Here is a 55,681-nt window from a genome sequence, read left to right as displayed (position 1 = left end):
GGCAGGGCAGCAGGCCGGGGGCAAGGGCGTAGAGCATCGTCTGCGTGAGGCCGACGACGGCTGCGTCCTGGCCGAGCCAGGACAGGGTGTGGCCGATGAGGACCATCAGGACGGCGCCGGCGATGCCGGCGAGCGTGGCGACGGCGAGGCTGGCGCGGACGAGGGCGCGGACCTCGGCGCGGCTGTCCTTCTCGGCCGCGGTGTCGCCGCCCGCCTTCTCCGCGCGGGCGGCGGCGGCCGCGATCTGGTTGCCGACGGCGGTGCCCAGGCCGACGCCCATGGTGCGTATCTGGTTGAAGATCACGATGGCGAGGCCGCCGGCCGCCAGTTCCGTGGTGCCCAGCAGGCCCATCATCACCGTGTCGGTGGTCGTCAGGGCGACCTGTGCGAGCTGGGTGAGGATGAGCGGGACGGCCAGGGCGCCGAGCGCGCGGCCGTCGCGCAGGAGGGTGGACGGCATGGCTACCGGGGCCCGCGGAGCTTGGCGAGGAGTTCCGCCACGTCGCTTTCGGTCGCCGGGCTGAGGAGATCGCGCGCGGCCATCCAGTCGTCGTTGAAGACGGTGTCCATGTACTTCTCCCCTCCGTCGTTGACCAAGGCGACCATAACCGTGCCCGGCGGGACGGCGGGCAGTCGGGTCAGGGCCTCGTAGACGACGCCACCTGCGGATCCGCCGAGGAGCAGCCCGGTGCGGGCCACGGCGCGGCAGGTGGCGAAGGCTTCGACGTCGCCGACCTTGGCGCCTTCGTCGAGGAGCCCGAAGTCGACCAGGGCACCGATCTCGGCGCCTTCGGGGGTGCCGGTGCCGGACTGGTAGTAGTCGTGGGCGGGGCCGCCGAAGGCGATCGAGCCCTCGGGTTCCACGCCGATGACGGCGAGGCCGGGGACGAGCCCGGCCAGTGCGCGGCCGGTGCCGCACAGCGCGCCGCCGGTGCCGACGGCGCCGATGAGGATGTCGATGCCGCCGTCGAGGGCTTCGGCGAGTTCGTACGCGACGGGCAGGTACCCGAGTCCGTTGGCGGGGTTGTGGTGCTGCTCGGTGAAGACGGTGTTGTCCCGGCCGCGGGCCAGGTCCTCGGCGAGTTCCTCGCGGGCGGCGGTGGCGAGTTCCCCGGATTCCGCGGTGGCGTCGTCGACGTAGACGAGTTCGGCGCCCAGGGCCTTCATGGCGCGCAGTTTGTCGGCGGCGGCGTGGTGGTCGACGACGGCGGTGAAGGTGTAGCCGCGCTCGGCGGCGATCACGGACAGGCCCAGGCCGGTGTTGCCCGAGGTGGACTCGACGATTCTGCCGCCTGCCCGCAGTTCGCCGGCGGCTTCGGCGGCGTCGATCATCGCGCGGGCCATCCGGATCTTCGCGGTGCCGGTGGGGTTGAACATCTCCAGCTTCAGCAGCAGGCGGCTGCCGGTCCCGGTGGTCGCGAGTTCCAGCAGGGGGGTGCCGCCGATCAGGTCGGAGAGGCGGGAGACGACCGCGGGGCGCTGGAGGGGTCCGGACATCCGGGGGCTCCTGTGGTGGGCGGCGGAACTGCGGGTGGCGGCCGGGCGGGCGGGCGGTCAGGTGAAGTGGCGGTCGAGGCGCCAGCGCGGCCGGGGCTGGTCGGTGCGGTCGATGACGGCTTTGGGGGGCAGCGGCAGGTCGTGGAAGCGGGACTCGTTGGAGTCCATCTGGTATCCGGCGGTGTTGGGGTAGAGCAGGAGGTCGCCGGGGCGCGGCGGGTGCGGGAAGGCGATCTTGCGCCAGGTGAGCATGTCCGACTCCAGGCAGGTGGCGGCGCCCACGCAGGCCGGGAACACCCCCGCGGCGGGCGCGGGTTGCCGGGGGACGAGCTGCGGGTCGGGGAGGTACTCGCTGCCGAACCACTGCTCGGAGAGGCTGAGGCTGGTGCCGTCGACGGTCACGATCCGGTAGCCGTCGCGCTCCTTGACGCCCTGGACGCGGAAGACGGTGGCGCCGGCCCGGTCGAGCAGGGCCCGGCCGGGTTCGACGGCGAGCCGGATCCCGGCGGCGCCGATCAGGTCCGCGAGCGTACGTCCTGAGCCCTCCGGGCGGATCGCCAGCAGCGCGGCGAGGGCGTCCGCCCCGGCCACGGGCGCGTGGTACGGGTAGAAGTCGCCGGTACGGAACGTCCTGCCGGCGTGGTAGTGGGCGGGCCGCTGGGCGCCGAGGAAGGCGCGCCAGGCGGCGGCGCCGGTGTAACTGACGGGCAGGCCGCCGCCGAGGGAGATCCGGTCGGCCGGCAGGCCCTGGAGCCGGGCGGTGCGGCACAGGCCGGCGAGGCGGGCGGCAAGGTCGGCGCGGGGCTGGAGCGCGTAGCCGGACAGGTGGAAGCTGAAGCCCTCCATCCGTACGGCGTCGCCCGCTTCGCGGCACCGCTCAAGGGCCGTGGTCAGCTCGCCGTCGTCCATCCCGAACCGGGAGTGCGGCTGGGTCGCGGGCAGGGCGCGCAGCAGCACGCGCGCGGGGCGTACCCGGCCGGTCGACGCCAGGCAGACCACGTGGTCGAGTTCGTCGAGCGCGTCCACGGCGACGGTGGTGCCGTGCTGGACGGCGAGGCGGAGCAGGGCGGGGTCCTTGGCCGGGCCGGTCACCATGAGATCGGCGCCGCGTACGCCGTGGCCGAGGGCTTCGCGCAGTTCGGCGGCGGACGCGACGTCGACGCCGGCCCCGCCGGCGGCGGCGCGCTCGACGAAGACCGCCGCCTTGTTGGCCTTCTTCGCGTAGTAGACGAACCCCTCCACGCCGGCGTCGGCGAAGGCGCGCTGCATCGCCGCGAGGTTGGCGGTGAAGGCGTCGGGGAGCAGGAAGTGGAACGGGCCGCCGAAGGCGTAGGCGAGTTCGGCCGCCAGACCGCTGGTGACGACCCGGCGGGTGGCCGGGTCGGGGAGGGCGGGGACCGCCGGCCAGTCGGCGGGGGGCGCTTCGGGCGTCACTTCCACAGCGGTACCTCCGTGCCGAGGCCCTGTTCGAGGGCGAGCCGGGCGAAGCGGTGGCCGAGGGCGATGTCGGTGACGACGAGCCCGCTGTTGTACGCGAAGATCCGCTCCCCCGGCCGGATACGTCCCGGGGCGCGGCCGGCGAGGATGTCGGCCAGCTCGGCGTCGGCGCCCCGGAGCGTGCCGCCGGCGTCGGCCAGGTCGGCGCCGGTGTGCGCCATCTGCGCGGCGCTGGTGGCGACGACGCGGTCGGCGCGGTGCAGGGTGGAGGGGGCCAGCCCGTAGCCGACCAGGACGGCGAGGGCGCCGGGGGCGAGCCAGCCGGCTTCGACGGCCGCCGGGGTGGTGGGCCCCGCGGTGCCGATCACGATGTCGGCGCCCTCCGCCGCGGCGCGGAGGTCCCGGGCGATCTCCACCGTACGGCCGGGGAAGTGCGCGGCGAACCCGGCGCACACGGCGGCGATCCCGTCGGGGTGGGTGCCGTACAGCAGCAGCCTGTCCAGGCCCGGCAGCGCGGTCAGCAGCAGGGGCAGGGCCATGCGCGCCGTGGTGCCGGTGCCGATGAGCAGCGCGGTGCGCGCGTGCGGCGCCGCGCAGGTGCGGGCCATGAGGGCGGAGACGGCCGGGGTGCGCAGTGCGCCGATCCGGCCGCAGTCCATGAGCGCCAGGGGCAGGCCGGCGGCGTCGTCGTACAGCGTGAGGGTGGTGTAGTGCCGCAGCCGGGCGCGGTCGCGGTGCGGGTCGTGCCGGTAGGAGGCGCGGACGGCGACGACCTGCCGGGTTCCGTCGCGGCCGAGCATCGCGTACGACACGGAGCTGCCGTCGGGCGGACTGACGGACAGCTTGGCGGGGTTGGCGGAGGTGCCGTCCGCGAGGGGTCTGATGGCCTGCGCGACGACGTCGAGCACCTCGGCGAGGGTGATGTCGACGGCTTCGATGTCGCTCCGGGTGAGGATGCGCAGGCTTTTGTCGTCGGTGTCCATGTCGCGGTCTCCTTCCGCCCCGCTCAGCCGAACGCCGGCCGGGCGGCCTGGCCGTACCCGTGCTCGGCCGCCTCCGCGGCCGGGCGGGTGCGCCGCCCGGGGACGCGGACGGAGGCGCGCTTGAGCCAGCGGTCGGTGCCGTCGTAGCGGGCCCGGAACGGGACGCGGCCGTGGGCGACGACGTCGTTGTCCACGACCAGGACGTCGCCGGGCTCCAGGCTGACCGCGACGGAGACCCGGGCGAGTTCGTCGCCCAGCCGCCGGTACGCCGCGCGCCAGGGGCCGTCGGCCGCGTCGAGCGGGGTGTAGGCGGGGTCGTAGCGCAGGGTCGGTCCCTCGGGGGTGGCGAAGAGCGTCGGTACGGGCGCGGGGGTACCGGCGTAGCGCCGGGCCTCCTCGTAGGCGTCGTCGGGGAGGATCGGCACGACGGGCCGCCGGAGCCGCGTCACGTCGGCGGGGGCGAGGGCGGTGCGGCGGATGCTGGCCGCGGTGGTGGCGACGGCGTCGTGGTTGCGTAAGCAGCACAGCAGGAGCAGGTGCGCGCGGCCGGGGTGGAAGGCGTCCTCGGTGTGCGGAGCCAGCAGCACGGAGCTGGAGGCCCCCGTCTGCTCGCTCTCGTGTCCGGGCGCGGGCACGATGTCGTGGACGAACCGGCCGCCCTGCTGTCCGTCCCAGGCGATCGGGGTGCCCATCAGCGAGGCGACGAGCAGCAGGACGGCGTCCCACAGCGCGCCGTTGCCGCCGGCGTCCGACCAGTGGCCGGGGGTGGGCCCGGCCCCGGCGTCGTCGAGGGGGAGTCCGCGCAGGACGAACAGCCCGTCCGCGGTGTCCACGGGCCGTAAGCCGTGACGGACTTCGTCCCCGAGGCGGGCGCATGCCCCGGGGAGGGCGGCGAGGAGTGCGGGCGAGGCGACGGAGCCGTGGGCGGCCGTGAGCCGGGCGGCGGCGGTGGTCAGTTCGGCCGCCGCGGTGGCGTCGAGGGGACGTACCGGGGCAGGACAGGTGGACACGGTGGCACCTTCCAGGGGGCGAATCGGGGCGCGGGCGTGCGCCGTCGCCGTATCGGCTCGCATGGTGGAAAGAGCGCGAAGCGGGTCGGTCACTGCCCGGCCCGGGGCGCCGCCGGGCACCTGGAACGTAACAACGCTGCTAAGGTGAGGCAACCCTAACCGGCGCGATTGACTACCTTGCGTGATCGCGCCCGCGGGCCGCCCCGGATGGTTCCGTCGTCCCGTCAACGAGGCGGCTGAGCAGGCAAGTCGAGCCGCGGCCGGGGAGCGGCGGGGGGCCGGGGAGTGGGGCAGGACACCTTGCGAAGTCTGGCCGACTTCGGTTAGGTAACCCTAAGAAAATCCGGGTGCATCTGAGACGAGGACAAGACGTGGGCGTCACCAGACGGCAGTTGCTGTGGGCCGGCTCCGGCATCGGAGCGGCCGGGTTCCTCGCGGCCTGCAGCGGCGGAAGCGACGACTCGCGGAACGCCGGGTCCGCCGGCGCGGACGGGAAGCCGCGCCCGGGCGGCACGCTGCGCGTGGGCGCGCTCGGGCACGCGAGCGCGATCACCCGTGACCCGCACGGCACCCAGACCAACGAGAGCGACTACCTCGTCATCGCCCTGGTCTTCGACACCCTCACGATCCCCGGTGCCAAGACCAACACCGCCCCGCGGCTGTCCGCCTCGTGGGAATCGTCCGCGGACCTCAAGACGTGGAAGTTCACGATCGCCGAGGGTGCGAAGTTCCACGACGGCAGCCCGGTGACCGCCGAGGACGTGGTGTGGTCGCTGAAACGACTGCGCAACACCCCCTCCGGCGCGGCCCGCCTGCCCGGAATCCAGGCAAAGAACATCAGCGCCGAGGGCACCGGCACGGTCGTGGTCGTCTCCGACTACGCCAACGCCGACTTCCCGCTCATGACCCGCTTCGCGTCCTTCGTACTGAAGAAGGACACGGAGGACTCGGCGATCGAGAAGGCGCCCGGCACCGGCCCGTTCAAGCTGGACTGGTACCGCAACGGCAACGCCCGCCTCGTCCGCAACGACGACTGGTACGGCCCGGCCGTGCACCTCGACGCCATCGAGGTCACGATGTTCGAGACCCCGCAGGCGATGGCGAACGCCCTCATCGGCGGGCAGATCGACCTCGCCTCCAACGCCGGTGCGGTGGCCGCCCGTACCGCGGAAGCCCGCGAGGACATCCAGGTGCTGCGCCGCCCGGACGACATGGCGATGCCGATCGTGATGCGCACCGCCGAGGGCAGTCCCTTCGCCGACGAGCGGGTACGTGAGGCGATGCGCCTGGTCGTGGACCGCGAGGCGATGGTCAAGCAGGTCCTGTCCGGCTACGGCACGGTCGCCAACGACATCATGGGCACCGGCGACCCCGACTACGCCGGGGACATACCGCAGCGCGAGCGCGACGTGGCGAAGGCCAAGCAGTTGCTGCGGGACGCGGACTTCGATTTCTCCAGGACGTACGAACTGGTCACCACCGAGGACATCGCCGGACTGGCCGACTCCGCGACCCTCTTCGCCAACCAGGCGGGCGACGCGGGCATCAAGATCGAGGTGGTCAAGCAGGAGTCCGGCGCGTTCTGGGAGAAGACCTGGAAGGCCGGCGACTTCTACACGACCTACTGGGGCACCAACGACTCCGTCGTCTTCTACGCCTCCAAGACCATGGTCAGCGAGGCGGGACAGAACGAAGCCGGCTGGCAGGACGCCGGGTTCGACGCCGCCTACCGCGAAGCCATCAGCACCGACGAGCCGAAGCGGCGCGCGACGGCGCTGACGGAACTCCAGCAGATCGAGCACGAGCGCTCCGGCTACCTGCTGTGGGGCATGGCCGACGGCATCGACCTGGCCGCGGCGAAGGTGCAGGACCTGCCCAAGCTCGCCGGCTATGGCCGCGTCCAGCTCGAAGGCGTGTGGCTGAGTTGAGCCGGCCGGCCGGGACCGGCCCGGTGGCCGCACCCGGCGCGGGGGCGGCCACCGCCCCACGTCGGGCCGGCACCACCGCGTGGGGTGTGGCCGCACGCGTCGCGGGCACGGTCGGGCGCCGGGTGCTGATGCTGGTCGTCCTGCTCGCGCTGGTGTTCGCGGCCGTCGAGCTGCTGCCGGGGGACGCGGCCAGCGCCGCGGCCGAGCGCGGCGAGAGCGCGGCCGACCTCGCCGAGCGGCGCCACCTGCTGGGCCTGGACCGGCCGTTGTGGGAACGGTTCGCCGACTGGATGACGGCGCTGCCCACCGGCGACCTCGGCACCTCCGCCCGCGGGCAGGAGGTCACCGAACTGCTCGCCGACCCGCTGCCCAACACCCTCATCCTCGCGGTGTCCGCCCTCGTGCTCACCGTGGTGCTGTCCCTGCTGCTCGGCTGCTGGGCCGCCACCCGCCCGCACCGCCTGGCCGACCGCCTCGTCACCCACACCTCGACCGCGGCGTTCGCGGTGCCGGAGTTCGTGATCTCCGCGGCCCTGCTGCTCGTCCTGTCCCTGTGGACGGGCTGGCTGCCCGCGGTCACGGTGACGGGCGGCGACGGCCGGCCCACCACCTGGACGATGCTGATCATGCCGGTCCTCGCCCTGGCCATCCCCCAGACCGGCTGGAACACCCGCGTCGTACGCGGCGCCCTCGCCGACCAGGCCGCCACCCCGCACGTGGAAGCCGCGCACCTCGACGGCCTGCCACCGCACAAGGTGATGCTGCGCCACCAGCTCCCCGGCGCGGTCCCGGCCATCGCCACCGGCATCGCCACCTCCACCGGCCTGCTGTTCGGCGGCGCGGTCGTCGTCGAGACCCTGTTCAACTACCCCGGTATCGGCGCCGTCCTGGCCGGCGCGGTCGCCGCCCGCGACACCCCGCTGATCGCCGGGGTCGTCATCTGCGCCGGTGCCGTCATCAGCCTCGTCCTGCTGGCCGCCGATCTCATCCGCGACGCCACCCTGGGAGCCCGCGCATGACCGCCACCGTGCCCGTGGCCGCGGGCCGGCCACCCCGCGGGCGCCGGACGCGCCGGCGCCCGCGGACGAGAACCCTCGTGCTCGCGGCCGTTGCGGCCCTGCCGCTGCTGCTCGCGCTCGCCGGACCGCTGATCGCACCCCACACCGTCGACACCCCCGTCACCGCGCCGTTCGCCACCGCCGGGGACGGCGCCCCGCTCGGCGGCGACCAACTCGGCCGTGACGTCCTCAGCCGCGTACTGCACGGCGGCACCCTCCTCGTCGTCAGCGCCCTCGTCGTCGCCGTCGTCACCACCCTGACCGCCGCGCTGGTCGGCTGCGCCGCCGTGCTCCGGCCCCGGCTCGGCCGCGTCATCGAGCGCACCGCGGACATCGCGATCCTCCTGCCGCCGCTGCTGGGCATCATGCTCATCGCCCTCGCCTGGCCGGGCGGCGGGCGCCGGGCCGTGATCGTCGCCGCCATCGTCCTCGGCACGCCGTACGCGATCCGGGTCGTCGCCGCGGCCGCCTCCCCCCTCGCCACGGCCGGCTACGTCGAAGCGGCCCTGGCCCGCGGCGAGTCCACCGGCTACGTCGCCCTTCGCGAGATCCTGCCCAACCTCCGCGCGACCGTCCTCACCCTCTTCGGGCTCCGGTTCGTCGAAGCCGTCTACGTCATCTCCATGGCCGGATTCCTCCAGATCGGCCCGCAGCCGCCCGCGTCCGACTGGTCGCTGATGGTCCGCGAGAACGCCTCGGGCATCCTCCTCAACCCCTGGGCCGTCATCGCCCCCAGCCTGGCCATCGCCCTGCTGGCCATCACCGTCAACCTGGTCACGGTCTCGCTGGCCCCCGACACCCCGGCGAAAGCGGTGACCCGCCCGTGAGCGAACTCGCCCCCGCCCCGCCCCCGGCCCTCGCCCCGGAAGACGAGCCGCGGCCCCCGGTCATCACCGCCACCGGCCTGGCGATCCGCCTGCCGGAGGGGCCCGTACTCCTGCCCGCGACCAGCGCCGAGATCCGCGCGGGGCAGGTCACGGCGCTCATGGGCGCCTCCGGCTGCGGCAAGACCACCCTGCTGCGCGCGCTCGTCGGCCACCTGCCCCCCGGCACCGTCGTCGACGGCGAACTCGACGTCCTCGGCCGCACCCCGCACCACCTGCCCGCCGCCGAACTGCGCGCGCTGCGCCGCACCACGGTCGCCTACGTCGGCCAGGACCCCGGCTCCGCCCTCAACCCCCGCATGACCGCACGCCGCCTGGTCGCCGAACTCGCCACCGACCCGTCGGCCGCGAACGTCCTCGGCGTACTGGCCGAATGCCGGCTGCCCGTCGACAGCGGGATCGCCGACCGCAGGCCCACCGCCCTCTCCGGCGGCCAGCAACGACGCGTCGCGCTCGCCCGCGCCCTGGCCCGTACGCCCAGGATCCTGCTCCTCGACGAGCCGACTGCCGGACTCGACGCGGCGGTCCGCGACGACCTCGCGCACCTGCTCCGCGACCTCGCCGCCGGCCGCGACCTCGCCGTCGTCGTCGCCACCCACGACCCGCACCTGGCGGAAGCCTGCGCGGACCGCACCATCCGCCTCACGACGAGGCCGACGGCCGCCGCGACGCCGAAGTCCACGACCACGACCACGACCACGACCGCGTACGCCGGGAAGGGCGCCGGCGCGGGCGAGGGGATCGCCGCCGAGTCGATCGACGCGTTCTTCCGCAACGGCCGCCGGCGGCATCCCGTCCTGACCGGCGTCGCGTGCGCCGCGGCCCCCGGTTCCGCGACCGCGGTCATCGGCCCGTCCGGGTCCGGCAAGACCACCCTCCTGCGCGTCCTCGCCGGACTCCACCCCACCCACACCGGCCGCCTCACCCTCGACGGCCACCCCCTGGCCGCCCGCGCCCAGAGCCGCACCCGGGAACAGCGACGACGCATCCAGCTCGTCCCGCAGAACCCCCTGGCCGCACTCAACCCCCGCCATACCGTCGGCAGGCAACTGACCCGCCCCCTGCGCCTCCACCCGGACCTGCCCAAGGCGGCCCGCCCCGACCGCGTGGCCGAACTCCTCGCCCAGGTCGACCTCCCCGCCGCGTACGCGGACCGCTACCCGGGCGAACTCTCCGGCGGCCAGCGCCAGCGCGTCTCCATAGCGCGCGCCCTCGCCGCGAACCCGGACATCCTGCTCTGCGACGAGATCACCTCCGCCCTCGACGCCGACACCACCACCGAGATCATGGATCTCCTCACCCGCCTGCGCACGGAACACGGCATGACCCTGATCGTGGTCTCCCACGAACACCACCTGGTCACCCGCTACACCGAGACCGCCCACGTCCTGGAAGCGGGCCGCATCATCCACAGCGGCCCCACGGCCGGGCGGCTTCCGCACGAAGAGCCGGCGGAAGGGCCGGGTTCGTAGCCCCTCCGCCCGCGCCTTGCGTCAGACCGCGCAGAGCGGGGTCGTCCGTACGTAGCCGCCGTGGTTCTCGTCGTCCGTGCCCAGGAACGCGTCCGCGGTGCCGGGGAGGCATTCGACGGCCTCGATCTTGTAGCCCGGGTACGTGTCCAGCACGGCCGGGGACGCCGCAAGCGTGAGCCGTACGCGGCCGGCGGGCGAGACCGTGACGCGGCCCGCGTCGCTCACCGCGGAGTCGAACGGGCCGTCGTCGCCGGCGTCCGCCGCCGAACTCGCCAGGAGGCGGCCGGAGTCGGTCACCGAGAGGTCGGAGATGTGGCGGGTGCCGTCGTCGGCCGGGTACGTCGCCCGGTACTCCCGGCGGATCACCGTGCCGAACTGCGGCTGGCCCCAGGAGGCGAAGGTCAGGGGTGCCGCGCGGACGGTGGCGGGACGGCTCGCGCCGGCGCCGCGGTCGGCCCAGAGGGCGGCGAGCCTGCCGTTCTGGGCGACGAGCGCGAAGCTCTCGTAGTCGTCGCCCTCGCCGATGGCCGGCAGGGGCGCGTAGTCGACGACCGCCGCCGTGGAGCCGGTGACCTTCAGGCGGTAGACGATGCCGCGGCTGGCGAGCGCCACGTACTCCCCCGGCGCGCCGGGGATGACCTCGATGGCCTCCAGGTCGGAGGGTTCCGCTCCGTCCCAGGTGAGGGGGGTGACGGCCGCGGAGTCCTCGCCGTAGGTGATCCGGGACAAACGCCGCTGCCCGGACCGCTTGTTGTCGTGTACGACCAGCACGTCCACCCCGGCTCCCGTACGGCCCTCGTACGCGGCGCCGCTCACGCCGCCGTGCGCGTCGGCGCCGGCCTTCCGCCACGCGTCGTCCGCGCCGGCCGGGGCGGTGCCGGCCATCGCCAGGAGCGCGGCCGCCGCGGTGAGCCAGGCCGTGCACTGCATCGGGAGTTTCACCGGGGGGCTCGCTTTCTCTGTCCGTCGGGCGCGAAGGCTCGCGCCGGGAGGTCAGGTTAGGGAGCACCGGGCGAAGGACCCCGCCGCCGTTACGCCGGTTGCCGGAGCGCAAACCCCGGCTCACGGAAGCACTACCTGCGCAACAGCCACTGCCCGAAGGTCCGCCGCCGGGGCCGGACCACCACGCGGCCGTGGGCCTTCTGCCCGTACAGCTCCACGCGCAGCCTGACCGGCACCCCGGGATCCGCGGGCGGCCGGCGGAACACGACCTTGCTGTGCACCAACTGCAGGCCGTCGGTGTCGACCACGATGCCGGGCCCCGTGACCAGCGTGAGGTTCTTCCCCATCATGGCCACGTCGATCCGCAGGGTGTCCTGCGTGATCACCGCGTCGGTGAAGTCGAGGGTCACCTCGCAGTACGTCACCGCGAGTTCCAGCCTGCGCGGCACCACCCAGCGCCCCACCCGCTCGATCGCGCCGCTGTGGATCTGCTCGATCCTGACCAGGTCCTTCACCTCGGCCCCGGCGGCCACGGCACCGGCGGAGACGGGCGGCAGATCGGCGGTGAGCACGGCCAGTTCGCTGCGGGTACGGGCCGACAGGGCGGCCTCCACGCGCTGGTCCAGCTCGTCCGCGGTCAGCAGGCCCTCCCCCGCGGCGATCCGCAGCACGTCCACCACCCGGTCCCGGTCGGCGTGCGAGGCGCGCAGTTCGGGCTGCGAACCAGACGACCCCGGCGAGCCGGGTTCTGAGGGCTTCCCGGTGGGCGAGATCTCTCCCGGCATACTTCCGTCCCGTTCCGTCCTTTTCGTCCTGATCCCCCGAAGCTGCGCGCGACGCGGACATCAGCGCGACCCTCAGACTAGCGCTATATCGCGACACACATCCGGCCCGGCGCTCACGCCGGTTGGGCGAGTAGCAGCCGGGCGAGGATGTCGTCGAGGGTGATCAGCCCGATCAGCTCGCCGCCGCCGGTCCCGGTGCGGACGAGGGCGAGGGGCGCGCGGTGGCGGCGCATGCGGGTCAGCGCGGTGGCGGCGGTGTCGGAGGCGGCGACTTCGGGTACGGGACGCGCCAGCTCCGCGGCGGTGACGCCGCGGTCGCGGTCCCGGTCGCGGTCCCGGTCGCGGTCCCGCTCGCGGCCCCCGTCGCCGTCCCTCGCCACGAGGGCGGCGCGGGCGTGTACGACGCCCAGGACCCCGCCGGCGTCGTCGCGTACCAGCAGCCGGGTGCGCCCCGCCGCGCTCGCCGCCGCCAGGATCTCCTCCGGGCCGGCGCCCCCGTCCACGTACACGATCCGCTCCGCCGGTGTCTGGAGGTCACCGACGAGGGTGTCCGGCTCGGTCAGCGAGCGGGTGAGGAGCCTGGAGTCGGCGGAGTCGATGAGGCCGAGGCGTTCGGACTCGGCGACCAGGTGGGTGAGTTGCTCCCGGTTGTGGACGGAGGTCAGCTCCTCGCGCGGTGTGACGCGGCAGAGCCGCACCAGCCCGTTGCTGACCTTGTTGAGCACCCAGAGCGGCGGCCGTACGACCATCACGACCCCGCGGAACGCCGGGGCGAGGAGCATGGCGGAGGTCTCGGGGTGGGCGATGGCCCAGGACTTGGGCGCCATCTCGCCCAGGACCATGTGCAGGAACACCACGATGACCATCGCGAGCGCGAAGGCGATGCCGTAGCTCAGCCCGCCGGGCAGGCCCAGGTCCTCCAGCAGCGGGTCGACGGCGTGGGAGATAGCGGGCTTGGAGATCGAGCCGAGGCCGAGGGTGCAGACGGTGATGCCGAGTTGGGCGCCGGCCAGCATCAGCGACAGCTCGCGCATCCCGGCGAGCGCGGACCTGGCCCCGCGCCGCCCGTCGGCGACGGCCTGCTCCACCCGGTGCCGCCTGGCGGCCACGAGCGCGAACTCGGCGGCGACGAAGAACCCGCTGCCGATCAGCAGCAGCACGGTCACGAGGAGGGCGACGGGCAGGCTCATGCGTCCGCCCCCTTCGCCTCTCCGGCGGCGGGGGCCGCGGGACGGTGTTCCAGCCGTACGCGCTCGGGCACGTGCCGTTCCAGCGCCAGCACCTCCAACTCGGCCGTGCCGCCGTCCGGCAGCTCCACGGTGAGGCGTTCGCCGACGTCGGGAAAGCGCCCGAGGCGGTCGACGATCAGCCCGGCGGCCGTGTCGTAGTCCGCCTCCCCGGGCAGCGGGACGCCCGTCGCCTGCTCGATCTCGTCCAGCCGGCGGCCCGCCTCGACCAGCCAGCCGGTGCCGTCCGCGACGGCGACGGGGGTGCGGTCGTCGGACTCGTCCACGATCTCCCCCACGAGTTCCTCCGCGATGTCCTCGAAGGTGGCGATCCCGGCCAGACCTCCGTGCTCGTCGAGCACCACGGCGAACTCCTCCTGCCGCTCCTGCATGCGGGCCACCGCGTCCGGCAGCGGCAGGGTCTCCGGCAGCAGCAGCGGGCGGCGGGCGGCCTGCCCTGCCGTCGTACGGTCGAGGCCCCCGGCCGGCAGCGCCATCAGCTCCTCGACGCCGAGGACGCCGACCACGTCGTCGCGGTGGTCCCCGATGACGGGGTACGCGGAGTGCCCGCGGCCGGCGATCAGCCGGACCGCCTCGCGCGCCGGCTCGCCGGCCGCCACGTACGCCACGTCGGCGGCCGGCACCATCGCCTCGGCCAGCGTGCGCTCGGAGAAGCCCAGCGCGTGGTCCAGCAGCTCGGCGTGCTCGCGCGGCAGGTGCCCGTGCTCGTGGGACTCGCCGATCAGATGGCTCAGCTCCTCCAGGGACGCGCCGTGGTGCAACTCCTCGACGGGCTCGATGCCGACGCGGCGCAGCAGCCGGTTCGCGGCGCCGTCGAAGATCCGTACCACCGGCTGCGCCACCTTCAGATACGCCAGCGTGGAGGCGCCCAGCGCCTTGGCGAGCCGGTTGGGGACCGCGAGGGCGAGGTTCTTCGGTGCCAGCTCCCCGATGACCATCTGCAGCACGGTGGCCAGCACGAATGCCAGGGCCACCGAGATCCCGGACACGGCCCCGCCGGGTACGCCGAGACCGTTCAGCACCGGTTCCAGCAGCTCGGACATGGCGGGTTCGGCGAGGAAGCCGACGACGAGGCCGGTGACGGTGATGCCCAGTTGGGCGCCGGACAGCATGAACGACAGCCGCCCCAGCACCGCGACGGCCCGGACGGCGCGCTTGTCGCCGGCCTCGGCCTCCCGGGTCAGCGCCAGCCGGTCGGCGGCGACGTAGGCGAACTCCTGCGCCACGAAGTACCCCGTGCCGAGAGTGAGCACGACCACCGCGGCGAGGGCGAACCAGGCGCTCACCGGTCACCGCCCGGGACGGGTCCGGCCGCGGACACGTGGGGATGGAAGTGGGCCTGTTCGGGAGGTTCGCCCATGGGGGGACCGCTGCTCCTTCGTAGTTCGTCGCCGGCCGTACGTCGCCCCGCTCGGCGCGGGTCGTCGGATCGAGTGGATCTGGCCGAATGCCGATGTCGCGGACACCAGAGTAAAGGGATAGTAAATCCGAGCGGCGATCCCCTCGCCCGCCACCTCATTCGGACAGACGACGAAGGAGACGACACCGCATGGTGTTCAAGCGACTGCTCGGCGCGATCGGCGTGGGCGCGCCCAGCGTGGACACGGTCCTGGAAGGCGGCGCGGTGCTGCCCGGCGGCACCCTGGGCGGCCGGGTGCTGCTGCGCGGCGGCAGCGCCGCGGCCGACATCGAGCAGATCACCCTGGAGCTCGTCGCGCGCGTCGAGGCCGAAGGCGACGACGTCGAGCACGAGGGAACGGTGTCCTTCGGCCGCTTCCCCGTCGGCGGCGCCTTCCGCCTCGGCGAGGAGGAGGACCACGAAGTGCCGTTCTCCCTGGTCCTGCCGTGGGAGACCCCGATCACGGAGTTGCACGGCCAGTCCCTCGGGCTGCCGCTGGGCGTACGGACGGAACTGGCCGTCGCCGGCGCCAGGGACGCCGGCGACCTGGACCCGCTGGCGGTCCGCCCGCTGCCGGTCCAGGAAGCGGTCCTGGAGGCTTTCGGACAACTCGGCTTCGCCTTCACCGCCGCCGACCTCGAACTCGGCCACATCCCCGGCACCGGCCAGCAGCTCCCCTTCTACCAGGAGATCGAGCTGGCCCCCGGCCCGCAGTTCGCCCACGCGATGCAGGAGGTCGAGGTCACCTTCCTCGCCTCGCCGGGCGGCATGGAGGTCGTCCTCGAAGCCGACAAGCGCGGCGGGCTGTTCTCCGCAGGCCACGACGCGCTCGCCCGCTTCACGGTCGGCCACCACGACGTCGCGCAGGTCGACTGGACCGCCGAGGTGGACGCCTGGATCAGGCAGTTGGCGGAGCACCGCGGCGCCCCGCCGGGCTCGTACGGCCACGGGGGCCACCACCACGAGGAGGACCACGGCCGCCGCGGCCCGGGAATGGGCACCGTCGCCGTGGCGGCGGCCGGCGGCCTCGCGGCAGGCGTCGTGGGCGGGATGGTCGCCGCGGAGGTCGTCGACGAAATCGGCGACGCCTTCGAGGACGAAGAGGAGTAAGAGGAGTAACCCGCCCCCGCCCGCCGCGGCCGGGCGGCCGGCACCGGCGACCCCCGGGAGGACCACCCGGGGGGCGTCCGGGTGGGCCGGGTCCCGAGTTGCCTCCGGCGGGTTGCGGCGTCGTGGACGGCGGACACGTGGAGGAGCTTTCCGTCGCGGACCCGGTGGAGGCCGTACCCGACGATCCGTGCGGTCACGTTTCGGGCGTGGGCCGCTCCCCGTCCAGGGCCCGTTGCCTGCGCAGGTGGGCCAGGACGGCGCGGACGCGGCGGTGGCCGCTGTCGCCGGGGGCCAGGCCGAGTTTGAGGAAGACGTTGCCGATGTGCTTGTGCACGGCGTTGTCCGTGATGACGAGCCGCCGGGCGATGGTCGCGTTGTCGTGGCCCTCGGCCATGAGCGCGAGGACTTCGCGCTCCCGTGCCGTGAGCGCGTCGACGGGGTCGCCGCGCGCGGCGAGGAGCTGGGCGATGACCTCCGGGTCCATGGCCGTGCCGCCGCCGGCCACCCGGCGCAGCGCGTCGGTGAACTCCGCGACGCGGCTGACGCGGTCCTTGAGCAGGTAGCCGATGCCGCCGCGGGTGTCGGCGAGGAGGCGGCCCGCGTAGTCCTGCTCCACGTACTGCGACAGGACCAGGACGGGCAGCGCGGGGTGGTCGCGGCGGGCGCGTACCGCGGCCCGGATGCCCTCGTCGCGGAAGGTCGGGGGCAGGCGTACGTCCACGATGGTGACGTCCGGGCGGTGGGTGGCGACGGCGGCGAGGAAGCCGCGCGCGTCGGCCGCGACGGCGGCCACCTCGAAGCCCTGGGAGCCGAGGAGGAGTTCCAGCCCGGACGAGAGCAGGACGTTGTCCTCGGCGATCACTACGCGCACGGCAGCTCCACGGTGACGACGGTCGGCCCGCCCGGCGGGCTGCTGATCCCCAGGGAGCCGTCCAGGGCGGCGGCCCGGCGGCGCATGCCGTCGAGGCCCGAGCCGCGGGCGGCGTCCGCGCCGCCGGTCCCGTCGTCGGCGATCACCGTACGCAGCAGCGGGCCCTCGCGCGTGACGCGCACCGACGCGCGGGAGGCACCGCTGTGCCGGGCGACGTTCGCCAGCGCCTCGGTGACGGCGAAGTACGCGACCGCCTCGACGGCCGCCGGGACCTCGCCGAGCGGGCCGACGTCGACGCGGGTGGGTACGCAGGACCTGGTGGCCAGCGTCCTGAGCGCGCCGGGCAGCCCCTGGTCGGCCAGCACCGGCGGGTAGATGGTGCGGATGACGGAGCGCAGCTCGGTCATCGCGTCCTCGGTCTCGGCATGCGCCTGCCGCACCAGCACGGCGGCCCCGGCGGGGTCGGCCGCGAAGCGCTCCCCCGCCACGGCGAGCCGCACCGCGATGGCCACGAGCCGCGCCTGGGTGCCGTCGTGCAGGTCCCGTTCGATGCGGCGGAGTTCCGCGCTGTGCGCCTGGAGTACGTCCGTACGGGTCCGGGTCAGCTCCGTGACACGCTCGACCAGGTGCTCCGCGGGCGAGGGCGCCAGGACCGCGAGGCAGCAGCGGGCGTGCGCGCGGGCGAGCGGCGGGAGGACGGCGGCGGCCAGGGCCGCCAGGCCCGCGACGTTCAGCAGGCCGTGCGGCACCGCGGTGCCCCAGTCGGTGAGGTGCACGCTCATCAGGGGCAGCCACGGCGGCGAGGGAAAGGCCCACCACAGCAACGTGATCGCGGGGGTCAGGAGCAGTGTGCCCAGGAGGAGCAGGGCGACGCCGCCCGCCGGCAGGCCCGTACCGGCCTGGATCACGAGCCACCTCAGGTTGCGGACGGCGGCGCGGGGGTGCGGCTCGACGGGCCGCCCCAGCAGCGCCCCGGCCCGCCGTCGGTGCCGCTCCGCCCAGCGCTGCGTACGCGACGGAACGCAGAGCAGCGGCGCCGCGGCGACGGTCGCCACGGCGGTGGCGAGGGTGTGCAGCAGGTAGCGGGCCGCGCGCCAGGCGGCCGTGCAGCGCGCGCGGACCGCGCGGAGGAGGGCGGGCGCGCGGGGTGTTCGCCCGCCGGCGTACGGGAGGAGCGTGGAAGACCGCACACGGGTCACCGTAGATACCGGGTGCCCTCGCGGGCACTACAGCTAGCTGTACCTTTCCTCCGGCAGTCCGGGGTAGCGACCGGCGCCGCGCCGCCTTCCTACCGTGCGGACATGGAATCCACCCGTCAGAAGACGACACCCCGGCGCCGCCGCATCCGCGGCCGGTGGCCGACTGCTGCCGCCGTCCTCGTCGCCGCCTGCGCGGCCGTCGCCGTGCAACTGCCCGCCGACGCGCACGAAGGCGTACGCGACGGTGCACGCGGTCCGGCCGGCGGCGGCTACGGCCGCGACGACCTGCGCCGCGACACCGACGCCCTCCGGGCCCTGGGCATCACCGGCGTCCAGGCCCGCGTGACCGCCGGATCCTCGACCGCCGGACCTGGCCGGAGCCTGGTCGCCACCAGCGGCGTCGCCGACGTCGGTACGCACCGGCCGGTGCCCCGCAACGGCTACTTCCGGATGGCCAGCACCGGCAAGGCCCTCGTCGCCACCGTGGTCCTGCAACTGGCCGACGAAGGCCGGCTGGCGCTCGACGACACGGTCGACCGCTGGCTGCCGGGGCTGGTGACCGGCAACGGCAACGACGGCCGCCTGATCACCGTCCGCCACCTCCTCCGGCACACCGCCGGCCTCCACGACGACCTCCCCGGCTTCGCCACCCCGCGGGAGTACTACGAGCACCGGTACGACACCTACACCCCCCGGCAGGTCGTCGCCCGCGCGATGAAGCACCGCCCGGACTTCGCGCCGGGCACCGGGTGGGGCTACTCCAACACCGGCTACGTACTGCTCGACCTGATCATCGAGAAGGTCACGGGCCGCCCGTGGCACGAGGAGGTCGGGGCCCGGGTCCTGGCACCGCTCGGGATGGACCGCACCTACCTGCCCGGCGGCACGCCCGCCCCGCGCAGCCCGCACGCCCGCGCGTACCAGGTGTTCCCGTCCGGCGAGCGCGTGGACGTCACGAAGGTCCTCGTCCCCGACCCCGGCGGCTACGTCTCCACCACCGCGGACGTCAACCGCTTCCTCCGGGCGCTGCTCGGGGGCGAGTTGCTGCCGCCGGCGCGGCTGGCCGAGATGCGGGAGACCGTCCCGGTCAGCGAGGAGCTGGCGGAGTTCTGGCCGGGCGGGCGCTACGGCCTCGGCCTCGTCGAGCGCCCGCTGTCCTGCGGCGGCAGCTACTGGGGCCACGGCGGCGGCGAAGCCGGCTACATCACCGTGAACGGCGCCACCGGCGACGGCCGTCGGGCCGTCACCGTCTCGATGTCCACCGCGCTGGGGGACTCGCACGACAGCATGCTCCGGCAGGAGCGGGTCGCCGGCGAACTCGTGGACCGCGCGCTCTGCGGCACCGGCGGCAGGGGGCGGTAGCGTCCGCCCAGGGGGGCGGCGTCCCGGGCGAACGCTTCCTGACTGCTACTTGCCCGCGGCGAAGCGCATGAGCGAGTGCTCGTTGCCCTGCTTGATCTTGCCGTTCTCGTTGATCACCTGCAGCCGCCAGGAGTCGCCGGACCGGGTGGCCTTGGCGACGGCGCAGCCGTTGTCGGCGGAGAGCAGGCTGGGCCAGATGTCGGCGACCTGCTGGGTGCTGCCGCCGGAGGCGTCGTACACCTTGAAGCTGATGTTGCGGGCCTTCTGGAAGCTGCTGCCCTTCTTGTAGGCGGCGGCGACGAAGACGATGGCCGTGATCTGGTTCGGGATCCGGGAGAACTCGACGGTGACCGTCTCGTCGTCGCCGTCGCCCTTGCCGGTCTGGTTGTCGCCGCTGTGCACGATCGCGCCGTTGCCCATGGGGTCCAGCGAGTCGAGACCGGCGAGCCGGACCGGGTCGGATCCCGCCATGGCGATGGCGATCAGGTCGAGGTCGGTGCCCTTGGTCTGGCGCAGCTTGCCCATGAGGCCGCCGCTGCTCCCGACCGTGGGGTCCCACGAGACCCCTATCGACAGGTGGGTAACCCCGGCCAGGTCCGCCGGTTCGTCATCCTTCGTAAGCGTGATCATTCCCGATCCCTTGGTGGTGAGACGGTGCAGTCCGAGCGGCTCCGGCGCCACATGGGCCCCGGGTGACAGCCGCTCCGTATGGGAACATACCGTGCCGGGCCGGGCGCCAGGGAGGTACAACGCCCCGGATCCCTCCCGGAACCGCCCGCCCCGGCGATGCCGATTCCCGTACGCGGCCCGGCCGGTCGGCGGCACGGGGCCCGCGGCCCGGAGAGGCGGCACCCGCCCTCAGCCGAGGCACCCCGCGCCCTCCCGGGCCGCGCACGTGCCCAGGGAGCACCAGCGGCGGCGGCCCGGGGCGTCGAGGAAGAGCCAGCCGCAGTCCGGTGACGGGCACGCCGTCACGGTGCAGCGCTGCGGGTCGGCGAGCAGGTCGGCGGCGCTGCGGGCGACCGCCAGCACCGGCAGCCGCAGGCCCGTCGAGGCGGGCAGCCGCCAGCGGCCCAGGCCGTCCTCGTCGAGGTGGAACTCCGCGACCCGGGCGGCGGCTTCCGCCGTACGCGCGACCTGCTTGAAGGCCCGCCGGTCGGCCGGGTCGACGAAGCAGTCGTGCATCGCGGTACGCAGCTCGCGGGCCTCCGCCAGCGCCTCCAGCGCGGCGGCGGGCTGCTGTTCCGCCTGCTTGAGGAGCTGGGTGACCAGCCAGTCCTCCAGCAGCCCGAGGTGGCAGGACCACACGGCGAGCGCCCGGTAGCCGGTCAGCCACTCCGCCCCGGCCGCGCGGGCGCCGTCCCAGCCGGCCCAGGTGTTGCAGAACTCCAGGGCGGGCTGGCCGCTGGTGTGCAGCGGCAGGCGTACGTCACGGACCTGGACGGCGTACGCGGGCAGCGGCGGCTGGTCGAGCGCGGGGTCGGCGCTGAGCACCTTCGCGTGGACGTCGCGGAGGGCGGGGCCGGGTGCGACGCCCAGCTCGGCGGCGAGGGCGAGGCGGGTGGTGCGGTAGACGTCGAGGGCTTCGGCCTGGCGGCCGGCGCGGTAGAGGGCGGTCATCAGGGCGGCGACGAGCCGTTCGCGCAGAGGGTGGCGGGCGACCAGGGGCCGGAGTTCCGCGGCGAGGGGGCCGCTGCCGTCGCGCGCCCCGTCGCGGCCGGTGTGCAGCCGGTCCTCGGCGCGCTGCTCCAGGGCGCCGAGCCGTAGCTCGGTCAGCTCCGCGCCGAGGCGGGCGCGGAGTTCGCCGTCCGCGAGCCCGTCGAGGAGTTCCCCGCGCCACAGGGCCAGCGCCTCCTCGGTACGGCGCAGCCGCTCCGCGGGGTCGCGCAGCACGGCGGCGGCCCTGGCCCGTTCGGCGAACTCGGCGGCATCGGTCCGCCAGCCGCCCGGCTCGGCGGCGTACCCGTCGCCGCGGGTCACGATCCGCACCCCGTACGGCCGGAGGGCCACCCGCAGCCGGCTGACGTAGGTGTGCAGCGTGCCCCGCGCGCCACCCCCGTCCCACAGCAGCTCCGCCAGCCGCCCGGCGGCAACCGCCCGCCCCGGGGCGAGCAGCAGCACCGCGAGCAGCAGCCGCTCCTGGCGCCGCCGGCTCAGCGAGACGGGGGCGCCGTCGCGTACCGCCTCGAAGGGCCCGAGCAGGCGGAACTCCAACACGAGGGCAGCGTACGCCGGTTGTGGTGAGCGGATGGTGAGCCGGCGGGACCAGGCTCGGAGGACGAGCACGCGCCCCGACCCGAAGGAGCCGGTACCCATGCGCCGTTACGCAGCAGCCACCGCCGCAGCGCTCTGCCTGACCGCCACCCTGGCCGCCCCGGCGGCGACTGCCGCGGTCGGGGAGAGCGACGACGGGGGCTGGCGCCCGGTCGAGTACCCCCCGGTGAACTACCCCGCGGGCGAACGCTGCGACTTCCCCTTCCGCACCGAACCCCTCCTCGACGAGACCATGGTCAAGACCGTCGCCACCTACCCCGACGGCTCCCCGAAGACCGAGCTGTACAAGGGCGCCCTCATCGTCCGCGTCACCAACCTGGACACGGGCGCGAGCTACGACGCGGACGCCGGCGGCCGCTCGATCGTCCGCTACGCCCCGGACGGCGGCCACGTCTACTACGCCACGGGCCCGGTCCTGATCGGCTTCAAGGAGAACCAGGGCAACCTGCCCCGCGGCGAGTACCTGGTCGACGGCGTCTACACCCTGGAGATCACCGCGGCCGACTACCGCACGGTGACGTGGAAGGAAGGCACGAGGAAACTGACCGACGTCTGCGACGAGATCGACTGACGCGGCCACCCCGGAACGGAGCAGGCAGCCCCCGGGGGAGCTGCCTGCTCACCGGCCCCCGGCCCCCTCAGCGGGCGGCGGGCTCGGCCGCGGGTTCGCCCGCGTAGTGGCAGGCTGACGGGTGGGGGGCTGTGCCTCGTGCGCGGAGGTCCGGGGGGTCCGTTCTGCACAGGTCCGTTGCCAGGGGGCAGCGGGTGTGGAAGCGGCAGCCGGACGGGGGGTCGGCCGGCGAGGGGACCTCGCCGTTGAGGGGGAGGGTCGTGGTGGTGCCCGGGCGGTCGTGGACCGAGGGGGCCGCGGCCAGGAGGGCCTGGGTGTACGGGTGCTGCGGGGACTCGAAGACCTGGGCCGCCGTGCCGTGTTCCACGATCGTGCCCAGGTACATCACCGCCACCTCGTCCGCGATGTGCCGGACCACGTCCAGGTCGTGGGAGATGAAGAGGTACGCGATCCCCAGCTCCCGCTGCAGATCCGCGAGCAGGTTCAGGATCTGGGCGCGTACGGACACGTCCAGCGCCGACACCGCCTCGTCGCAGACGATCAGCTTCGGCCGCAGCGCCAGCGCCCGCGCGATGCTCACCCGCTGGCACTGGCCGCCGGACAGCTCGTGCAGGCGGCGGGTCGCGTACGAAGCGTCCAGTCCCACCTGGGTCAGGAGGCTTTCCACCGCCGTCCCCTCGTCCGCCGGTGCCATCTCCCTGTGGATGTGCCAGCCCTCCGCCACGATCTCCGCCACCCGCATCCTCGGGTTCAGCGACGTGTACGGGTCCTGGAAGACCATCTGGAGGTCGTTCGCCACCCGCCGCCGCTCGCGGCGGCCCGCCGTCGCCAGGTCCAGGCCCGCGAAGGAGACCGAACCCGCGAAGGGCTGGAGGAGGCCCACCACCGCGCGGGCCAGCGTCGACTTGCCGCAGCCCGACTCGCCGACGATGCAGACCGTACGGCCCGGGCGTACCGCCAGATCGACGCCCGCGACCGCGTCGACGCGGCGGCGGCCCAGGCCCGAGCGGCCCGGGACCGTGTAACCCGCGTGCAGTTCCCGGATGTCCAGCAGCGCGTCCCCCGTCTGCTTGCCCGTGCTCATGACGCCGCCTCCACGTTCCCCGCCCCGGCCAGGACCTTCCCGCTGTGGTGGCAGGCCGACTCGTGGCCCTGCCCCACCGCCGTCAGCGCCGGGTCCGCCGTCCGGCACACCTCCGTGGCGTACCCGCACCTCGGCGCGAACGCGCACCCCGCGGGCAGCACCCCCGGGGCCGGCGGCTGGCCCTCGATCGGCACCAGCCGCCCCGGCCGCGCCGGGTCCGGGACCGCGTCCAGCAGGCCGCGCGTGTACGGGTGCGCCGGTGCCGTGTAGACGTCGTCCAGCGCGCCCGCCTCCACGATCCGGCCCGCGTACATCACCGCCACGTCCTGCGCGACGCGGGCCACCACGCCCAGGTCGTGCGAGACCAGCAGCATCGCCATCCCCGCCTCCGTCTGCCGCCCGGCGAGCAGCCGCAGGATCTGCGCCTGCACGGTCACGTCCAGCGCCGTCGTCGGCTCGTCGGCCAGCAGCACCGCCGGGTCCAGGGTGAGGGCCATGGCGATGACCGCCCGCTGCCGCATGCCGCCAGAGAACTCGTGCGGGTACGCGCCGTACCTGGCCTCCGCGTCGGGGATGCCGACGGTCCGCATCAGCTCCACCGCCCGCTCCCGGGCCGCGCGGCGGCCGGTGCCCCGGCGGCGCAGCGTCTCGGCGATCTGCCAGCCCACGGTGAACGACGGGTTCAGCGCCGCCATCGGGTCCTGGAAGACCATCGCGACCTTCGCGCCCCGCAGTTGCCGCCACTGCGCGTCGGTGAACCCGGCGGTGTCCCGGCCCTCGATCTCGACCGTCCCCGCGCTCACCCGCGCGCCCGGGGGCAGCAGCCCCATCAGGGCCAGCGACGTCAGCGACTTGCCGCTGCCCGACTCGCCCACCAGGGCGGTGACCCGGCCAGGTACGAGGTCGAGGTCGACCCCGCGGACGACCTCCCGGGAGCCGAAGGCCAGGTGTACGTCCCGAAGCCGGGCCGCCGCGGGCGTTTCCACGGTCGTGGCAGGCATCGTGTTCTCCTCTCCGCTCATATCTGCGACCGCGGGTCCGACGCGTCCCGGAAGCCGTCCCCGATCACGCCCACCGCCGTGACCACCAGCGCCAGCGCCGCCGCCGGCATCGTGGAGATCCACCACGCCGAGCCCAGGTAGTCGCGCCCCACCGAGACGGTGGCGCCCCACGACGAGGTGTCGACCGGAACGCCGAGGCCGAGGAAGCTCAGCGACGCCTCCGCGACCATCACCAGGCCCACCTGCACCGTCGCCGCGACCAGCAGCGGCTGCCAGACGGACGGCAGCACGTGGCGCAGCATGATGCGTACGTGCCCCGCCCCCAGCACCCGCGCCGAGTCGACGAACCCGAGCCGCCGCGTCGCCATCGCCGACGCGCGGGCGACGCGGGCGAAGATGACCCACCTCGTGATCGCCAGCGTGATGACGATGTTGGTGACGCTCGGGCCGAGCACCCCGGCCAGCAGGATCGCCAGCAGGATGGAGGGGAAGGCGAGCTGGATGTCGCCGATGCGGGAGGCGATCGTGTCCGGCCAGCCGCCGAAGTAGCCCGAGACCAGCCCGACGACGAGGCCGACCGCGCCGCCGACCAGGATGGTCGCGCAGGCGACCAGCAGCGAGATCCGGGAGCCGGCCAGCAGGTTGGCGAGCAGGTCGCGGCCCATCTGGTCGGTGCCCAGCCAGGCGATGTCGCCCGCGTCGGTCCGCTCTCCGGGCGACAGCAGCCGGTTCGGCAGGTCGGTGGCCACCGGGTCGTACGGGCGCAGCAGCGGGCCGACGACGGCGGCGAGGACGAAGAGCGCGAGTATCCCGGCGCCTATCCACACCCGCACCGGCACCCGCCGCGCGCCGCCGCCGGGGGCCTTGGCGGTACGGGGGGAGCCGTCGGCCTTCGCGGGCGCGGCCGTGGTCGTAGCGCTCATCAGGTTTCCTTTGTGGATACCCCCGGCTGCAGCCGGGGGAGGAAACGAAGCTCCCGCGTGAGCGGGGCAGGGAGAGTCAAACCGCCGTCCAGGCGATTCGGCGGACACCAAAACTGCTGGTGAGCGGCAGCGAAGGGATCTATCGGGGTCAACTGTCAGTCCTCCCAGGTAGGTTCTGATGCATGACGGCGGAAGTGGCCACAGAGGCGGCGGGGCACTGCCGGTACACCTTTCGTCTTCGCTTGTCGCCGACGGCCCGTGCGGCTCTGGAAGCCGAGTGGGACCGGGTGCGCTGGGTGTGGAATGAGTGCGTCGCCAAGTCCCGGCAGGTCCACCAGCACAACCGGGCGACGGGCCAGAAGATGACATGCGGGCCGGTGCAGCTCGCGGCGATGCTGACCCGGGCCCGTGCCCGCACTCCGTGGCTGCGCCAGGGGGCTTGTGTTCCCCAGCAGCAGGTGATCCGCGACTTCGGCAAGTCCCGTGCCAAGGCGCTGAGAGACATCAAGGCCGGGTTGCCGATGCGGCAGCGGACCGGGATGCCCCGTTGGAAGAAGAAACGTGAGGCGCTGCCCACCCTTGAATACACCCGGCGCGGCTTCCGCCTCAAGGACCGGCGTGTGCATCTGGCCGGCGGGATCGTCGTGCGCCCGGTGTGGTCGCGGGACCTCCCCAAGGCGCCCAGTTCGGTGCGTGTGTACCGGGATTCGGTGGGGCACTGGTGGGCGAGTTTCGTCGTTCCCGCCGTGACCGAGCGGCTTCCCGCGACCGGGCGGGTGATTGGTATCGACTGGGGTGTGAAGCAGACCGCGACCACCACGTCCGACGACCATGACCTTGCCCACCCGCAGCACGGCAAGACCGCGGCGCTGAAGTTGGCGAGGTACCAGCGGATGATGGCCCGCAGGAAGCCGAAGCGCGGGCAGGCCGCATCGAAGGGGTACCGCGAAGCGCAGCGGCAGACCGCCAGGCTCCACAAGAAGGTCGCCCGGCAACGGAAAGACACCGGCCGCAAGTGGGCCAAGAAGGTTGTTCGCGACCATGACGCCCTGGCCGTGGAGGACTTCCGCCCGAGGTTCCTGGCGAAGTCGACCATGGCCCGTAAGGCCGCTGATGCGGCGATCGGCGCCACGAAGGCCGCGCTGGTCGAGATGGGCCGCAAACACGGCCGGGTCGTGCATTTGGTGCACCCGGCGCACACCACGATGGATTGTGCGGACTGCGGAGCGAGAACCAAGCACGCGCTGCCTCTCTCGGAACGAACGTATACGTGCACCGCGTGCGGAGTGTCCCGCCCCAGGGACAAGAACTCCGCGCGCGTGATGCTCGTCCGGGCTGGTCTTCAACCCGGCTGGCGCTGACCGTGTAAGACCTGCACCCCCGCTGGGGAGGCAGGCGACGTGAGCCAGGAATCCCCCTCGCCTACGAGGGAGAGGAGTCAAGCGTCCTCCGGGGTGAGGCGGGGGTCGATGACGAAGTAGACGACGTCCACGAGCAGGTTCAGGACGATGTACGCCAGCGTGATCGTGAGGATCGCGGCCTCCACGACCGCGTAGTCGCGGTTGGTGATCGCGTCGACCATCAGCGAGCCGATGCCCGGCCAGGAGAAGACGACCTCGATGATGACCGCGTTGGCGATGAAGTTGCCCATCAGCAGGCCGAGTACGGTCACGACCGGGATGGCGATGTTGCGGCCGACGTGCACGTACTGGATCGTCCCCTCGCCGACGCCCTTCGCGCGGGCCGTACGGGCGTAGTCCTTGCCGCCCTCCTCCAGCGCGCTGCTGCGCACCAGCCGGGCGAGCCAGCCGATGAACGGCAGCGACAGCGTGACGGCCGGCAGCAGCACCGCGGCCGGCGAGCCGTCGACGGTCGCGGGCAGCCAGTCGAGCTGGCGGGCGAAGATGAGGATCAGGACGATGCCGAGCCAGAACGACGGGACGGCCTGGCCGGCGAGCGAGCCGGTGGAGACCACCAGGTCGAGCAGTTTGCCGGGGCGGCGGGCGCAGAGCATGCCCAGCGGGATCCCGACGGCGACGGTCAGCAGCAGCGCCGCCAGCGACAGGCTCAGGGTCGCCGGGAAGCGGTCCAGGGTGTTGCTGAGGGCCGAGCCGCCGAGGCGCCAGGAGTCGCCGAGGTCGCCGCGCACGACGCCGGCGAGATGGTCGGCGTACTGCCGCCACAGCGGGTCGTCGAGGCCGAAGTCGGCCCGTACGCTCTCCAGTTGCTCGGCGGACGCGTCGGGCCCGACGATCAGCTTGGCGGGATCGCCCGGCACGACGCGCACGATGAGGAACACCAGCGTCAGCGCGCCGAAGGCGACGACGACGGCCTGCGCGAGGCGTTTGGCGAGGAACGCGCCCATCAGTGCTCACCTCTTCTTCGGAGTGGTCCGGCGGAGGCGCGTACGACGAGTTCGGGGGCCAGGAGCGTACGGATCGGATCCGCGTCCTCCGCCGCGGAGTCGGGCCCGGACTGCACCCGCTCCAGCAGCCGGTCGACGCCTGCCCGGCCCACGTCGGGCGCGGGCAGCCGGACCGTGGTCAGGGCCGGGTCGAGGTACGCGGAGAACGGGTGGTCGCCGTGGCCGACGACGCCGATGTCCGTGCCGACCCGCAGCCCCCGCTCGGCGAACGCCCGGTACAGGCCGAGCGCGTGGTAGTCGTTGCCCGCGAGCACCACCGCGCCGGGCCCCGCCCGCCGCGCCAGTTCCGCGCCGACGGCGTACGCCACCCCGGGGTCGAAGGGCCCCGAGACCGGCACCCCCTCCGGCGCGGCCGCCGGATCCACGCGCACCACCGCGTCGTCGGGCGCCGCGATCCCGCGGGCCGCCAGCGTCTCGCGGAAGCCCCGGATACGCTCCGAGACCGGCGAGATCTCCAGGTCCTCCTCGACCAGGTACAGCTCGGTCGCCCCGCCGTCCAGCACGTGCTCGGTCGCCGCGCGGGCACCGGCGTAGTAGTCGACGCCCACGACGTCGGCGTCCAGCTCCGGCAGGTGCCGGTTGAGCAGGACCACCGGCGTACCGGACTTGCGCAGCCGGCTCCAGTGCTCCGCGCCGTGCTGCACGGGTATGGCCAGCACGCCGTCGACGCCCCAGCGCATCAGCTCCTCGGCGGCGCGGCGCTCGTTCTCCGCGGAGTCCTCGGTGACCATGAGCATCAGCGAGTAGCCGCGTTCGCGGCCGCGCTCCTCGATCGCGGAGATGAGGCGGGCGTAGAAGGGGTTGGCCGGGTTGGTGATGACGAGCCCGAGGGTCATGGCGTTCCGCAGCACGAGGGAGCGGGCCATGGTGTTGGGCACGTAACCGAGGCGTTCCGCCTCCTCCTTGACCCGCTCGCGGGTCTCGGGGCTGACCGCGTCCTTGTCGGCGAGCGCCCGGGAGACGGTGTTGACCGACAGGTCGAGCGACAGGGCGATGTCGCGCAGCGTGGGTCGGCGGCGTGCGGTCATGGGATCCTCCGGCGCGGGGTCATCGGCGCCCCACCACGGCGAGGTCGGGCTGGTTGTTCGGGGCGGGGGTGAAGCCGGTCAGCTCCTTCGCGCGCCCGTACCCGGTGACGAGGGTGACGGGGAAGAGACCGACGGCGTCCGACCATATGGTCCCGCAGGCCGCGCCGTAGAGTGCGTCGCGTTCCGGGCCCTCGGGCGCACCGGCGGCCTGTGCCAGGACGGCGTCGAGTTCCTTGTTGGCGTAGCCGAGGCGCTTGGCCTCCGAGGTGTAGAGGCGGCCGATGGTGAAGGCGGCGTCGCCGGTGGTCACGGTGTTCGTCTGGAGGTTCATGTCCCAGTCGAGGCCGTTGAGCCGCTCCAGCCACATCGCCTTCTCGATGCTCTGCGGCTCGACGGTGACGCCGATGTCGGCCCACGCCGAGATCAGCGCCTGCGCCAGCTCCCGCGACAGCGGCCCGGTCGCGTCGAACCACATCATCGACGTGGAGAACCCGCGCCCGAGCCCGGCCCGCGCCAGCAGCCGGCGCGCCTCGTCCGGGTCGTACGGCCAGGGCCGCTGCGGCGCGAAGCCGGCGACGGTCTCGGGTATCGGCGCGCGCATCTGCTTGCCGCCGCGGCCGAAGAGGAAGTCCACGATCTGCGGCACGTTCACGGCCTGGCAGAGCGCGCGGCGGACGTCGGGATCGCTGAACGGCTCACGCGCGCAGTTGAACCAGTTGAAGTAGTACGTCCAGGAGGGCACCGACTCGACGGTGATCCCGGACACCCCGGTGACCTCGGGCAGTTGGTCGGGCGGGACCGGCCAGAGCAGGTCGACGTCGCCGTTGCGCAGGGCGGTGATCGCCGTCGAGGTCTCCGCGATGTACGGCATGGAGACCGCGGGCAGCTCCGCCCGGCCGCCCCAGTAGTCGTCGAACCGCGCCAGCTCGACGGAGGTCGACGGGGTGAAGCCGGTGACCCGGAACGGACCGGAGCCGACGGGGCTCCGCTTCTGCTCCGGGTCCGCGACCAGCCGCGCCGGGACGATGAACAGGAGGGTGAGGTTGACCGGGAGCGAGCCGAGCGGCCCGTCGGTGGTGAAGACCACCGTGTGGTCGTCGGGCGCCTCGGCGCCCGTGACCGTCGCCCACAGCGGGGTCTGCGCGGACGCGACCTGCTGTGTGTGCTTCAGACACGCGACCACGTCGCGGGCGGTGACCTCGCTGCCGTCGTGGAAGACGGCGCCGCGGCGGAGCGTGAACACCCACTTCGTGTCGCCCTCCCGCCGCCAGCGGGCCGCGAGCCCCGGCGCCAGCTCCGCGCCCTCGCGCCGTACGAGGGTGTCGAAGACCAGCCGCTTGACGATCAGCGACGCCTCGTCGACGGCGGTCGCGGCGTTGTACGGGTCCAGGTCGGTGACCGGCTGCCCGAACGCCGCGCGCAGCGCCCCGCTGGGCGCGGCACTGCCGACGCCGCAGCCGGACAGCAGCACCGCCGTGGCCCCGAGCCCCGCCATCGCCAGAAAGTCCCGCCGCGCCGGGCCGCTGCCACCCGCTCTGCTCGCCCCGGTCATCTCACCACCTCCGGGTCATGACTTGAGTGCCAGGTAGATCAGGACCTTGACGGACGAAGCCGCGTCGCCGGGGTCCGGCGCGTCCCGCGCCGGTTCGTCGACGACGGTGCCGCGCAGGCGCAGCCAGCCGCCGAAGCCCTCGGCGGGCCAACTGTGCAGCGGTCCGTCGTCAGGGTCGACGGACTGCTCCGTGCCGCGGTCGAGGTCGCACCAGTGCAGGCCGTCGGGCGAGATCTGGGTGCGTACGAGCATCCGCGGGGCGCGCCCCGAGGCGTCGAGGACGCGCACGAACCAGCGGGCCTCGCGGGCCCAGGCGGCCTCGTAGGGCTCGGTGGTGAACTCGCCCGTCAGCGTCGCGTTGCGCTCGATGACGGCGGTGAAGGACTGTCGCATGGTCATGTCGCACTCACCAGTCCACCGAGATCAGCACGGAGTCGAGGTACAGGAAGTTCCGCACGTCGGTGTGGGTGCGGACGGAGACGTAGAAGTTGAGCAGGTTCTGCAGCGACCCGTACTCCTCGTCGTACGGCGGCACGGGCACGTCGGACATGTCGTGGACGACGTCGTTGACCTGGAGTTCGACGTTGCTGCGGGTGCTGGTGTCGATGACCCAGCGCAGATAGTGCCAGTTGACCTTGGTGGGGACCTCGTTGAAGCAGAGGTCCTGGCGCTCGCCGAACTGCTGCCAGTCGGCGGGGTCGGGGGCGGTGAAGTCCGCGGTCCGCGGGAGCTTGACCTTGCCCTCGAAGTGCTCGCGCGGGGTCGGCTCGGGGACCGTGGGGTACATCCAGCGGTGCTGCACCTCGTGGTCGAGATCGGTGTTCTGGTAGCGCACGACGTTGTGGTAGCGCACGCCGTCGCAGATGTCGGTCGCGACGGTGACCGCGCCGAACTGCTGCTCCGACGGGTGGTTGTTGGCGTCCCACCGGCCGCCGCCGGCGGCGGTCGCCGCGCCGTTCTCCGCCGAGGCGGCCTCCGCCTTGTACGCGAAGTACGTCTCGAACTGCACCCGGCCGCGGCCTGACATCGTCAGCCGCCGGATCGCCACACCGGTGTGCCCGGTGACCGGCCGGGTGGCGACCTTCAGGGCGTACGTGCCGGACATGGCCCCGTGCGTGCCGACGTCGAAGAAGTTGCAGGAGCTGAGCTGCGGCGGCCGGAAGTCCGACATGTGCTCGTCGACGGTGTCGAGATCACCGTGCTGGTCGTGGTTGCCGATCAGCTCGATCCACCCGTGCGTCCCGGTGTTGAAGTCGTCGTGGACGAGGATGCGGCGCAGCGGGTTGAACTTCGCCAGCTTCGGGTCGAGCAGGCGCGGATCGGGGTGTGGTGCGGTCGTCACCGGTTTCCTTTCATGAGGCGGACGGTGGCGTAGGAGAGGTTGTGATCGGAGCGCAGCAGTTCGGCCTGCGGCCCCTCGGTCGCGGTGGTCTGCGGGATCTGCACCCACTCGCCGACCTTCGTCCCGTTCCGGACGAAGAGGTGGTCGATCTTCTCGCCGAGGGGCAGCGGGATCTTGCCGCCGTTGTACGAGGCGTACGCGTCGCCGGTGACGCGGTCCGCGACCGCGAGCGCGTCGGTGAAGCCGACGTCGGCGAAGGCATCGATGGCGCTGGCGCCGTCGGCGGTGGAGCCGGAGTTCATGTCGCCGGCGAAGACGATGGGCAGGTTGCGGGTGTGCTTGTTGCGGAGGGTCAGCTCCTCGGCGGTGCGCCTGGCGTCGGCGTAGCGGACCTCGTCCCAGTTCTTGGTCCAGCCGTTGGGGTCGGTGGCGCCGTTCTTGCGGTACTCCAGGTGCATGTCGACGACGACGAAGCGGGCGCCGGACCTCTTCTCGCGGAGCACGTTCCAGGTCATGGTCTTGCCGTAGATCTCGGTGGAGTCCGGCAGCCAGAGCAGGTCGTGGGGCAGTTCGCGGCCGCGCTTGTCGAGGTGGGAGTAGCGGGAGGCGTCGTAGTACGTGTAGCGGCCGGCGCCGGACTTGAGCGGGTAGCCCTTCTCGGGGTGCCGGGTGCCGGCGTAGTCGGCGGGGGCCTCGGCGTAGCCGTGCTCCTCGAGGGCGGCGGTCAGCGGCGCGCGGAAGGACTCGACGTCGACGGCGGGCTGGCTGGGCGTCGCGTTGTTGCCGATCTCCTGCGTGGCGACGACGCCGAGCCCGGCCGCGTCGATGTCCGCGGCGACGTCGGCGGCCCGGCCCTCGGCCCAGGGGCGCAGCTTGGTGGCGCAGTCGCGGCCGATGACGCGCTCGCACTCTTCCTTGGTCGGCAGGCAGCCGTGGCCGCACACGTTGTACGTGCCGACCCGGACCTCCACGGTCCGCCCGGCCGCACCGTGCGGACCGTTCTGCACCTGGTCGTCCTGGTCTGAGGCCGCGGCAGCAGACCCGCCGAGCAGCGCGAGGGCTATCGCGACGCCGGGGACCACCGCGGTGGATATTGCACGCAATCTGGGACGCATCTCGGCTCCAGCCTCGACATGAACGTTAACGTGAGCGTTGCGATGAGCACGTTACGCATGCCGTGGCCGGAAGTAAACGGTCCGGACGCGACCAGTTCGGGAAGGGACGGCGACAAGGCGCCGCCCCCGGCCTCGGGTTGGGAGGCGCGGGGGCGGGTCGGGAAGGGCTCCGGAGGGGCCCGGCGGAACGCCGGGCCGGCCGGCCGTCAGCCGGCGGCGGGGGCCGGCTCCGCGAGTTCGGCGAGGAGTTCGGGGGAGAAGTTGCTGCCGGTCACGACGGCCGCCAGGGCGCCGGCCCCGAAGTCGTGGTGGAGCGCGGCGGCGACGCCGAGGGCGGCGGCGGGTTCCAGGATCAGGCCCACGGTGTCCCGCACCGCCCGCAGCGCCTCGCGGAGCTGGTCGTCGTCGACGAGCACCACGTCGTCCACGAGGCCGCGCATCCTGTCGACGGCCGCGGGCACCGGCACCCGGACGGCGACCCCGTCGGCGATGGTCCGGGCCTCGGGGGTGCTGACCGGCGCGTTCCGGCGCCAGCTTTCGGCCATCGCGGGAGCGCCCGCCGCGCAGACGCCCACGATCCGGGTGCGGGGCGCACGGGCCTTGACCCAGCAGGCGATCCCGCCGATCAGGGCCCCGTTGCCGACCGGTACGAGCAGGGTGCCGGGCAGCGGCGCGAGTTCCACGGCGATGGTGCCGGCGCCCTCGGAGATGCGCGGCTCCTCGCCGTCCTCGACGAAGAGCCGGTCCGCGGCGCCGTCCGCGTAGGCCCGTGCGGCGTCCTTCGCGGCGTCGAAGTCGGCGCCGGCCAGGGCGACTTCGGCGCCGAGTTCGCGCATCCGGGCGACTTTGACGGGGTTCGCGTTCCGGGCGCAGTACACCGTGACCGCGATGCCGCGCGCGCGGCCCGCGTAGGCGACTGCCTGGCCGAAGTTGCCCGCCGACGCGCAGACCACCCGCTGCCCCGCGGCCAGTTCGTGCATGAAGTAGTCCGCGCCGCGGCCCTTGAAGGACCGGATCGGGTTGAGCGTCTCCAGCTTGAGCGCCAGATCCCGGCCCACCCGGCGGGCCAGCGCGGCGTCCTCGACGTACGGGCTGTCGCGGAAGACGGGATCGATGAGGCTCGCCGCTTCCTCGATGTTCTCCACCTTCAAGGGCTTCACCATCTGCGCATCGTATACGATGGACGAATGCCCGTACGTGCGACGCTCCAACTCGGCGATCCCGCCCTGCGCATGCCCGCAGCCGACGTCGCGGAGCCGGGCTCGCCCCGGACCGCGGAAACCGCCGCCGACCTCGCGGACACGCTGGCCGACTGGGTGGCGCGCACCGGCTACGGCCGCGGCATCGCCGCGCCGCAGATCGGCGTGCCCAGCCGCGTGCTCCACCTGCACCTGGACCGGCCGTGGACGCTCGTCAACCCCCGGATCACGGCCCGTTCCCCGGAGACCTGGGAGCCGTGGGACGCCTGCCTGAGCTTCTCCCTGCGGTTCTTCTGCCGGGTCGGCAGGGCGAGATGGGTGGACGTGGAGTACCAGTCCGCGGACGGCGAGCGGCACCGCCTGCGCGCGGAAGGCGACCTCGGCGAACTGCTCCAGCACGAAATCGACCACCTGGACGGCATCATGGCGGTCGACCGGATGATCTCGCCGAGCACCCTGTGCATGCGCTCGGAGTTCGAGCAACGCCACCGCGACGAAAGCCCGTACCAGCAATGACCACGTACCCCGCAGGCGCGAACGAGCCCATCGCCCGGGCCGAACCGCTCCGCGAAGCCGTCTACCTCCGCATCGTCGCCCTCATCTCCGCGGGCGAGTACGCCCCGGGCGCCCCCCTCACCGAGGCCGGCCTCAGCCGCACCCTCCAGGTCTCCCGCACTCCGGTGCGCGAAGCCCTCCTCCGCCTCCAGGCCGAGGGCGTCCTCCAGTCCGCCCTGGCCCGCGGCTTCACCGTCCGCCCCCTCGTCCGCCGCGACGCCGCCGAGCTGTACCCCGTGCTGGCCACGCTCGAAGCGCTGGCCACCCGTACGATCACGGCGCTCGACCCCGCCACCACGCGGCGGCTGGGCGCCGTGCTCGGCGAACTCGAAGAGTGCGCGGACCCGGTACGCCGCTGGCAGCTCGACACCGAGTGGCACACGGCGATCGCCACCGCGGCGGGCAACCGTCACCTGCTGGGGATGCTCACCCAACTGCGCACGAACCTGTCCCGCTACGAACTCGCGTACATGCGCGAGGTGAAGCACCGTGCGGAAGTCGACCACGAGCACCGGAAGGTCCTGGCGGCCCTCACCGCGGGCGACTTCGCGCACGCGGCGGACCTGCTGGAGGCCCACTGGCACGACGGCATGCGCACGATCCTCGACTGGCTCGGAGGACCGGATTAAATCGTCCGGTCATTGACGGGGTCCGGCGGGCGTTCGCATGGTGCCGGTAGCACTCCGCCCTGCTCCTCCCTGCTCTCCCTTGCTCCTCCCCGCTCCTCCTTGCTCTTCCTTCTCCGTACCGCGCACCGGAAAGGAACGGACGCCGTGACCTGCCCTACCGCGCCCAACATCGTGTTCGTCATGACCGACCAGTTCCGTGCCGACTTCACCGCGGGTGAGGGGTTCGGTCTGGACACCATGCCCTTCCTCGACTCCCTCGCCGCCGGCGGCATGCGGTTCCGGCGGGCGTACACGACCGCGCCCGCGTGCGTGCCCGCGCGCACCAGCGTGCTGACCGGGCGGTGGCCCAGCGCGCACCGCGTGCGGCAGAACTCCACGCCGCAGGGGGTGGTGCGGGGGGACGATCTGCTCGACGTGCTGGGCGGAGCCGGGTACCAGCTCTTCTACGCCGGGAAGACGCACATGTACCGGGGGCGGAAGGAGTTCTTCGACGCGTTCTCCGGTCCCTACGGGCACGAGAGCGGACCCGACGAGACCGTCGAGCAGCAGGACTTCGCGCGCTGGATGCGGTCCATCGACCACGGGCCGACGACGGAGGCGACGCCGTTCCCGGTGGAGCTCCAGTTCGCGCACCGGATCGTGTCCGACGCCATGGGGCAGATCTCCGCACGCGACCCCGGGAAGCCGTTCTTCTCGTGGATCTCCATGCCCGAGCCGCACAACCCGTACCAGGCACCGGAACCGTACTTCTCGCTCTTCGGCGAGGACGAGGTGCCGGCGCGGACGTGCGGTCCCGAGGCCGCGGAGCGCAAGGGCGGGGCGTACAAGTGGCTGCGGGAGCTGGTGGAGGAGAAACGGCCCGGGTACGACCGGCTCTGGCGGCGGTATCGCGCCACGTACTGCGGCATGCTGCGGCTCATCGACGACCAACTGCGCCGTCTCGTGGACCATCTCAAGGCGCAGGACGTCTGGCGCGACACGCTGCTGGTCTTCTTCGCCGACCACGGCGACTACGCCGGCGACTACGGCCTCCAGCGCAAGGGCGCGGGGATGCCGGAGGTGCTGGCGCGGATCCCGATGGTCGTCCACGGGTGCGGGGTCGAGGCGCGGGACAACCGGCGGGACTTCGTCTCGCTCGCCGACCTGCTGCCGACGGTCTGCGAGGCGGTGGGGCGGCCGCTGCCGCTCGGGGTCCAGGGGCGCAGCCTGTGGCAGATGCTGACCGGGGCGGACTACCCGGCGGCGGAGTTCGCGGACGTCGTCACCGAGCGGGGGTACGGCGGGCTGCCGTACCCGGACGACGCGCGGCCGGAGCTGCACTTCCCGTACGAGGGGACGAAGTACGACGAGCTGAACAGCGTGACGCAGAGCGGGTCTTCGCGGATGCTGCGGCACGACCGGTACAAGATCTACCAGCACGTGGACGGGGAGGCGGAGCTGTACGACGTGGCCGCGGACCCGATGGAGCTGCACGACCGCTGGAACGACCCGCGCCTGCGCCGCGTCCAGGCGGACCTGACCCAGCGCCTCCACCGCTGGTCCCTCCGCCTCACCGACGACCTCCCCGACGGCGCCTACGACCCCCTGCTCCCCCCGCACAACTGGCACCGGACGTAGGGCCGCGGACGGGCGCGTGGCGCGTGCGCGCCGGCCGCGCGCCGGTGGCGCGCGGCCCGGGGCGGCCGGGGGCGGGAAGGCCCTGCCTCGTCAACTGACCGACTTCGCCGCCTCCTCGATGAGGTCGGCCACCGCGTCCGGCCGCGAGACCGTCACCGCGTGGCTCGCGTCGAGCGTCACCGTACGGGCCTCCGCGCGCTCCGCCATGAAGCGCTGTGCGGCGACGGGGATGTTCTTGTCCTCCGTGGTGAGCAGGGCCCAGGACGGCACGGTCCGCCAGGCGGCGGCGCCCGCGCCCTCGCCGAGGGCCGCGCTCGTGATGGGCCGCTGGGTGGCGGCCATCCGCCGCGCGGTGGCGGGGGGCACGTCGGCGGCGAACTGCCCGTGGAACTTGTCCTGGTCGATGTAGAGGTCGGTGACGGCGGCGCCGCCGGGCAGCGCGGTGGGCACCTCCTTCAGCGTCTCGCCGAGGGTGCTGCCGGGGAACTTTCCGGACAGCTCGGCCGCGCTCTCGCCCTCGTCGGGCAGGAAGGCGGCGACGTACACGAGTGCCTTCACCTTGTCGTCGCCGGCGGCGGCCTCGCTGATCACCGAGCCGCCGTAGGAGTGGCCGGCCAGCACGACGGGACCCTCGACGCCGTCGAGTACGTCCCGGAGGTAGGCGGCGTCGCTGCGCAGGCCGCGCAGCGGATTGGCCGGGGCGAGGACCGGATGTCCCGCGCGCTTCAGCTTGTCCACCACCCCATTCCAGCTCGACCCGTCGGCGAACGCACCGTGGACGAGCACGACGGTCGGCTGCTTGCGGTTCGGCATGGGAAGCCTCCGTGGCTGGTTTCCTACGCCGCCGGGAGGCCCCGGCGACACCATGAAGCTAGCGCACAATTCCATCGTGCGCAAGTTAGTTGTGTGCGAGCCGAACGGGCGGGGGCGCGCCCGTGATCCGCGTGCGCTGGAACGTTTTGGCTGTCCGTTGCTCCGCATGTAACGTGTGCGCCTCCTCCGGCCGATCCAAGGTCAACCCCCGGGAGGCGCCCAGCAGTCGAGTGATCGAAGGTCGAGATGAAGTACGTCATACGTGGGCATCGCGTCGCCGTCGCGGCGGCCGCAACGGCAGCGCTGCTCGCGCTGACCGCCTGCGGCAGCGACGACGAGGGGGACGGCGGAGCGAGCGGCGGTCCCGCGCAGACGGACGCCGTGGAGGCGATGCGCGCCGCCACGTCCGTGCACGCGGTCGGTGAGATGGTCGTCGTCGCCGACCCCGCCCAGATCGACGTGCAGGTGGACGACAAGGGCAACTGCGTCGGCAGCGCCACCACCGACGACGGCGCCGTCGAGTTCGTCATGCAGGGCGACAAGGCGTGGATGAAGCCGGACGCCGCCTATCTGGAGTCCGAGTACATGTACGACGCCGCCGTGATCGAACAGGTCGAGGGCTCGTACCTGGAGGAGCCCAAGTCCGACGTCCAGTCGGCCATCACGGACCTCTGCAAGATCGGCACGTATGTCGAGCAGACCGACAGCGTCGTGTCGTTCAGCCCCGGGATGACGCAGAAGGAGCAGACGAAGCACAAGGGCGTGCCGGTCGTGCCGTACGTGAACGAGGACCCCTCGACCAGCGACGGCGCCAGCATGAAGATCGCCGCCGAGGGCAAGCCGTACCCGGTGACCATCACGGACCCGGAGGGCGCCGAGGTCGACCTGGCGTTCTCGGCGTTCGGTGAGCCGGTGAAGCCGAAGGCTCCCGCCGCGGACTCGGTGCTGACGGAGGACCAGGTCTCGGACATCGAGTTCGAGGCGATGTAGCGGGCGGCCTCGCCGTCCACGGGGGAAGCGGCGGCGGTACGGGTCGGGGGGCTCGTACCGCCGCCGGCTGTCGTTTCGGGAGTGGGGTTCTTCTCGCCGGGCGCCGTCGCCGTTCCGCCGGGTCGCCCGTGCACCGTCCGGGAGCCCGCCGCCCGGAGGTCCCCCCGGGATCACTGCCTACGATAGAGACATGGCTGGGGCGAGCGGCCTGCTGATCGCGGGCCGGTACCGGTTGGACCGACCGGTGGGGCAGGGTGGCATGGGCCGGGTCTGGAGCGCTCGCGACGAGTTACTCGACAGACGGGTCGCGGTCAAGGAGATCCTGTTCGCCGCCGACGTCGGGGACAGGCAGCGCGAGAAGCAGCTACGCCGCATGATCGTCGAGGCCCGCGCCGCGGCCCGCCTCAACCACCCCGGCATCACCACGGTGTACGACGTCGTGGAGCACGACGGCGCCCCCGTGATCGTGATGGAGTTCGTCGCCGGCAGCTCCCTGGCCGCGGTGCTGCGGGAACGCGGGCGGCTGCCGGCGCCGCGGGTGGCGGAGATCGGCTTACAGGTCCTGGACGCGCTGGCCGAGGCGCACGCGGCGGGCGTGGTGCACCGCGACCTGAAGCCCGACAACATCCTGGTGACCGACCGCCGCGCGGTGATCACCGACTTCGGCATCGCCGCCATCGCCGACGCGGCGGGCCCCGAGGGCGCGGCGGGCCTGACGACCACCGGCGGCATGCTGGGCACGCCCGCGTACGCCTCGCCCGAGCAGTTGAACGGCGAACCGGCCACCGCCGCCTCCGACATGTGGTCCTTCGGCGCCACGCTGTACGCGGCCGTCGAGGGCCACCTGCCCTTCCACGGCGAGAACCTGTGGACGCTGCGCCAGGCCGTCTCCGAATCCGCCCCGGCGTCCTTTCGCCACGCGGGCCCGCTGGCCCCGGTCCTCACGGCGCTCCTGGCCAAGGACCCGGCCGAGCGCACGACCCTCGCCGCGGCGGCGGCGGAACTCCGTGCGCACGCCCCCGGCACACCCGCGCGCCCCCCGGCCCACCCGCGCAAGTCCCGCCGCAACTGGAAACTCCTCCCCAGCCGCCGCGCCCACCCCACGTACGCCCAGCAGCTTCCGCCGACGCGGGTCATGCGGGCGGACCCCGTGGAAGAACTGGAACGCGCGGCACGCGAACGGCTGCACAGCCAGGTGCAGGTGCACCTCGGCCTCCTCGACGTCATCGCCTCGGCGCCGCCGTCGGACGCGGACCTGCTGACGGGCCTCAAGAACCTCAAGGACACGCACACCCACCGGGTGGGCCGCATCCTGGCGGACGAGGAGCACAAGCTGCTCCGGTTACGCGACCTCGAAGACGAGGAGTCGCGCCGGGCGATGGAGCCGTACGCCGCCGACCACGGCGCCTGGCTGGCCACCCGCCGCGACGCCCTCGCGGCCCTGGACGAAACACTGCCCCTGCCGGCGGCGCTCTTGACGGGGGAAAGCCCGCGCGAGGCGCTGCTGACGGCGGTCGCCGCCTTCAGAACCCACATGCTCGACATGCAGTCCGGCTGAGGGGCGGGGCCACGGCCCCGGGGGCTCCCGAGTGCGTCCGGCCGGCTGGCCGACCGGCCGAAGGGGTGCCCCTCGGGGGCGGCGGCGTACGGGCGCAACTCGCGGTGAAGCCCGCCGGAAACCGGGGTGAATCACCCGCGCGGCCCGGCTTTCGCCCACCGCCACGCATCCACCCGCGCCGACGCCCGGGTCCCCGCGGCCGGGAGGTTCGGCTGAACAGGCTGTGTCGGGGCGGGGTGGGTGTGCCGGGGGCGGGGCGAGCGCGGGGTTGCGGTTAGTTTCGGGTGGGCCGCGGCGGCGGTGGTGTGCTGCGGGGGCGGGTGCCCGCCCCCATACCCGCTTACCGCGCGGAGCCGATGCTCGTGACCACGACACGCAAGCCCCCCGGGGACACCCGCACCGCCGCGGCGGTGCTCCAGTCTTTCCTCGCCCGGCACGGTACGGCCGTCGCGCTGCTGTGGTGCGCGCTTTCCCTGGCCCTCTTCTGGTGGGCGCAGCGCGCCGCGCATGTGTCGATGATCGACCTCGCGGTCTACCGGGCCGAGGGCTGGGCCGTACGCACGGGTGAGAACCTCTATGCCCTGCGGGTGACTGACGTGGGGCTGAGGAACACCTATCCACCGTTCGCCGCGGTGCTTTTCGTGCCCCTCACCTGGCTCGGCGTCGGGGAGATGCGGACCCTCGCCACGGTGGTCAACCTGCTCCTGGCCGGGGTGGCGGTCCATCTGTCGCTGAAGCTGGTCGCCGGGCCGTCCCGGATTCCGTCGGCGGCTGCCGGGCTGGCGGTGACGGGTCTGGTCGTGTGGTCAGAACCGGTGTGGACCACGCTCCGCTACGGACAGATCAACCTGCTCATCCTCGTCCTGGTGCTGTGGGACCTCACCAGGCGGCCGGGGTCCCGCTGGTCCGGGGCGGGCACCGGCCTGGCCGCCGGCATCAAGATCACCCCCGGGCTGTTCCTCGTGTCCTTCGTGCTGATCGGCGTGGTGCAGATGTGGCGGGAGCGGCAGGCGGGGCGACGTAACGACGGGAAGGCACGGCTCGACGCGGGCGGGGCCGACGGGGGAAGGGCCGGAGCGGGCGGGGCCGGTGCGGGCGGGTGTGCCGGTGCGCGCGCGGGTCGCGTCTGGCTGCGGCGCGGGGTGACGGCCGGTGTCACGTTCGCCGCCACGATCGCCGCGGCGGCCGTCGTGGTGCCGGAGGACTCGCGGCGGTTCTGGGGCGGGCTCTTCCTGTCCGCGAACCGGGTCGGGCGGGCCGACGACCCGGCGAACCAGTCGCTGCGCGGGGTCATGGCCAGGCTCCTGCACACCACCGACCCCGGCACCTGGTGGCTGCCGGTGGCCGCACTCACCCTCGCCGCGGGCCTGGCGGTCACCACCGCCGCGGCGCTGGCCGGACCCCGGCTCGAATCCTCGACCGCCTGGACCGCGGTGTGCTGCGCCATGACCGCGCTGCTGATCAGCCCGGTGACCTGGTCCCACCACTGGGTGTGGTGCGTGCCGTTGATCGTCCTCCTCGGCTCGCAGGCTTGGCGCCGGGTGGGCGTCCGGTGGTGGTATCCGGCGGGCGGTGCCGTCGTGGTCTTCCTCACCTACGGCGTCTGGCTCGTACCCAACCGGCTGGGGCAGCCCGATCTGGGCACCTGGCACATCTTCCTGTCGGCGCTCTATCCGGCGGCGGCTATCGCGGTCCTGGCCGTCGGCGCGCACCTGGCCGTCCAGGCGCTGCGCGACCGCTCCCCCCGGGAAAACAGGGCGCCGGGTCCTGACGGTGAGATCGCCGTGCCCTGACGGGCGGCCCGACCCCGTACCCCCGCCCCCACCTCGCGCCGCCCCGGCCCGGCTTGGGCGACGTACCGGCTCTGCGCTTCGCTGACCGGGCGCTGTCAGACCGGCCGCCTACCCTTGGGCGGGTGTGAGGGGATGTGGGGACGCGGGGAAGTAGGGGTGGGGTCGCTTCACAGGTAGAGCTGGCGTTTGCAGTGCTGGCAGTAGGTCTTGCCGGCGTGCTGCTCGGTTCGCGGATGCTCGCATCCGTCCGTGCGGGTCACCGCGGAGTGGTGGGCGGGGAGGGTGAGGGTGGCGTACCGGGCGGTGCGGTGGCCCTGGCGGTCGCGGGTCTGGGCCTGGACGCGGACCATGTGGTCCAGTTCCGCGATACACGACCCGCAGGCGTACATCTCGCCGCCCGCTCCGGGCGTGATCACCGACCCGACCCACAGCACGGCCACGCCCTCCCGGCGACAGAAGAGCCAGCACACCCCCGGTACCCACGCGTTGCCGTCTCCGCCCCGGGCCACCGCGGGCCACGAGTCGAGCCACGGGCGGTCGACGGCGGGCAGGAACCGGTTCACCGGGCGGTCTCCCGCGGGCGGAGGACGGCGGCGAGGGCGCGGGCGGTGGCGATGTTGCAGCGCCCGAGGTCGATCAGCCCCAGCGGCGCGGACCCGCTGCACGAAACGGGGTCGAGCCCCAGCGAAGGCAGCACCACTCCCGCCGCCGTGAGCGCCGCCCGCAACTCCTCACACGCCAGCCCGGCCTCCTTCACCCTGTCGGCCCCCTGGGCCCGGTTCCTGGTCATGTGGCTCTCCGATCGCCTTGTTCCGTTGCGCTGACCGCGGCTTCTTCCGCTGCTCCACCCTGGCCGCCGGAAAGAGTCGGGTACACAGATCGTGTGTGACCAAATACGCTCTGTGGACAGCGAGATGAAGGAGGTCGGCTGCGTGGAGCTTGAGCCGGAAGGTGCGGTCACACCGGCTTCACCAGCGGGAATGCTCGCCGGCCGAGCGGCACGGGCGCGGGCGAAGAGGGGCCTGTCGCTGCGCGCGCTCGCCGAGAAGCTGGGCTATCCGCACACCTACCTGAGCCGTGTCGAACGCGGAGACCAGCTCCCGTCCACCGCGCTGGCCGAGGCCCTTGACGACTTCTACGGGACGGACGGGCTCATCACCGAGTTGCTGGCCGTCGCCAGAGCGGCCGAGATCCCGGCGTGGGGGCGCCGGGTCCTCGAAGAGGAGCAGCGCGCGGCGCGCATCCAGACGTTCAACAGCAGCGTCGTGCCAGGACTGCTGCAGATCGAGCCGTACACGTCGGCCATGTTCGTCGAATCCATGCCCGGCAAGGACGCGGAGAAGCTCGCGTTGCTGGTGGAGACACGAATGCACCGCCACGCCGTGCTGGACTCGCCGACTCCGCCGCTCTACTGGGCGATCATGGATGAGGCCGCGCTACGCCGTCCCGTTGGCAGTCCGGCGGTCATGGCCGAGCAGATCCACCACATCCTCGACGTGATCGAGCGCAACAGCGCGGTTCGGGTGCAGGTACTGCCTTTCGCGCATGGAGTCCACCCGCTGCTGGGCGGTAGCCTGAGCCTGCTCACCCGCCATGACGGTGCGACCTTCGCCTACGTCGAGTCGTTCGCGTCCGGTGTGTCCGTGGATACCCCGGCCGAGGTTCTGGAGTTGACCACCCTCCTCGACATCGCCCGGTCGAAGGCCCTCGACAGCGGGAAGAGCGTGGCCCTGCTCAACAGGTACCTGAAAGGGTATGAGGATGACATCGACTCCTGAGGAAAAGGCGCCGTCTCCGGTCTGGGTGAAGAGCAGCTACAGCAACGGCCAGGGCGGCGAGTGCATCGAGTGGGCGCCGGAGCACGCGCGCGTCACCGGTGAGTTTCTGGTGCGCGACAGCAAGGACCCCCTCGGGCCCCGCCTGGCCCTGACCCGCGAGCAGTTCGCCGGGCTCGTGGAGTTCGCCAAGCGGCAGGGCTGACCCCGCCCCGCGTACCCGCTGACCGGCCCCCGCCTTACCGCGGGGGCCCTGTCATGCCTTCGCGCACTCCACGTGGCCCCAGCCGGTGGCGTTCTTCGCGATCGTCGTGCCCGCCTCGTACGACGTGCCGCAGCGGCAGCGGCCCGGGAACCTGGCCTTCAGGGTGCCGCCCCCCGCCTTGGCGGAACGTCGCTTCGGGGCCGCGGACGAGACCCGCGCCGGGGTGTCCTCCGCCGTCGGCAGCGGGGAGCCGTGGGCCGTGCCCGCCGGGTTCTGGGTGCGGGCGGACTCCGCGGCGGCGGCGTCCGCGGCTGCGTTGTACGGGTCGCCGTCGACCTGGTGCGCGCGGACGTGCACGAGGCGGACGTCGCGGCCCGTGAGGCGGTCGTCGATGCTGCGTACCAGCTCCTGGTTTGCGACCGGCTTGCCCGCCGACGTCTTCCAGCCGCGCTTCCGCCAGCCCGGCAGCCAGTCGGTGACGGCCTGCATCGCGTACGTGGAGTCCATCCGCACCTCCAGCGGCACGGCAGGGTCCGTGGACTCCAGGAGCCGCAGCAGGGCGGTCAGTTCGGCGATGTTGTTGGTCGCCTTACCCAGCGGGCCCGCCTCCCAGCGCGCGACCGCGCCGTCCGCGCCCGCCACCACCCACGCCCACGCGGCCGGCCCCGGGTTCGGACTCGCGGCGCCGTCGCATGCGGCGATGATCACGTCAGCCATGGGGCGATTCTTCCATCCGCGGCGGGGCGCCGGTCAGCCGATGACCGCCTCGACGACCACCGGCAGGTCGGAGTCCTGCTGGATGGAGCCCACGAGGAGTGTGCGGTCCCCCAGCCGCCAGGCCCGGTGGTGGAGGTAGTCGAGCCCGCGGGACGGATCTCCCGTCGCCGGCGCCAGCCGCCCGGCGAGCGGGCCCTGCTCCAACTCGCCCGCCACCCGGCGCGACTCCGCCTCCGCCTCCTCGTGCAGCGCTTCGAGGGCCTCGAAGCCCTCGTCCTCGTCCGCTTCCCGCAGCCACAGCGTCACCGCGAGGTCCATCTCCGGAGGGTCGCCCTGGATGCCCGCCGTCAGGCCGTCCTTTTCCCAGACCCGCGGAAAGGGTGCTCCGGGCCTGGCACGCAGCACCGACCAGCCTTCCTCCGCAAGCGCCGCCGCCAGCAACTCCCCCGTGAGCCGCGGCTCGCCGGCCAGGCGCTGGACGAGAGCGATGATTTCGTTCATGTGCTGATCATCCCGTTCGCCGGTACGTGGAACACCTGCAGTCTCCCATCACTGAGCGCGTCGGCCACCGACTGGCTGACCGAGCTGTCGGAGAACAGTTCGCGCAGGTGGTCGGCGCCCTGCGGGCTGGAGGTGGCGTAGCGGACGCCGTTGGCGCCGAGTTCGTCGTTGAGGGCGACCAGCCGCTCCGCCTGGTCGATGATCCGGTCCTGGTTGTAGTGGCGGTGCTCCGGGTTGTACTGGGACGACGACCACTGCTTCTCGTTTCCGGTCCACTTCGCCTCGACGATGAAGTTGTCGGCCGTCGGCCCGCCGTCCACGTGCACCTCGCGGCCGTTCTTGAGCTTGAAGACCTGCTCGTAGTCGGTGTGCGTGACGAACCTCTGGTACTGGTACGAGACCCGCGACAGCAGCTTCTCCGTCAGCCAGTCGATGCGCAGGAACTGCGGGCACATCTGCAGGCCCAGCGGGTCGGACCACGTCAGCGGGTTCGGCGCGTACGCGTAGTCGTCCGGTGCGGCGGCCAGGCCGAGGGGGTCGGGGGTGAGGAAGCGGGTGCTGCGCGGGTCGTAGTAGCGGTGGCGGTTGTAGTGGAGGCCGCTCTCCTCGTCCGCGTACTGGCCGGGGAAGCGCAGCGGGCAGGCGGCCGGGGCGGCGGGCGCGGTCCCGGCCGGGCTGCCCCACACCGTGGCGCGGTGCCGCCAGACGACCTCGCCGTCCGGGGTGACCAAATCGGTGGGCGCGCCGACGAGATCGGTGGCGATGGCGTAGAAGCGCCGGTCGATCTCCTCCTGCGGCGCGCCGCGCAGCGAACGGCGTTCGCTCTGGGCCACGGGCCGGTGGCCGCCCGGTTCGTAGTCCCAGGTGACGGAGTGGCTGCCGCCGTCGTCGGTGCGCGTCGACTGTTCCGCGAGCCGGTCGCCGTCCCAGGCGAAGTCCACCCGGCGGGCCACGCCCCCGTCCGCGTCGAGGAGTTCCTTGGCGAGCCGGCGGCCCATGGGGTCGTAGCGGTAGCGCCACCGGCTGCCGTCGGGGGTGACGACGGCGGTGAGCTGGTCGTCCGCGTCCCAGGTGAACCGCCAGGTGCGCCGGGTGCCGGAGAGCGTGCGGCGGGTGATGCTCGTGCAGCGGCCCTGGTCGTCGTAGTCGTAGCGGGACCGGCCGGCGCGCCGGAGGCGGTTGCCCGTGTACGTGTACGCCTCCGGCTCGGTGGCCGTCCCGCCGTCGGCGGCGCCCCCTTCGGCCGCCGTACCCGCCGCCGCCGTACCCGCGGCCGCACCCGCCGCCGCCGACGTCACGTTGCCCGCGGCGTCGTAGGCGTAGCGCTCGCTCCAGCCCTCGGCCCGCACCGTCGTGATCCGGCCCTCGGCGTCGAGTTCGAGTGCACGGGAGCCGGTGTGCAGGTCGTCCAGGCCGACGAGCCGGCCCGCGGGGTCGTAGCGGTAGGCGGTGCGGCCCACGGTGCGGAACTTCGCGAGCGGGTCGTCTCCCCCGGACCCGGCGGGGGCCGTCAGCTCGCGGCCGACGAGCCGGTGGCTCTCGTCCCACCGCTGGCCGATGCGGAACCCCTCGCCGAAGACCCGCTCCGTCTCGCGGCCGATCCCGTCGTACGCGAACGTGACCTCGTGCCCGTCGGCGACCAGCCGCACCGGCAGCCCGTTGTCCGCGTACTCCCACTCGCTGACCGCCCCGGACGGCGTGCTGCGGCGCCGCCGCCTGCCCAGTTCGTCGTACGCGTAGCCGGTGGTGCGCCCGTTGACGGTCTCGCGCAGCAGCCGCCCGGCGTCGTCCCGCTCCACCTCCAGCACCGCGTCGGCGTTCTCGGCGCGGACCATGCGGCCGTCGATGCCGTACGCGTACGTGGTGACGGCGGTGCCGCTGAGCTTCTCCACGATCCGGCCGCGGGAGTCGCGCCGGTACGTCGTCGTCTGCCCGGCGCCGTTGGTGCGCGTGCTCAGCGCGCCGGTGGCGTCGCGGGCGTAGCGCAGCACGCGGTCGTTGAAGTCGGACTCGGCGACGAGCCGGCCGGCGGCGTCGAAGTCGTACGTCCAGGTGGCGCCGCGGGCATCGGTGACGGCGGTGAGGCGCAGTTCGGTGTCGTACGCGAAGGCGCGCCGCGCTCCGTCCGCGCCCGTCTGGGCGGCGAGCAGGTCGAAGTGCGTGTACTCGAAGCGGGTCGTGGCGCCGGTGGGACCGGTGTGGGCGACGAGGTTGCCCTCGGCGTCCCAGTGCCAGGTCTCGGCCGTGCCGTCCGGGTGGGTGCGGGTGACGGGCTTGCCCTCGGTGGTCCAGGTGACGTGCGTGACCTGGCCGAGGGCGTCGACGGTGGCGGCCACCCGGCCGAAGGCGTCGCGGCGGCGCTCGATGGCGGCGCCGTGCTGGTCGACGGTGCGCACGGGCAGTCCCCGGGGGTCGCACTCGACGCGGGTGGTGACGCCGAGGGGGTCCGTGAGAGCGGTGAGGGTGCCGGCGTCGTCGTACGCGAAGGTGGTCGTCGCGCCGTGCGGGTCGGTGGCCGAGGTGCGGTTGCCGCGCTCGTCGTAGGTGTAGGTCCAGCGGGTGCCGTCGGCGCCGTGGAGGACGAGGGGCAGGTGGATGTCGTTGAACTCGGCCGTGACGCTGGTCTCGTCGGGGGAGGTGACGGCGGTGAGGTTGCCGGCCCCGTCGTAGTCGTAGCGGGTGGTGTGGCCGAGGGCGTCCGTGTGGGAGCGGAGGCGGTTGCGCTCGTCGTAGGTCCAGTGGTCGGTGTGGCCGAGCGGGTCGGTGACGGAGGTGCGCTGGAGCAGTTCGTTGTGGTGGTGGACCGTGGTGTGGCCGAGGGAGTCGGTGTACGCGGTGGTCCTGGCCCGGGCGTCGTAGGCGATGGTGCAGTCGAGGAAGCCGTCGGCGCCGCTGCCGCCCACGCAGCGGTCCTCGTCGTCGTACTCGAACGCGTACCAGCTTCCGTTCCGGTCGATCCAGGCGGTGATGCGGCTCTGCTCGTCGTAGGTGTAGCGAAACGGTTCTCCGGAGGAGTTGACGACCTCGGTGAGGTTGCCTTCGGCGTCGTATCCGTACGAGACGAGGACCGTGCTGTCCTCGCCCTCCCGCAGGGCGAGGGCGGTGACGTTGCCCTCGTCGTCCGTGCGGACGTCCACGTGGTAGCCCCCGCTGTGCCGGATCGCCAGCGGCAGGCCGTCCGGTCCGTAGTCGAAGTCGATCCGCTGCCCGTTGCGGTCGGACACGGCGCGTACGGGCAGCACGACCGGACTGCCGCCGTCCTGCGCTCCGTCGGCGGCGAAGTGCCGCGTCAGACCGCCGGCCGGATCGGTGACCCGGATCTCGCCGCCGGCCGTGCCGTCCCAGACGAGCGGCCAGGCAGGCCCCTCCTCCGGCAGCACGGGCACGCCGGGCCGGGGAACGGGGTACGCGAGCAGCATGCCGTCCTCGGTGGCGAGGGCGGCGCCGTCCGCGTCGATCTCCAGCCGCTGGTCGAACGTGGAGGCCCACGAGGCGCCGAACCAGCGGCCGTAGCGGTACGTGGACAGGTGCGTCCGCGTGCACGTCAGCGCAAGCAGCGCGGGCAGTCGGACGTCCGTCTCGATCATGATCATCTCGCCGGAGACCATGTCCACCGGGTCACCGCCCGGGCACCTGCCCACGGCCGCCTTGCCCTTGGCGACGAGGTTGTCCATGCCGCTGCGCATGCCGTTGGCGGCGCCGCGGAGCTTGTTGAGGCCCTTGGTCCCGAGGCCGCGGAGCGCGGCCGCCATGCCTTTGAGGCCCCCCTTGGCGAGGGCCTTGAGACCGCCGGCGAGCTTGCCGAGGGTGGTGAGGCCCTTCATGCCGGGGATGCAGTCCAGGGCCGCGAACGCCACGTCCCACAGGGACGCTTCACCGTTCATGTACTTGTAGAGCGTGTCGGCGAGGACGACGAGGGCGGCGGCGAGGACGACCCAGGCGAGGGGTCCGCCGATGATCAGGACGACGATGCCGAGGACGGCGACGATGACTTTGCAGACGGTGACGATGGTGTCCCAGTTGTCCTTGACCCAGTCGACCGCCTTCTCCCACCACTTCCGGTTCTGAATACCGGCATCGGAGGCGTCCTCCAGCTTGTCCTTCGCCTCGGACGCGGCGTCCTCACGCATCTTCTTCGCGTCACCGGCCATCTTCTTCGCCGCCTCAAGACCGCCTTGCGCATTGTCGACGGCACTCTGGGCGGACGCCCGGGCCGACTTGGCGTCGGTCGCGTTACGGGTGGCGGCCCGTACCTCCGACTCGTCGGGCTTCTCCTTGCCCTCCTTCCCGTCGTACTCCTCCGTCTTCTTCGTCGCCCGGTCCACCCAGGAGTTCGCCGAATCCAGCCGCCCGTTGGCAGCGGTCAGATCACTCTGGGCCTCACGCCCCTTGGCCAGCGCCTTGTCGGCCAGAGACTGCGCACGCTCCAGCTTCGGCCAGTACGCCGCGAGCGCATCACCCGCCAAGTCGTACGACCGCTGAAGCTTCTTCAGATTGTTCGGGACTTCCTCGAACTCGTCCTGGAACGCCTTCGCCGTCTTCCCCGCCCAGCGAAGCAGCGCATCCTCACCGGCCATGCCCTTGATCTGCCGCAGCGCGTCCGCCACGTCGTCGGCGAAGTCGTGCAGTTCGCGCGCCAACTGCTTGACCCGCTCCGGATCCCCCGGCGTCGGATCGTCATCCAGGTCGAGTACGTGCCAGTCCGTTGGCCGGTTCCCCACCGCTCCCCACCCCCGAAGTCGCGTGTCGAACAGCCATATCAGTGCCCGAACAACGCTTATCGATACCCGTCCGTGGGAGAAAAGACGACAGAATCGGACGGCTGGTTTCCAGCCGCCGGGGCGCGCCCGGACCGTGTCTTCACCGGGGGCGGAGACGAGCCGGTGACCGGGCGGATGCCCGGCCACCGGTGGTGCGTTCGTGCGGGTCCGTCACTCGAAGACGAACGGGCCCGGGCTCTGCGGGGTCGTAGCCTCGCACGTGGCCGTGATACCGAGGACCGAGACGGTCAGGGACGTGGCCTCCAGCGAGTCGCCGGAGGCGACCGTGCCGTCGAGCGGGCCCGTGTCGGCCGGGGCGCCGGCCGGGATGGCCGGGTTGGAACTGCCGGAGAACTCGACCGTGTCGGTGCCGTTCCGGGTGAGCGTGAGCGTCGAGGACGCGGAGTTCGCGCCGATCGGGATCGGGGCGGTGATGGCGTCGGTGGTGATGGTGATGGTCGCGGCGGTGCCGTCCTGCGTGGCTTCGAGCGTCGCCTCGCCGGCGCCCCAACTCCCGCAGTCGAACCCGATGGTGGCGGTCTGCGGCTCCACCGCCAGCGCGCTCGGCGCCGCGAGTAACAGCGCGCCGGCGACCGCGGCACCGACGCCCAGGGCGGTGCGTGCGTTCTTCATGGAGTGCCTCTTCCTGGTGGGGGGTCGGGGTGGCTAGGCCACCCCGGATACCTAGGCATTGAGGCAGCCCCACCCCGCGAGGGCAAGACCGGTGACGCCACGTTTTTGTCATGGGCATCACTATTGCGCCATGTTTGTTACCGGCGCGTCAGTAGCCCGCCGGAAGCCGTGCCGCGGCGTGTCCCGTACGCCGTACCGACGGGTCCTCGCGGCGTGTATTTCCCCCGGTCGTGGGCCGCGTGGCGGTGAGGGAGCCCCCCAGTGGGGTGATCCTCAGTGCCCTGGGCTTTCACGCCGTCGTTACCAGCCAAACGGGCGCCTACGCACCCTGCCCCCGGGAAGGCGGCTTGTCCTCATGCAGCGCACCGACGCCGGCCCGGCGTGCTTTCCGCTCGCCGAGTTGCGTCACGCCGTCGACGGCGGCATCGCCGCCTGGCTGGACCGCTCCGGCTCCGGCGCCGACGACTCCGACCACCTGGCCACCGCGCAGCGCTGGGCGCTCTGCCCGCCCGGGAAGCTGCTGCGGCCGATCACCCTCCTCGCCGCCGCCGGTGCCGTCGGCGGCTCGTACGACGCGGTGCTGCCCGCGGCCGTGGGCATCGAACTCGCCCACGTCGCGACCCTCGTCCACGACGACATCATCGACGGCGACGAGTTGCGCCGCGGCAAGACCGCGGCGCACCGCGAGTTCGGGCTCGCGCACGGGGTACTGGCCGCCGACTCGCTCTTCTTCGCCCTCTTCCAGCAGGTCGGCGCCTGCCGGCAGGCCGGCGTGCCCGCGGGCCGCGTGCTCGACGCCGTCGAGGTGCTGGGCGCCGCCGGGCAGCAGACCGCGCGGGGCGTCGCGCAGGAGGTCGCGCTCAGCGGCAGCCTGAGCGAGGTGACCGCGGCGGCGGACGGGGGCATCGCCGCGTACGTGGAGATGGCGCGGCTGAAGAGCGCGTCGCTGTTCTACTCGGCGTGCCACGTGGGGGCGCTGCTGGGTGGCGGCAGCGCGGAGGAGACGCGGGCGCTGGCGGCGTACGGGGAGGCGATGGGGATCGCGTTCCAGATCCGGGACGACCTGCTGCCGTACGTGGCCGACGGCGATGCCGGCGACGACGGGGACGAGGACGGCGACGGGGACGGAGACGGCGGGCTGCGCGCCGGGAAGCCCGTGTGCAGCGACCTCCGCAACCGCCGCCCCGCACTGCCCGTACTCCTCGCCCACCGCCTCGGCGGCCGCGCCGAACGGGCCGCCCTCGTCGAACTGGTCGACGGCACCACCGACGAACGCGCCCGCCAGCGGCAGCTCTCCCGGCTCGCCCACGGCACCGGCGCGCTGGACGCGGCGCAGAGCATGGCGCGCGCGTACGTCGACCGCTGCCGGGACGCGCTCGGGCCGGTGCCCGCGGGCCCGGACCGCGACCGGCTGGCGTGGCTGGCGGACGAGGTGGCGGGCGCGGCGTACGGCAGCGGTACGGCGGGCGCGGGGCCGGGCACTGGGGCGGCGGGAGCGGGGCCGGGCAGCGGTACGGCGGGCGCGGCGTCGGGCAACGGGGCGCCGGGCACGGCAAACGGTCACGAGCCGTGGGGCGAGGCGAACGGCCACGAATCGGCGGGCGAGGCATACGGCCACGGGGCCGCGGGCACGGCGGAAGGACACGAGGCCGCGGGCACGGCAAACGGCCACCGCCCCGGCGGTGACCAGCCGTGAACGCACCGCCCCCCGACCCTGCCACCGCCCTCGCCATGCCCCGCGGCGGCCCCGCCGCCGCCCGCTGGGACCGGCTCTACGAGACGGACAGAGCCGAGTACATCGACCGCCCCGGCAACCCCGCCACCACCCGCCGCGTCCTCCGCGGGCTCGACCGGTTCCAGCGCCTCACCCTCGGCTACCGCACCTGCGCCCGCCTCACCGCCGCCGAGTTCGGCCCCGCCCCGCACCCCCGCGTCCTCGAACTCGGCGCCGGCTGCGGGCGGCTCGCGTACGGCATCCTCCGCGCCCACCCCACCGCCCGCGTCACCGCCAGCGACGTCAACCCGCGCATCGTGGAGGAACTGCGCGCCGGACCGCTGGGCCGGCATCCGCGGGCGCGCTGCGCGGTGGTCGACGCGACGGCGATCGACGCCCCGGCGGGCGCGTACGACGTGGCGGTGATGGCGATGTCGCTGCACCACCTGCCGCCCGCCGGGGTGCTGGCGCTGCTGCGGGAGGGCACGCGGGTGGCGCGGACGCTGCTGCTCGTGGACGGGTGGCGGCACCCGCTGTGCCTGGCCTCGTTGCCGCTCATGTTCCTGACCGGCGGCCCGGCCCAGGCGCACGACGGCCTGATCAGCCTGCGCAAGGTCTACGGCGCCGCCGCAGTCCGGGCACTTGCGGGGATGTGCGGAGCGCCACTGCGGGTGCACACTCGGTTCGCACTGCCGGGGTATCTCGTCGCCACCGCCACGCGGTCGTCGTACGCCCCGGCTCCTGCCGTCCCGACCCGTCTCCGGACCCGAAAGTGAGCCGCAACGGTATGCCGATGAGGACCGAGTTCCCGCCCGCAGCCCACGACGACGACAACTTCGACACCTTCGGCACCGACGCCGCCCGCTCGGCCATCGGCCGGTTCCGCAGCCCGCTGACGCGGATGCTGCTCGGCAGCGACGGCCTGACCACGACGCTCCTGGAGTCGTGGGCGGGCACGCCGATGCGGGTCGGCGACGTGACGCTCAGGGTCGTCCGCCCCGAGCTGGCCCCGCGCGGCGTCGTCGCGCTGCTGGGGACGGAAGGCGAGGTGCTCGTACGGCACTCGACGCTCACCGACGCCCGGGGCCGGACGTGGTCGTGGAACCGGGTCGTGGCCGGCCCGGGCGGCGACCCGGCGCTGCGGCGCTGCCTGACGGACGCCTCGGCACCGCTGGGCCCCGCGCTGCGGGCGGCGGGCGCGCGGCTGGGGCGCACCGTCGTACGGGCCGGACTCACGCCGTGGCCGCCGGAGCCGGGGGCGGAACCGGGTACGGAACCGCGGCCGGCGTCGCGGGAGTCGGGTGCGGAGGCGCGGCCGGACTCGCGGGCGGAGGAGCCGCGGGCGGCGGCGTTCCGTACGTACCGGCTGTGGTCCGGTGACGACGTGCTGGCCGCGGTGCACGAGGTGTTCAACCCCGCGCACGTACCGGCTGACCTGGGGGAGACGGCATGAGCGGCGCGAACGCGACTGCGGGGCAGCGGCGGTTGCGTACGCAGGTCGCCGTCGTGGGTGCGGGACCGGCGGGCCTGGTCCTGGCGAACGTCCTTTTACGGGCCGGAGTCGGCGTCGCCGTCGTGGAGCGCCGCTCCCGCGCCGAGGTCGAACGGCGCGCGCGGGCGGGCCTGGTGGAGCACCGGGTCGTCGAGTACCTGCGCGCGCACGGCCTCGCCGGCCGGCTGCTCGCCGAAGGCACCCGGCACGGCTGGTGCGACTTCCTGTGCGCGGGCGAGCTGCTGCGCTTCGACTACGGCGCGCAGTCCGGGGGCGTACGGCACTGGGTGTACCCGCAGCAGCTCCTGGTCCGCGACCTCATCGACGACCTCGGTGCGGCGGGCCACACCCCGGAGTTCGGCCTGCCGGCGACCCGCGTGCACGTCGACGGCGCCGGTCCCGCGCGGGTGGAGTGCGCGGGTCTCGACATCGACTGCGACTACGTCGTCGGCTGCGACGGCCCGAACGGCATCACCCCGCAGGCACTGCCCCCGGACACCGCGCCGCGCGGCGAGCTGGACGAGCGCTACCCGTACGACTGGCTCACGCTCCTCGCGGAGGTCGACCGCGGGGTGCCCGGCGTGGTGTACGCCGTGCACGAGGACGGCTTCGCGGGCGTCATGCCGCGGACGTCCCGTATCGCCCGGCTCTACCTGGAGATCCCCGCGGGGGACGCCACCGCGCGCTGGACCGCCGCGCGCGTGCACGAGCGGCTGCGCACCCGGCTGGTGGGCGCGGGTGCGGCGGTGCCGCATCTGGGGGGCATCGTGGAGACGGGGGTGCTGCGGATGCGCAGCAGCGTGCGGCAGCGTTTCCAGCACGGGCGGCTGTTCCTCGCGGGGGACGCGGCGCACGTGCTGACGCCCTCGGGGGCGAAGGGCATGAACCTCGCCGTCGCGGACGCCGCCGACCTGGCCGACGCGCTGATCCGCCGCTACCGGGACGGCGACGAGACGTACCTGGCCGGCTACACGGCCCGCAGGCTCCCCGAGGTGCTGCGGACCCGGGACCTCGCGGCCGGGTTCCTGGACCTCCTGCACCCGCAGGGTGAGCACCCCGTGGACCGCAGGGGGGAGCTGGCACGGCGGCTGGAGCGGCTGCGGGAGCTGGCAGAACCGGGCGACGCGGGGGCGGCGTTCGCGCACTGGTACGTCGGCGCGGGCCCCGGCCTGCCCGCCCCGCACGCGTCCACGTCGGAGTCGAGAGAACCCAGGGAGTCCACTCCATGAGCCTTGCGGTCCAGGCGCGGGCGTTGTACGGCTTCTCGCGCGGCAACCAGGCGCTGCTGAGCATCGCCCAGCCCCTGGTCGGCGCGCTGCTGGCCACCGACCACCCCGCGCCTGGCCGCCTGGCCGCCGCCGTCTTCGCCACCGCCGCGGCGTTCTTCGCGGTCTTCGCGGCGAACGACCTCTTCGACGCCCGACTCGACCGCCGCAGCGCGGCGATGGCCCACACCCGCGCCGCCCCGGACATCGACAGCACGGGCGGCCGGCACCCGCTGGCACAGGGCAGGCTGCGCTTCGCGGCGGGCCTCGCGTGGGTGCTGCTGCTGGGCGGGATCGCGCTGGCGGTGGCGATCGCGCTGAGCTGGGTGTGCGCGGTGCTGTTCGGGTGCGCGGCGCTGCTGGAGGCGGCGTACTGCAAGCTGGCCACGGTCACGGCGTACAAGTTCCTGCTCAGCGGCGCGATGGTCGCGATCGGCGCCTGCGCGGGCTGGTTCGCCTTCTCCGACACCGTCGACCCGCTGCGGCTCGGGCTGCTGGCGGTGTGGATGGCGGCGTGGGAGATCGGCGGCCGCAACATCCCCAACGACCTCGCCGACGTGGCCGAGGACACCCCGCTCGGCATCAAGACGGTCCCGATCGTCTACGGCCCCCGCGCCGCCGCCCGCCTCTCGGCGACCCTGCTCCTGCTCACGGCGGCGACGGCCTGCGCCCTGGCCGTGACGGCCTGGCCGTCCTACGGCGCGGTGGGCCTCGCCGTAACGGCCCTCACCGCGATCCCCACCCTCGTCCTCCCCGCCCTCCACCTCCTCCGCCACCCCGAAGCCCCCACGGCCCTGACGGTCTTCAACCGCGCGTCGTTCCACCCCCTCGGCGTCCTCGCGGCCTTCACGGCGGGGTCACTGGTGATCTGACTCCGGGGCCGCACGGGCACCCGGTCCGGCCGTTCCGCCCGTTCCGCCCCTCGGCAGGGTCACGGCCTGCGGAGCGTACGGACCCGCTGCTGGG

51 protein-coding genes and 1 pseudogene (2 of these 52 only partly in view) are annotated in these 55,681 nt (G+C 73.4%); 21 read left to right on the top strand and 31 right to left on the bottom strand.

The features are described 5' to 3' along the window. The 5 genes in view from ACFYVJ_RS15455 to ACFYVJ_RS15435 are tightly spaced (at most 57 nt apart) and all read right to left on the bottom strand, a layout consistent with a single transcriptional unit that may run on beyond the window. Positions 1-460, bottom strand: partial view of an MATE family efflux transporter gene (locus tag ACFYVJ_RS15455; RefSeq protein ID WP_388891154.1) — the 5' portion only. Its footprint begins 992 nt before the window's first position; only the first 460 of its 1,452 coding nucleotides appear in the window; the start codon lies at positions 458-460; its stop codon lies beyond the left edge, outside the window. A gap of 2 nt (positions 461-462) precedes the next feature. Continuing rightward, positions 463-1,497, bottom strand: a complete 1,035-nt coding sequence (locus ACFYVJ_RS15450) for a cysteine synthase family protein (protein WP_388891151.1) — start codon at positions 1,495-1,497, stop codon at positions 463-465. Positions 1,498-1,554: 57 nt separating this feature from the next. Next, positions 1,555-2,937, bottom strand: coding sequence for a Y4yA family PLP-dependent enzyme (locus ACFYVJ_RS15445; RefSeq protein ID WP_388891149.1), 1,383 nt, complete (start codon positions 2,935-2,937; stop codon positions 1,555-1,557). Continuing rightward, positions 2,928-3,917, bottom strand: a complete 990-nt coding sequence (locus ACFYVJ_RS15440; protein WP_388891147.1) for an ornithine cyclodeaminase family protein — start codon at positions 3,915-3,917, stop codon at positions 2,928-2,930. Before ACFYVJ_RS15440 ends, ACFYVJ_RS15445 begins: the two co-directional genes overlap by 10 nt. A 23-nt stretch (positions 3,918-3,940) precedes the next feature. Then, a complete protein-coding gene (locus ACFYVJ_RS15435; protein WP_388891145.1) occupies positions 3,941-4,927 on the bottom strand; it encodes a TauD/TfdA family dioxygenase in 987 nt (328 codons plus the stop codon). Between the two features lie 371 nt (positions 4,928-5,298). On the opposite strand from ACFYVJ_RS15435, the gene ACFYVJ_RS15430 reads away from it, so the two are divergent. The 4 genes from ACFYVJ_RS15430 (at position 5,299) to ACFYVJ_RS15415 (ending at position 10,269) form a co-directional block, all read left to right on the top strand. Then, positions 5,299-6,855, top strand: coding sequence for an ABC transporter substrate-binding protein (locus tag ACFYVJ_RS15430; RefSeq protein WP_225796003.1), 1,557 nt, complete (start codon positions 5,299-5,301; stop codon positions 6,853-6,855). 128 nt (positions 6,856-6,983) lie between these two features. After that, positions 6,984-7,874 carry an ABC transporter permease gene (locus ACFYVJ_RS15425; RefSeq protein ID WP_388891367.1) on the top strand — a complete coding sequence of 297 codons (891 nt, stop codon included), beginning with the start codon at positions 6,984-6,986 and terminating at the stop codon, positions 7,872-7,874. Then, a complete protein-coding gene (locus ACFYVJ_RS15420) occupies positions 7,871-8,740 on the top strand; it encodes an ABC transporter permease (protein ID WP_388891142.1) in 870 nt (289 codons plus the stop codon). The genes ACFYVJ_RS15425 and ACFYVJ_RS15420 overlap by 4 nt, the downstream gene beginning before the upstream one ends. Continuing rightward, positions 8,737-10,269 (top strand): ABC transporter ATP-binding protein, encoded by a 1,533-nt coding sequence (locus ACFYVJ_RS15415; RefSeq protein ID WP_388891140.1) that lies wholly within the window; start codon positions 8,737-8,739, stop codon positions 10,267-10,269. Before ACFYVJ_RS15420 ends, ACFYVJ_RS15415 begins: the two co-directional genes overlap by 4 nt. A 21-nt stretch (positions 10,270-10,290) precedes the next feature. Here ACFYVJ_RS15415 and ACFYVJ_RS15410 read toward each other — a convergent pair whose 3' ends face one another. The 4 genes from ACFYVJ_RS15410 to ACFYVJ_RS15395 form a co-directional block, all read right to left on the bottom strand. Beyond that, a complete protein-coding gene (locus ACFYVJ_RS15410) occupies positions 10,291-11,211 on the bottom strand; it encodes a hypothetical protein (RefSeq protein WP_388891137.1) in 921 nt (306 codons plus the stop codon). 131 nt (positions 11,212-11,342) lie between these two features. Then, on the bottom strand, positions 11,343-11,996 hold the full coding sequence (locus ACFYVJ_RS15405; protein ID WP_388891134.1) for a DUF1707 domain-containing protein: 654 nt from the start codon (positions 11,994-11,996) through the stop codon (positions 11,343-11,345). A gap of 113 nt (positions 11,997-12,109) precedes the next feature. Continuing rightward, positions 12,110-13,186 (bottom strand): hemolysin family protein, encoded by a 1,077-nt coding sequence (locus tag ACFYVJ_RS15400; protein WP_388891131.1) that lies wholly within the window; start codon positions 13,184-13,186, stop codon positions 12,110-12,112. Continuing rightward, positions 13,183-14,529: a hemolysin family protein gene (locus ACFYVJ_RS15395; protein ID WP_388891129.1), complete on the bottom strand. Its 1,347-nt coding sequence runs from the start codon at positions 14,527-14,529 to the stop codon at positions 13,183-13,185. The genes ACFYVJ_RS15400 and ACFYVJ_RS15395 overlap by 4 nt, the downstream gene beginning before the upstream one ends. Before the next feature lie 263 nt (positions 14,530-14,792). Between ACFYVJ_RS15395 and ACFYVJ_RS15390 the strand changes: the two genes are divergently transcribed. Next, positions 14,793-15,752: a sporulation protein gene (locus ACFYVJ_RS15390; protein WP_388891126.1), complete on the top strand. Its 960-nt coding sequence runs from the start codon at positions 14,793-14,795 to the stop codon at positions 15,750-15,752. 193 nt (positions 15,753-15,945) lie between these two features. Here the strand turns inward: ACFYVJ_RS15390 and ACFYVJ_RS15385 are convergent, their stop codons facing one another. Together ACFYVJ_RS15385 and ACFYVJ_RS15380 are read right to left on the bottom strand one after the other, a co-directional pair. Then, complete coding sequence (locus ACFYVJ_RS15385) at positions 15,946-16,623, bottom strand: response regulator (protein ID WP_388891123.1); 678 nt, start codon at positions 16,621-16,623, stop codon at positions 15,946-15,948. Beyond that, complete coding sequence (locus tag ACFYVJ_RS15380) at positions 16,614-17,813, bottom strand: sensor histidine kinase (RefSeq protein WP_388891121.1); 1,200 nt, start codon at positions 17,811-17,813, stop codon at positions 16,614-16,616. Before ACFYVJ_RS15380 ends, ACFYVJ_RS15385 begins: the two co-directional genes overlap by 10 nt. A 111-nt stretch (positions 17,814-17,924) precedes the next feature. Between ACFYVJ_RS15380 and ACFYVJ_RS15375 the strand changes: the two genes are divergently transcribed. Continuing rightward, positions 17,925-19,184, top strand: a complete 1,260-nt coding sequence (locus ACFYVJ_RS15375) for a serine hydrolase domain-containing protein (protein ID WP_388891118.1) — start codon at positions 17,925-17,927, stop codon at positions 19,182-19,184. Positions 19,185-19,229: 45 nt separating this feature from the next. Here ACFYVJ_RS15375 and ACFYVJ_RS15370 read toward each other — a convergent pair whose 3' ends face one another. Then, positions 19,230-19,814 carry a TerD family protein gene (locus ACFYVJ_RS15370; RefSeq protein WP_388891116.1) on the bottom strand — a complete coding sequence of 195 codons (585 nt, stop codon included), beginning with the start codon at positions 19,812-19,814 and terminating at the stop codon, positions 19,230-19,232. A 228-nt stretch (positions 19,815-20,042) separates the two neighbouring features. Beyond that, positions 20,043-21,398, bottom strand: a complete 1,356-nt coding sequence (locus ACFYVJ_RS15365) for a BTAD domain-containing putative transcriptional regulator (protein ID WP_388891364.1) — start codon at positions 21,396-21,398, stop codon at positions 20,043-20,045. Between the two features lie 100 nt (positions 21,399-21,498). Here ACFYVJ_RS15365 and ACFYVJ_RS15360 point away from each other — a divergent pair, with 100 nt between their 5' ends. Continuing rightward, the gene (locus ACFYVJ_RS15360; RefSeq protein ID WP_388891113.1) at positions 21,499-22,029 is read left to right on the top strand and encodes a hypothetical protein; all 531 of its coding nucleotides are present in this window, start codon (positions 21,499-21,501) and stop codon (positions 22,027-22,029) included. A 67-nt stretch (positions 22,030-22,096) separates the two neighbouring features. Here ACFYVJ_RS15360 and ACFYVJ_RS15355 read toward each other — a convergent pair whose 3' ends face one another. Genes ACFYVJ_RS15355 through ACFYVJ_RS15345 form a run of 3 tightly spaced genes read right to left on the bottom strand, consistent with a single transcriptional unit; the run spans position 22,097 to position 25,037 of the window. Then, a complete protein-coding gene (locus ACFYVJ_RS15355; RefSeq protein WP_388891110.1) occupies positions 22,097-23,113 on the bottom strand; it encodes an ABC transporter ATP-binding protein in 1,017 nt (338 codons plus the stop codon). Next, positions 23,110-24,114 carry an ABC transporter ATP-binding protein gene (locus tag ACFYVJ_RS15350; protein ID WP_388891108.1) on the bottom strand — a complete coding sequence of 335 codons (1,005 nt, stop codon included), beginning with the start codon at positions 24,112-24,114 and terminating at the stop codon, positions 23,110-23,112. The genes ACFYVJ_RS15355 and ACFYVJ_RS15350 overlap by 4 nt, the downstream gene beginning before the upstream one ends. A gap of 17 nt (positions 24,115-24,131) precedes the next feature. Continuing rightward, entirely contained in the window at positions 24,132-25,037 is a 906-nt protein-coding gene (locus ACFYVJ_RS15345; protein WP_388891105.1) for an ABC transporter permease, read from the bottom strand. 182 nt (positions 25,038-25,219) lie between these two features. On the opposite strand from ACFYVJ_RS15345, the pseudogene ACFYVJ_RS15340 reads away from it, so the two are divergent. Beyond that, positions 25,220-26,441: pseudogene (locus ACFYVJ_RS15340) on the top strand (RNA-guided endonuclease InsQ/TnpB family protein). 34 nt (positions 26,442-26,475) lie between these two features. Here the strand turns inward: ACFYVJ_RS15340 and ACFYVJ_RS15335 are convergent. The 7 genes from ACFYVJ_RS15335 to ACFYVJ_RS15305 form a co-directional block, all read right to left on the bottom strand. Beyond that, on the bottom strand, positions 26,476-27,402 hold the full coding sequence (locus ACFYVJ_RS15335) for an ABC transporter permease (protein ID WP_388891102.1): 927 nt from the start codon (positions 27,400-27,402) through the stop codon (positions 26,476-26,478). Further along, complete coding sequence (locus ACFYVJ_RS15330; RefSeq protein ID WP_388891099.1) at positions 27,402-28,490, bottom strand: LacI family DNA-binding transcriptional regulator; 1,089 nt, start codon at positions 28,488-28,490, stop codon at positions 27,402-27,404. Before ACFYVJ_RS15330 ends, ACFYVJ_RS15335 begins: the two co-directional genes overlap by 1 nt. A gap of 19 nt (positions 28,491-28,509) precedes the next feature. Beyond that, on the bottom strand, positions 28,510-30,042 hold the full coding sequence (locus ACFYVJ_RS15325) for an ABC transporter substrate-binding protein (protein ID WP_388891096.1): 1,533 nt from the start codon (positions 30,040-30,042) through the stop codon (positions 28,510-28,512). A 15-nt stretch (positions 30,043-30,057) separates the two neighbouring features. Then, positions 30,058-30,441 (bottom strand): hypothetical protein, encoded by a 384-nt coding sequence (locus ACFYVJ_RS15320; protein ID WP_388891094.1) that lies wholly within the window; start codon positions 30,439-30,441, stop codon positions 30,058-30,060. A gap of 7 nt (positions 30,442-30,448) precedes the next feature. Next, the gene (locus tag ACFYVJ_RS15315) at positions 30,449-31,384 is read right to left on the bottom strand and encodes a DUF6772 family protein (protein ID WP_388891091.1); all 936 of its coding nucleotides are present in this window, start codon (positions 31,382-31,384) and stop codon (positions 30,449-30,451) included. Continuing rightward, the gene (locus ACFYVJ_RS15310; RefSeq protein WP_388891088.1) at positions 31,381-32,487 is read right to left on the bottom strand and encodes a hypothetical protein; all 1,107 of its coding nucleotides are present in this window, start codon (positions 32,485-32,487) and stop codon (positions 31,381-31,383) included. Before ACFYVJ_RS15310 ends, ACFYVJ_RS15315 begins: the two co-directional genes overlap by 4 nt. Positions 32,488-32,705: 218 nt before the next feature. Then, entirely contained in the window at positions 32,706-33,662 is a 957-nt protein-coding gene (locus tag ACFYVJ_RS15305) for a threonine/serine dehydratase (RefSeq protein ID WP_388891086.1), read from the bottom strand. Between the two features lie 24 nt (positions 33,663-33,686). Between ACFYVJ_RS15305 and ACFYVJ_RS15300 the strand changes: the two genes are divergently transcribed. The 3 genes from ACFYVJ_RS15300 (at position 33,687) to ACFYVJ_RS15290 (ending at position 36,499) form a co-directional block, all read left to right on the top strand. Then, positions 33,687-34,214: a peptide deformylase gene (locus ACFYVJ_RS15300; protein ID WP_388891083.1), complete on the top strand. Its 528-nt coding sequence runs from the start codon at positions 33,687-33,689 to the stop codon at positions 34,212-34,214. Then, positions 34,211-34,882 (top strand): GntR family transcriptional regulator, encoded by a 672-nt coding sequence (locus ACFYVJ_RS15295; RefSeq protein ID WP_388891081.1) that lies wholly within the window; start codon positions 34,211-34,213, stop codon positions 34,880-34,882. The genes ACFYVJ_RS15300 and ACFYVJ_RS15295 overlap by 4 nt, the downstream gene beginning before the upstream one ends. 144 nt (positions 34,883-35,026) lie before the next feature. Next, the gene (locus ACFYVJ_RS15290; RefSeq protein ID WP_388891079.1) at positions 35,027-36,499 is read left to right on the top strand and encodes a sulfatase; all 1,473 of its coding nucleotides are present in this window, start codon (positions 35,027-35,029) and stop codon (positions 36,497-36,499) included. A gap of 90 nt (positions 36,500-36,589) precedes the next feature. Here ACFYVJ_RS15290 and ACFYVJ_RS15285 read toward each other — a convergent pair whose 3' ends face one another. Next, positions 36,590-37,312 carry an alpha/beta fold hydrolase gene (locus ACFYVJ_RS15285; RefSeq protein WP_388891077.1) on the bottom strand — a complete coding sequence of 241 codons (723 nt, stop codon included), beginning with the start codon at positions 37,310-37,312 and terminating at the stop codon, positions 36,590-36,592. Between the two features lie 246 nt (positions 37,313-37,558). On the opposite strand from ACFYVJ_RS15285, the gene ACFYVJ_RS15280 reads away from it, so the two are divergent. The 3 genes from ACFYVJ_RS15280 (at position 37,559) to ACFYVJ_RS15270 (ending at position 41,653) form a co-directional block, all read left to right on the top strand. Then, complete coding sequence (locus ACFYVJ_RS15280) at positions 37,559-38,302, top strand: hypothetical protein (RefSeq protein ID WP_388891075.1); 744 nt, start codon at positions 37,559-37,561, stop codon at positions 38,300-38,302. 190 nt (positions 38,303-38,492) lie between these two features. After that, the gene (locus tag ACFYVJ_RS15275; RefSeq protein ID WP_388891073.1) at positions 38,493-39,860 is read left to right on the top strand and encodes a serine/threonine-protein kinase; all 1,368 of its coding nucleotides are present in this window, start codon (positions 38,493-38,495) and stop codon (positions 39,858-39,860) included. A gap of 362 nt (positions 39,861-40,222) precedes the next feature. Next, complete coding sequence (locus ACFYVJ_RS15270; RefSeq protein WP_388891071.1) at positions 40,223-41,653, top strand: glycosyltransferase 87 family protein; 1,431 nt, start codon at positions 40,223-40,225, stop codon at positions 41,651-41,653. Positions 41,654-41,820: 167 nt separating this feature from the next. Here the strand turns inward: ACFYVJ_RS15270 and ACFYVJ_RS15265 are convergent, their stop codons facing one another. Both ACFYVJ_RS15265 and ACFYVJ_RS15260 read right to left on the bottom strand, forming a co-directional pair. After that, complete coding sequence (locus tag ACFYVJ_RS15265) at positions 41,821-42,216, bottom strand: hypothetical protein (RefSeq protein ID WP_388891069.1); 396 nt, start codon at positions 42,214-42,216, stop codon at positions 41,821-41,823. After that, positions 42,213-42,443 carry a hypothetical protein gene (locus tag ACFYVJ_RS15260; protein WP_388891066.1) on the bottom strand — a complete coding sequence of 77 codons (231 nt, stop codon included), beginning with the start codon at positions 42,441-42,443 and terminating at the stop codon, positions 42,213-42,215. The genes ACFYVJ_RS15265 and ACFYVJ_RS15260 overlap by 4 nt, the downstream gene beginning before the upstream one ends. A 112-nt stretch (positions 42,444-42,555) precedes the next feature. On the opposite strand from ACFYVJ_RS15260, the gene ACFYVJ_RS15255 reads away from it, so the two are divergent. Continuing rightward, entirely contained in the window at positions 42,556-43,431 is an 876-nt protein-coding gene (locus tag ACFYVJ_RS15255) for a helix-turn-helix transcriptional regulator (protein WP_388891064.1), read from the top strand. Continuing rightward, positions 43,415-43,633 (top strand): DUF397 domain-containing protein, encoded by a 219-nt coding sequence (locus ACFYVJ_RS15250; RefSeq protein WP_388891062.1) that lies wholly within the window; start codon positions 43,415-43,417, stop codon positions 43,631-43,633. The genes ACFYVJ_RS15255 and ACFYVJ_RS15250 overlap by 17 nt, the downstream gene beginning before the upstream one ends. A 51-nt stretch (positions 43,634-43,684) precedes the next feature. Here ACFYVJ_RS15250 and ACFYVJ_RS15245 read toward each other — a convergent pair whose 3' ends face one another. The 4 genes from ACFYVJ_RS15245 to ACFYVJ_RS15230 form a co-directional block, all read right to left on the bottom strand. Then, entirely contained in the window at positions 43,685-44,350 is a 666-nt protein-coding gene (locus ACFYVJ_RS15245; protein ID WP_388891059.1) for a ribonuclease H, read from the bottom strand. Positions 44,351-44,383: 33 nt separating this feature from the next. After that, a complete protein-coding gene (locus ACFYVJ_RS15240; RefSeq protein WP_388891057.1) occupies positions 44,384-44,851 on the bottom strand; it encodes a hypothetical protein in 468 nt (155 codons plus the stop codon). Then, entirely contained in the window at positions 44,848-49,572 is a 4,725-nt protein-coding gene (locus ACFYVJ_RS15235) for an RHS repeat-associated core domain-containing protein (protein ID WP_388891054.1), read from the bottom strand. Before ACFYVJ_RS15235 ends, ACFYVJ_RS15240 begins: the two co-directional genes overlap by 4 nt. A 210-nt stretch (positions 49,573-49,782) precedes the next feature. Then, positions 49,783-50,244: a hypothetical protein gene (locus ACFYVJ_RS15230; RefSeq protein ID WP_388891051.1), complete on the bottom strand. Its 462-nt coding sequence runs from the start codon at positions 50,242-50,244 to the stop codon at positions 49,783-49,785. Between the two features lie 355 nt (positions 50,245-50,599). Between ACFYVJ_RS15230 and ACFYVJ_RS15225 the strand changes: the two genes are divergently transcribed. From ACFYVJ_RS15225 to ACFYVJ_RS15205, 5 genes are read left to right on the top strand one after another with little or no spacing between them, the layout of a single operon-like run. After that, complete coding sequence (locus tag ACFYVJ_RS15225; RefSeq protein ID WP_388891048.1) at positions 50,600-51,940, top strand: polyprenyl synthetase family protein; 1,341 nt, start codon at positions 50,600-50,602, stop codon at positions 51,938-51,940. Then, a complete protein-coding gene (locus ACFYVJ_RS15220) occupies positions 51,937-52,734 on the top strand; it encodes a class I SAM-dependent methyltransferase (protein ID WP_388891045.1) in 798 nt (265 codons plus the stop codon). Before ACFYVJ_RS15225 ends, ACFYVJ_RS15220 begins: the two co-directional genes overlap by 4 nt. A 17-nt stretch (positions 52,735-52,751) precedes the next feature. Further along, entirely contained in the window at positions 52,752-53,411 is a 660-nt protein-coding gene (locus ACFYVJ_RS15215; protein ID WP_388891042.1) for a hypothetical protein, read from the top strand. Then, a complete protein-coding gene (locus ACFYVJ_RS15210) occupies positions 53,408-54,679 on the top strand; it encodes an FAD-dependent monooxygenase (RefSeq protein WP_388891039.1) in 1,272 nt (423 codons plus the stop codon). The genes ACFYVJ_RS15215 and ACFYVJ_RS15210 overlap by 4 nt, the downstream gene beginning before the upstream one ends. Next, a complete protein-coding gene (locus ACFYVJ_RS15205; protein ID WP_388891037.1) occupies positions 54,676-55,587 on the top strand; it encodes a UbiA family prenyltransferase in 912 nt (303 codons plus the stop codon). Before ACFYVJ_RS15210 ends, ACFYVJ_RS15205 begins: the two co-directional genes overlap by 4 nt. Before the next feature lie 59 nt (positions 55,588-55,646). Here ACFYVJ_RS15205 and ACFYVJ_RS15200 read toward each other — a convergent pair whose 3' ends face one another. Next, positions 55,647-55,681, bottom strand: partial view of a hypothetical protein gene (locus tag ACFYVJ_RS15200; RefSeq protein WP_388891034.1) — the 3' portion only. Its footprint extends 430 nt past the window's final position; only the last 35 of its 465 coding nucleotides appear in the window; the start codon falls outside the window, past its right edge; its stop codon occupies positions 55,647-55,649.

The sequence above is a fragment of the Streptomyces sp. NPDC004134 genome, from assembly GCF_042874195.1.
In the GTDB taxonomy this organism is placed as follows: domain Bacteria; phylum Actinomycetota; class Actinomycetes; order Streptomycetales; family Streptomycetaceae; genus Streptomyces.
Note: the sequence above shows the minus strand (reverse complement) of the source record. Positions and strands in the feature narration are given on the sequence as shown.

Excerpts from the sequence above, each read along its gene's own strand:
- ACFYVJ_RS15280 (WP_388891075.1), top strand. The coding sequence starts at position 37,559 with ATGAAGTACGTCATACGTGGGCATCGCGTCGCCGTCGCGGCGGCCGCA.
- ACFYVJ_RS15210 (WP_388891039.1), top strand. The coding sequence starts at position 53,408 with ATGAGCGGCGCGAACGCGACTGCGGGGCAGCGGCGGTTGCGTACGCAG.
- ACFYVJ_RS15230 (WP_388891051.1), bottom strand. The coding sequence starts at position 50,244 with ATGAAGAACGCACGCACCGCCCTGGGCGTCGGTGCCGCGGTCGCCGGC.
- ACFYVJ_RS15260 (WP_388891066.1), bottom strand. The coding sequence starts at position 42,443 with ATGACCAGGAACCGGGCCCAGGGGGCCGACAGGGTGAAGGAGGCCGGG.
- ACFYVJ_RS15425 (WP_388891367.1), top strand. The coding sequence starts at position 6,984 with ATGCTGGTCGTCCTGCTCGCGCTGGTGTTCGCGGCCGTCGAGCTGCTG.
- ACFYVJ_RS15450 (WP_388891151.1), bottom strand. The coding sequence starts at position 1,497 with ATGTCCGGACCCCTCCAGCGCCCCGCGGTCGTCTCCCGCCTCTCCGAC.
- ACFYVJ_RS15330 (WP_388891099.1), bottom strand. The coding sequence starts at position 28,490 with ATGACCGCACGCCGCCGACCCACGCTGCGCGACATCGCCCTGTCGCTC.
- ACFYVJ_RS15350 (WP_388891108.1), bottom strand. The coding sequence starts at position 24,114 with ATGCCTGCCACGACCGTGGAAACGCCCGCGGCGGCCCGGCTTCGGGAC.
- ACFYVJ_RS15320 (WP_388891094.1), bottom strand. The coding sequence starts at position 30,441 with ATGACCATGCGACAGTCCTTCACCGCCGTCATCGAGCGCAACGCGACG.
- ACFYVJ_RS15225 (WP_388891048.1), top strand. The coding sequence starts at position 50,600 with ATGCAGCGCACCGACGCCGGCCCGGCGTGCTTTCCGCTCGCCGAGTTG.
- ACFYVJ_RS15405 (WP_388891134.1), bottom strand. The coding sequence starts at position 11,996 with ATGCCGGGAGAGATCTCGCCCACCGGGAAGCCCTCAGAACCCGGCTCG.
- ACFYVJ_RS15335 (WP_388891102.1), bottom strand. The coding sequence starts at position 27,402 with ATGGGCGCGTTCCTCGCCAAACGCCTCGCGCAGGCCGTCGTCGTCGCC.
- ACFYVJ_RS15390 (WP_388891126.1), top strand. The coding sequence starts at position 14,793 with ATGGTGTTCAAGCGACTGCTCGGCGCGATCGGCGTGGGCGCGCCCAGC.
- ACFYVJ_RS15240 (WP_388891057.1), bottom strand. The coding sequence starts at position 44,851 with ATGAACGAAATCATCGCTCTCGTCCAGCGCCTGGCCGGCGAGCCGCGG.
- ACFYVJ_RS15250 (WP_388891062.1), top strand. The coding sequence starts at position 43,415 with ATGACATCGACTCCTGAGGAAAAGGCGCCGTCTCCGGTCTGGGTGAAG.
- ACFYVJ_RS15345 (WP_388891105.1), bottom strand. The coding sequence starts at position 25,037 with ATGAGCGCTACGACCACGGCCGCGCCCGCGAAGGCCGACGGCTCCCCC.
- ACFYVJ_RS15370 (WP_388891116.1), bottom strand. The coding sequence starts at position 19,814 with ATGATCACGCTTACGAAGGATGACGAACCGGCGGACCTGGCCGGGGTT.
- ACFYVJ_RS15420 (WP_388891142.1), top strand. The coding sequence starts at position 7,871 with ATGACCGCCACCGTGCCCGTGGCCGCGGGCCGGCCACCCCGCGGGCGC.
- ACFYVJ_RS15215 (WP_388891042.1), top strand. The coding sequence starts at position 52,752 with ATGAGGACCGAGTTCCCGCCCGCAGCCCACGACGACGACAACTTCGAC.
- ACFYVJ_RS15325 (WP_388891096.1), bottom strand. The coding sequence starts at position 30,042 with ATGACCGGGGCGAGCAGAGCGGGTGGCAGCGGCCCGGCGCGGCGGGAC.
- ACFYVJ_RS15275 (WP_388891073.1), top strand. The coding sequence starts at position 38,493 with ATGGCTGGGGCGAGCGGCCTGCTGATCGCGGGCCGGTACCGGTTGGAC.
- ACFYVJ_RS15440 (WP_388891147.1), bottom strand. The coding sequence starts at position 3,917 with ATGGACACCGACGACAAAAGCCTGCGCATCCTCACCCGGAGCGACATC.
- ACFYVJ_RS15305 (WP_388891086.1), bottom strand. The coding sequence starts at position 33,662 with ATGGTGAAGCCCTTGAAGGTGGAGAACATCGAGGAAGCGGCGAGCCTC.
- ACFYVJ_RS15300 (WP_388891083.1), top strand. The coding sequence starts at position 33,687 with ATGCCCGTACGTGCGACGCTCCAACTCGGCGATCCCGCCCTGCGCATG.
- ACFYVJ_RS15285 (WP_388891077.1), bottom strand. The coding sequence starts at position 37,312 with ATGCCGAACCGCAAGCAGCCGACCGTCGTGCTCGTCCACGGTGCGTTC.
- ACFYVJ_RS15355 (WP_388891110.1), bottom strand. The coding sequence starts at position 23,113 with ATGAGCACGGGCAAGCAGACGGGGGACGCGCTGCTGGACATCCGGGAA.
- ACFYVJ_RS15360 (WP_388891113.1), top strand. The coding sequence starts at position 21,499 with ATGCGCCGTTACGCAGCAGCCACCGCCGCAGCGCTCTGCCTGACCGCC.
- ACFYVJ_RS15295 (WP_388891081.1), top strand. The coding sequence starts at position 34,211 with ATGACCACGTACCCCGCAGGCGCGAACGAGCCCATCGCCCGGGCCGAA.
- ACFYVJ_RS15375 (WP_388891118.1), top strand. The coding sequence starts at position 17,925 with ATGGAATCCACCCGTCAGAAGACGACACCCCGGCGCCGCCGCATCCGC.
- ACFYVJ_RS15205 (WP_388891037.1), top strand. The coding sequence starts at position 54,676 with ATGAGCCTTGCGGTCCAGGCGCGGGCGTTGTACGGCTTCTCGCGCGGC.
- ACFYVJ_RS15245 (WP_388891059.1), bottom strand. The coding sequence starts at position 44,350 with ATGGCTGACGTGATCATCGCCGCATGCGACGGCGCCGCGAGTCCGAAC.
- ACFYVJ_RS15400 (WP_388891131.1), bottom strand. The coding sequence starts at position 13,186 with ATGAGCCTGCCCGTCGCCCTCCTCGTGACCGTGCTGCTGCTGATCGGC.